At 58.9% G+C, this 57,671-nt stretch carries 46 protein-coding genes (1 of these 46 running past the window's edge); 26 read left to right on the forward strand and 20 right to left on the reverse strand.

Features of this window, described 5'->3' with window-relative positions; translation table 11 throughout:
- The 8 genes from E1297_RS23895 to E1297_RS23930 form a co-directional block, all read left to right on the forward strand.
- Positions 1-1,789 (forward strand): SDR family NAD(P)-dependent oxidoreductase (locus E1297_RS23895; RefSeq protein WP_155143011.1); only part of this gene is annotated, 1,789 nt, incomplete at its 5' end.
- Between the two features lie 47 nt (positions 1,790-1,836).
- The gene (locus tag E1297_RS23900) at positions 1,837-9,633 is read left to right on the forward strand and encodes a type I polyketide synthase (RefSeq protein WP_155143012.1); all 7,797 of its coding nucleotides are present in this window, start codon (positions 1,837-1,839) and stop codon (positions 9,631-9,633) included.
- A gap of 96 nt (positions 9,634-9,729) precedes the next feature.
- Positions 9,730-10,398, forward strand: coding sequence for a hypothetical protein (locus tag E1297_RS23905; RefSeq protein ID WP_155143013.1), 669 nt, complete (start codon positions 9,730-9,732; stop codon positions 10,396-10,398).
- Between the two features lie 494 nt (positions 10,399-10,892).
- Complete coding sequence (locus E1297_RS23910) at positions 10,893-11,753, forward strand: hypothetical protein (RefSeq protein ID WP_155143014.1); 861 nt, start codon at positions 10,893-10,895, stop codon at positions 11,751-11,753.
- A gap of 370 nt (positions 11,754-12,123) precedes the next feature.
- Complete coding sequence (locus tag E1297_RS23915) at positions 12,124-13,122, forward strand: Gfo/Idh/MocA family protein (RefSeq protein ID WP_155143015.1); 999 nt, start codon at positions 12,124-12,126, stop codon at positions 13,120-13,122.
- 3 nt (positions 13,123-13,125) lie between these two features.
- The gene (locus E1297_RS23920; protein WP_155143016.1) at positions 13,126-14,712 is read left to right on the forward strand and encodes an acyl CoA:acetate/3-ketoacid CoA transferase; all 1,587 of its coding nucleotides are present in this window, start codon (positions 13,126-13,128) and stop codon (positions 14,710-14,712) included.
- Entirely contained in the window at positions 14,709-15,476 is a 768-nt protein-coding gene (locus E1297_RS23925; protein ID WP_155143017.1) for an enoyl-CoA hydratase/isomerase family protein, read from the forward strand. Before E1297_RS23920 ends, E1297_RS23925 begins: the two co-directional genes overlap by 4 nt.
- 3 nt (positions 15,477-15,479) lie before the next feature.
- Positions 15,480-17,003 carry an aldehyde dehydrogenase family protein gene (locus E1297_RS23930; RefSeq protein ID WP_155143018.1) on the forward strand — a complete coding sequence of 508 codons (1,524 nt, stop codon included), beginning with the start codon at positions 15,480-15,482 and terminating at the stop codon, positions 17,001-17,003.
- Between the two features lie 5 nt (positions 17,004-17,008).
- Here the strand turns inward: E1297_RS23930 and E1297_RS23935 are convergent, their stop codons facing one another.
- Entirely contained in the window at positions 17,009-18,019 is a 1,011-nt protein-coding gene (locus tag E1297_RS23935) for a substrate-binding domain-containing protein (RefSeq protein WP_196223395.1), read from the reverse strand.
- 332 nt (positions 18,020-18,351) lie between these two features.
- Between E1297_RS23935 and E1297_RS23940 the strand changes: the two genes are divergently transcribed.
- From E1297_RS23940 to E1297_RS23990, 11 genes are all read left to right on the forward strand, one after another.
- On the forward strand, positions 18,352-19,584 hold the full coding sequence (locus E1297_RS23940) for an ABC transporter substrate-binding protein (RefSeq protein ID WP_209015965.1): 1,233 nt from the start codon (positions 18,352-18,354) through the stop codon (positions 19,582-19,584).
- Between the two features lie 72 nt (positions 19,585-19,656).
- Positions 19,657-20,556, forward strand: coding sequence for a carbohydrate ABC transporter permease (locus E1297_RS23945; protein WP_155143021.1), 900 nt, complete (start codon positions 19,657-19,659; stop codon positions 20,554-20,556).
- Positions 20,556-21,437 (forward strand): carbohydrate ABC transporter permease, encoded by an 882-nt coding sequence (locus E1297_RS23950; RefSeq protein ID WP_155143022.1) that lies wholly within the window; start codon positions 20,556-20,558, stop codon positions 21,435-21,437. The genes E1297_RS23945 and E1297_RS23950 overlap by 1 nt, the downstream gene beginning before the upstream one ends.
- A 4-nt stretch (positions 21,438-21,441) precedes the next feature.
- Positions 21,442-22,551: an ABC transporter ATP-binding protein gene (locus tag E1297_RS23955; RefSeq protein ID WP_155143023.1), complete on the forward strand. Its 1,110-nt coding sequence runs from the start codon at positions 21,442-21,444 to the stop codon at positions 22,549-22,551.
- A 162-nt stretch (positions 22,552-22,713) separates the two neighbouring features.
- Entirely contained in the window at positions 22,714-23,472 is a 759-nt protein-coding gene (locus E1297_RS23960) for a 3-ketoacyl-ACP reductase (RefSeq protein ID WP_155143024.1), read from the forward strand.
- Between the two features lie 10 nt (positions 23,473-23,482).
- Entirely contained in the window at positions 23,483-25,072 is a 1,590-nt protein-coding gene (locus E1297_RS23965) for a GMC family oxidoreductase (protein ID WP_155143025.1), read from the forward strand.
- Entirely contained in the window at positions 25,065-26,249 is a 1,185-nt protein-coding gene (locus E1297_RS23970; RefSeq protein ID WP_196223396.1) for a dihydrodipicolinate synthase family protein, read from the forward strand. Before E1297_RS23965 ends, E1297_RS23970 begins: the two co-directional genes overlap by 8 nt.
- Complete coding sequence (locus tag E1297_RS23975; RefSeq protein ID WP_368669662.1) at positions 26,246-27,262, forward strand: LacI family DNA-binding transcriptional regulator; 1,017 nt, start codon at positions 26,246-26,248, stop codon at positions 27,260-27,262. Before E1297_RS23970 ends, E1297_RS23975 begins: the two co-directional genes overlap by 4 nt.
- Complete coding sequence (locus E1297_RS23980; RefSeq protein ID WP_155143027.1) at positions 27,259-28,530, forward strand: glycerate kinase; 1,272 nt, start codon at positions 27,259-27,261, stop codon at positions 28,528-28,530. Before E1297_RS23975 ends, E1297_RS23980 begins: the two co-directional genes overlap by 4 nt.
- Positions 28,527-28,838: a Dabb family protein gene (locus tag E1297_RS23985; protein WP_155143028.1), complete on the forward strand. Its 312-nt coding sequence runs from the start codon at positions 28,527-28,529 to the stop codon at positions 28,836-28,838. Before E1297_RS23980 ends, E1297_RS23985 begins: the two co-directional genes overlap by 4 nt.
- A 4-nt stretch (positions 28,839-28,842) precedes the next feature.
- Positions 28,843-29,457, forward strand: a complete 615-nt coding sequence (locus E1297_RS23990; RefSeq protein ID WP_196223397.1) for an HAD family phosphatase — start codon at positions 28,843-28,845, stop codon at positions 29,455-29,457.
- Here E1297_RS23990 and E1297_RS23995 read toward each other — a convergent pair whose 3' ends face one another.
- From E1297_RS23995 to E1297_RS24030, 8 genes are all read right to left on the reverse strand, one after another.
- Complete coding sequence (locus E1297_RS23995) at positions 29,458-29,859, reverse strand: DUF427 domain-containing protein (protein WP_155143030.1); 402 nt, start codon at positions 29,857-29,859, stop codon at positions 29,458-29,460.
- Positions 29,860-30,004: 145 nt separating this feature from the next.
- The gene (locus E1297_RS24000) at positions 30,005-31,303 is read right to left on the reverse strand and encodes an FAD-binding oxidoreductase (RefSeq protein WP_155143031.1); all 1,299 of its coding nucleotides are present in this window, start codon (positions 31,301-31,303) and stop codon (positions 30,005-30,007) included.
- An 18-nt stretch (positions 31,304-31,321) separates the two neighbouring features.
- On the reverse strand, positions 31,322-32,944 hold the full coding sequence (locus E1297_RS24005) for a GMC family oxidoreductase (protein WP_155143032.1): 1,623 nt from the start codon (positions 32,942-32,944) through the stop codon (positions 31,322-31,324).
- Positions 32,945-32,951: 7 nt separating this feature from the next.
- Complete coding sequence (locus E1297_RS24010) at positions 32,952-33,812, reverse strand: ABC transporter permease (RefSeq protein WP_155143033.1); 861 nt, start codon at positions 33,810-33,812, stop codon at positions 32,952-32,954.
- A gap of 13 nt (positions 33,813-33,825) precedes the next feature.
- Positions 33,826-34,695 carry an ABC transporter permease gene (locus E1297_RS24015; protein WP_155143034.1) on the reverse strand — a complete coding sequence of 290 codons (870 nt, stop codon included), beginning with the start codon at positions 34,693-34,695 and terminating at the stop codon, positions 33,826-33,828.
- Positions 34,695-35,816: an ABC transporter ATP-binding protein gene (locus E1297_RS24020; RefSeq protein ID WP_155143035.1), complete on the reverse strand. Its 1,122-nt coding sequence runs from the start codon at positions 35,814-35,816 to the stop codon at positions 34,695-34,697. The genes E1297_RS24015 and E1297_RS24020 overlap by 1 nt, the downstream gene beginning before the upstream one ends.
- Before the next feature lie 146 nt (positions 35,817-35,962).
- Positions 35,963-37,039 carry an extracellular solute-binding protein gene (locus E1297_RS24025; protein WP_155143036.1) on the reverse strand — a complete coding sequence of 359 codons (1,077 nt, stop codon included), beginning with the start codon at positions 37,037-37,039 and terminating at the stop codon, positions 35,963-35,965.
- A gap of 116 nt (positions 37,040-37,155) precedes the next feature.
- Positions 37,156-38,637 (reverse strand): PLP-dependent aminotransferase family protein, encoded by a 1,482-nt coding sequence (locus tag E1297_RS24030; protein WP_155143037.1) that lies wholly within the window; start codon positions 38,635-38,637, stop codon positions 37,156-37,158.
- 123 nt (positions 38,638-38,760) lie between these two features.
- Between E1297_RS24030 and E1297_RS24035 the strand changes: the two genes are divergently transcribed.
- Both E1297_RS24035 and E1297_RS24040 read left to right on the forward strand, forming a co-directional pair.
- A complete protein-coding gene (locus E1297_RS24035; protein WP_155143038.1) occupies positions 38,761-39,867 on the forward strand; it encodes a mandelate racemase/muconate lactonizing enzyme family protein in 1,107 nt (368 codons plus the stop codon).
- A 2-nt stretch (positions 39,868-39,869) separates the two neighbouring features.
- Positions 39,870-41,363 (forward strand): aldehyde dehydrogenase family protein, encoded by a 1,494-nt coding sequence (locus tag E1297_RS24040; RefSeq protein ID WP_155143039.1) that lies wholly within the window; start codon positions 39,870-39,872, stop codon positions 41,361-41,363.
- 53 nt (positions 41,364-41,416) lie between these two features.
- Here the strand turns inward: E1297_RS24040 and E1297_RS24045 are convergent, their stop codons facing one another.
- From E1297_RS24045 to E1297_RS24095, 11 genes are all read right to left on the reverse strand, one after another.
- Complete coding sequence (locus E1297_RS24045; protein ID WP_155143040.1) at positions 41,417-42,823, reverse strand: c-type cytochrome; 1,407 nt, start codon at positions 42,821-42,823, stop codon at positions 41,417-41,419.
- A 251-nt stretch (positions 42,824-43,074) separates the two neighbouring features.
- Complete coding sequence (arcC, locus tag E1297_RS24050; RefSeq protein ID WP_155143041.1) at positions 43,075-44,007, reverse strand: carbamate kinase; 933 nt, start codon at positions 44,005-44,007, stop codon at positions 43,075-43,077.
- A 3-nt stretch (positions 44,008-44,010) separates the two neighbouring features.
- Entirely contained in the window at positions 44,011-45,012 is a 1,002-nt protein-coding gene (locus E1297_RS24055) for an ornithine carbamoyltransferase (protein ID WP_155143042.1), read from the reverse strand.
- Between the two features lie 67 nt (positions 45,013-45,079).
- Positions 45,080-46,312 (reverse strand): arginine deiminase, encoded by a 1,233-nt coding sequence (gene arcA, locus E1297_RS24060; protein WP_155143043.1) that lies wholly within the window; start codon positions 46,310-46,312, stop codon positions 45,080-45,082.
- Between the two features lie 14 nt (positions 46,313-46,326).
- Positions 46,327-47,724: an amino acid permease gene (locus E1297_RS24065; protein ID WP_155143044.1), complete on the reverse strand. Its 1,398-nt coding sequence runs from the start codon at positions 47,722-47,724 to the stop codon at positions 46,327-46,329.
- 101 nt (positions 47,725-47,825) lie between these two features.
- A complete protein-coding gene (locus tag E1297_RS24070) occupies positions 47,826-49,232 on the reverse strand; it encodes a YfcC family protein (RefSeq protein ID WP_155143065.1) in 1,407 nt (468 codons plus the stop codon).
- A 250-nt stretch (positions 49,233-49,482) separates the two neighbouring features.
- Positions 49,483-50,628: an N-acetylglucosamine-6-phosphate deacetylase gene (nagA, locus tag E1297_RS24075; protein WP_155143045.1), complete on the reverse strand. Its 1,146-nt coding sequence runs from the start codon at positions 50,626-50,628 to the stop codon at positions 49,483-49,485.
- On the reverse strand, positions 50,625-51,647 hold the full coding sequence (locus tag E1297_RS24080; RefSeq protein WP_209015964.1) for an SIS domain-containing protein: 1,023 nt from the start codon (positions 51,645-51,647) through the stop codon (positions 50,625-50,627). Before E1297_RS24080 ends, nagA begins: the two co-directional genes overlap by 4 nt.
- A gap of 77 nt (positions 51,648-51,724) precedes the next feature.
- Positions 51,725-52,615 (reverse strand): BadF/BadG/BcrA/BcrD ATPase family protein, encoded by an 891-nt coding sequence (locus E1297_RS24085; RefSeq protein ID WP_155143046.1) that lies wholly within the window; start codon positions 52,613-52,615, stop codon positions 51,725-51,727.
- Positions 52,616-52,740: 125 nt separating this feature from the next.
- On the reverse strand, positions 52,741-53,799 hold the full coding sequence (locus E1297_RS24090) for an MBL fold metallo-hydrolase (RefSeq protein WP_196223398.1): 1,059 nt from the start codon (positions 53,797-53,799) through the stop codon (positions 52,741-52,743).
- 89 nt (positions 53,800-53,888) lie between these two features.
- Positions 53,889-54,275, reverse strand: coding sequence for a YciI family protein (locus E1297_RS24095; protein WP_155143048.1), 387 nt, complete (start codon positions 54,273-54,275; stop codon positions 53,889-53,891).
- A gap of 102 nt (positions 54,276-54,377) precedes the next feature.
- Here E1297_RS24095 and E1297_RS24100 point away from each other — a divergent pair, with 102 nt between their 5' ends.
- The 5 genes in view from E1297_RS24100 to E1297_RS24120 are tightly spaced (at most 32 nt apart) and all read left to right on the forward strand, a layout consistent with a single transcriptional unit that may run on beyond the window.
- Positions 54,378-55,259, forward strand: coding sequence for a fumarylacetoacetate hydrolase family protein (locus E1297_RS24100; RefSeq protein ID WP_155143049.1), 882 nt, complete (start codon positions 54,378-54,380; stop codon positions 55,257-55,259).
- The gene (locus E1297_RS24105; RefSeq protein WP_155143050.1) at positions 55,256-55,936 is read left to right on the forward strand and encodes a malonic semialdehyde reductase; all 681 of its coding nucleotides are present in this window, start codon (positions 55,256-55,258) and stop codon (positions 55,934-55,936) included. The genes E1297_RS24100 and E1297_RS24105 overlap by 4 nt, the downstream gene beginning before the upstream one ends.
- Positions 55,937-55,942: 6 nt before the next feature.
- A complete protein-coding gene (locus E1297_RS24110) occupies positions 55,943-56,401 on the forward strand; it encodes an OsmC family protein (RefSeq protein ID WP_155143051.1) in 459 nt (152 codons plus the stop codon).
- A gap of 31 nt (positions 56,402-56,432) precedes the next feature.
- Positions 56,433-57,518 carry a C4-dicarboxylate TRAP transporter substrate-binding protein gene (locus E1297_RS24115; protein WP_155143052.1) on the forward strand — a complete coding sequence of 362 codons (1,086 nt, stop codon included), beginning with the start codon at positions 56,433-56,435 and terminating at the stop codon, positions 57,516-57,518.
- Between the two features lie 32 nt (positions 57,519-57,550).
- Positions 57,551-57,671: the beginning of a TRAP transporter small permease subunit gene (locus E1297_RS24120; protein ID WP_155143053.1), read on the forward strand. 440 nt of this gene lie beyond the right edge of the window; the window shows 121 of its 561 coding nt (coding positions 1-121); its start codon is at positions 57,551-57,553; the stop codon falls past the right edge of the window.

A 57,671-nucleotide genomic window follows, 5' to 3' on the forward strand; every position in this document is an offset into this window, starting at 1 on the left:
GGATATGGACATGGATCTGGAAGCCGAACTCGGCATTGATTCCATCAAGCAGGTGGAAATCCTTTCGGCCTTGCGCGAAGCCTTGCCTGACATGCCGGAGCTTGATCCTGGCTCGCTGAGTGAATTGCGAACGCTTTCTGAAATCGCGGGTGCCATTGCGCCCGATCACGGTGCGGTTCAAATGACGCTTGAAACGGGTGTCCCGGGCGGCCGGGACAGCGTGGCACCTTCCAGGCTTGACCCAAACCCTGCGGAGTTTCTCCAAAACGCCGAGAGACGCGGTCTTTTTCGTCAAACCGTCGGCCTTGGTGAGGCGCCGATCCACAATCGCTCGGATCGGCCGGTGATCTCTTCCAGGACCCATGTGGAGGTCACCGCACATTCGGAGCAACTGGCGCCGGAGCTGGTGTCCTTCTTCGGCCGCTACGGAATAGAGGCCAAAGTCGTCGATACGCCATCTGACAAGGTCGACATGCTGATTGTGACCGCCGGTCTCGATCAGCGGCTCAGTGCCTACGAGCAACATGAGGCTGCGCTAACCTGCTCGAGAGCTGTGGCGGGCCGGATGGGCTCCGTTGGCGGGCGCTGCATATTCCTGCAGGCAACCGGTGGTGATTTCGGTCAGGGCCTGACATCGCTTGACGCCGCTGAACATGGCGGTATCTCGGGTGTTGCCAAAACCGCCTCTCACGAGTGGCCGGCGGCGGTTGTGCGTGTGATCGACCTCGACCTTGCCAACCGGACAATGATCGAGACAATCACCAGCCTCGGAATGGAAATCCTGTTCGGCGGTGACTGCGTCGAAGTCGGTCTTCCGACAGACGGGCGTCGTCTGACACCGGTCGTCAGACCGGTTGCGTATTCGGATGCCGGGGTCACGTTGGTGGACGGCGATGCGGTGGTGATCTCCGGCGGAGGCCGCAGTATCACCGCAGCCTGCGCCATCCGTCTGGCAGGTGTGGCGCGCTTGAAGTTGCTCCTTCTTGGGCGGACCGAGCTTGTTGACTGGCCTGAGGACTTGCCAAAGGATCTCAATCTCCAGCAACTGCGCACAGCGCTGGTGGCTAAAGCCCGGACTGACGGACAAAAGGCCACTATCTCCGACATTTCCCGCAGGGCCGACCAGATGATCGCGTCGCTTGAGATCCGCGCAACCCTGAAGGCCATTCGGGAGGCAGGGTCGGAGGCCAGCTATGTACCGGTCGACATCACCGATGTGGTCAGGACAAAAATGGCAATCGAGCGGTTCCGGGCGTCTGCAGGCCGGATTGCCGGTGTCATTCATGGCGCCGGGGTCAATCATGACAAGCTGATCAAGGACAAGACTGCGGATCAGTTGAAGTCCGTTTACCGGACCAAGGTTGACGGGTTCAAAGCGCTCTGGTCGGCGGTTGCGCAGGACGCGCCGAAATTTGTTGCCATGTTCTCGTCAATCGCAGGCCGTTTCGGAAATCCCGGCCAGGCGGATTATGCCATGGCCAACGAAATCCTTAGCCGGTTTGCCTGGGCGTTGCAGAACAGCCATCCGGACACGCGCTTCGTGGCACTCGATTGGGGCGCTTGGGATGGCGGCATGGTGACGGATGCGGTCAAGGCGCAATTTGAAGCGCGTGGTGTTCCGCTAATCCCGCTCGACACGGGCTCGCATGCCTTGCTGTGCGAGATCCTGGCTGAAGGCGTGGCCCACCCGGAAATCGTGTTTGCCGGACTTCCGGAAGCCATGCTGCCGGACCATGTGCAAGACGGAGGGACTGGTGTTCAGCGGAAACCCGGTATCCAGGTCGCCTGATAGCGGAACGATGTGGAGCCCAACCAGAGCGAAGGGGCCGGGCGGTGATGTTTGAGCCGATAGCCATCATAGGGCGGGGGGCCGTGCTTCCGGGCGTATCCTCTCCGGATACGTTATGGACGGCGGTCGAAGCGGGCCGGGATCTTCTGACTGAAGTGCCGGAGGGTGCATGGCCGGTGCCGCCGCGCGAAGTGCCAAGGCGCAATGAAATCGTAGAAAGCCTTGAAAACCGGGCGCCGTTTCGTGGCGGGTTCATTCTGGATAGCGACGTTCCGTTTGATCCCGATGCCCATCGGTTGACACCTGCGCAAGCCGGGGTTCTGGACCGGTCGACTAGGTGGCTTTTGACAGCGGGACGGGATGCGTTCCTTGAGGCGGGGTCGCCGGATGCCGCGCCGGAGCGGACTGCCGTCATTGTCGGCAATCTGTCCTATCCGACGCATGCGGCGACAGAAGCGGCCTATCTTGCTGCACTTGGCGGCGGCGATGATCCGCTGTTCAAACATCTTGCTGCGGAACGCTTCTCATCCGGACGCCCGGCACATCTTCTGGCCGGCAGCCTTGGCGCTGCTGGGCCGGCTTTCAGCCTGGACGCGGCCTGCGCGTCATCCCTTTATGCCGCGAAATTTGCATGTGACCTGTTGCGCGATGATGCAATCGACATCGCCTATGCGGGTGGGGTGAACGGACTTTACAACATCCTCCTGCACTGGGCCTTCAGCCAGATCAATGCCCTTAGTCCGACAGGTCGAAGCCGGCCCTTTCATCGCGACGCCGATGGTCTGGTTCCAAGCGAAGGTGCCGCGGTCATTGCCTTGAAACGCATGGCGGATGCGGTCCGGGACGGAGACCGGATTTTTGCGGTCATTCGCGCCATCGGCGTCTCTAATGATGGCCGCGACAAGGGGGTGCTCGCCCCAAGCCGCAAGGGCCAGATCGCAGCGCTTGAAAAAGCCTATCAGATGTCGGGCATCGATCCCGAAACCATCGGGTATGTGGAATGCCATGCAACGGGGACGGTCACGGGGGATGCCACCGAACTTGAAACCCTCAAGGCCGTTTACGCCGGTTGCCCGAGATTGCCGATCGGGTCGATCAAATCCAATATCGGGCATTTGATTACAACGGCGGGAATGGCCGGGATCTTGAAGACCGCCGCATCGTTCCGCTCCGGTATCAAACCGGCAACTTTGCATGCGGATCAACTTTGCGAAGCCGCAACTGGCTCAAATCTGCATGTTCTCCGGGAAAGTGAGCCTTGGCCCGAAGACGGAATCAAGCGGGCAGGGATCAACAACTTCGGATTTGGCGGCAACAACGCCCACATGATCCTGGAAGAATACACCCCGTTGTCCCCTGATGCTGCTGCATGGATCCCGTCCGTTTCGAGCCACAAGGCAGCTCACCCGGAGCCAATCGTCATTTGCGGGCTGGAATGGGCGGCTGGAGACCGGCATCAGGGAGATGTCTACAATCTGTCGCCCGGTGAAGAGAATGCCATGCGTATTTCCCTGCCGATCACGGGCAGTGCCTTTCCGCCAACGGAGCTTGCCAACTGCCTCGGGCAGCAGTCACTGCCATTGCATCTGGCACGTCAGCTTGTCGGCAAGGTCAAACGGCCCGACGCCAGCCGGATCGCCCTGGCGGTCGGCATGGGGATGGACCTTGAAGGAGACCGTGCATGCCTTGTCTGGCGCTCCAAGGGCGGGCGGTTAAACGGAGAGCTTGACCGGGGCGTATCGGACGACGATCTGATGAAGGCTTGGCAGCCCCTGGAGAAAATGCATGCGTGCCTTGGAGCGATGCCGAACCTGGTGGCCAACCGGATCAATATTCAGCTTGATGCCTGCGGCTATGGTCTGACCGTGTCTGCGGAGGAACTCTCCGGTATTACCGCCATCGATATCGGATGCCGCGCCTTGCGCAATCATGAAACCGATTTGTTTCTTGCCGGTGCGGTCGATCTCTCGCAGGAACAGCTGCACAAATCGCTTTGCGCTGTTATTCCGGAACTCTCGAAAAGATCCCATCTGGATGGCGCGTGTCTCTTTGCCCTGAAACGCCGCTCGGATGCCATCCGGGACGGCGATCCTGTCTACGCCGAAGTCTCTGTCGGGTGTCCGCAGGAAACGGACGGGGGACAACAGGATGGCCAGACTTTCAGTGACAGATACGGCCATGCGCATGCGGCTTCCGGAATCCTGGATATCGCCGATGCAATCATGAGGTTCCGTTCGGGGAATGACGATCGTCCGGCGGCCTTGCCGCTCGGTCCGCCTGCTCCCGAGCCGGTGTCATCGATGGCGCGCTCCTTTACCGGGCGCCATGAGAGTATCCGCTTGCAGCTCTACCCAGGCGCCGTACAGCCACCAGACGAGGAAGCGCGTCCGGCACTCTGGTATGGCGGTGAAGAGCATCTGGCGGCACTGGCGGATCAACTCGGTGCGAATGTTCCCCGGCGCGATGGCCGTTACCGGTTGGCAATCGTTGCCCGGTCTTCGGAAGAGCTCGACAAACGTAAGCAACTGGTGCGGCGGCAACTCGAAGACGGCAAGACGCCGGCCGGACCGGGTGTTTGTTGTGCGGACCGCCGGGCGGAGGGCGATGTCGCGTTCGTTTATCCGGGCATGGGCGTTGCAACACCAAATCTGGCAGATGGCTGGGCGCAGCTGTTCCCGGACATTCTGGCACCGATCTCGAAATCCATGCCGAAGCGTCAGTGGGACCGGCTGAACGATGCTATTTCGCGGTGTATGGAGGATCCCTCCGCATCTGAACAGGCCATAGCAACCGCCGCCGGGTCCTTCATCAACACGAGAATCGCCATAGATATTCTGGGAGTACAGCCGGATGCGTGTCTGGCGGTCTCGCAAGGCGAGGCCAACATGCTTGCATCCATGGGGGTCTGGAGCACCCCCATGGATGTGCTTGAAGGCCACGAGGCCGATGGCTTTTACGAGAATGCCGGGTCCAGGCGGCAGGCAATCGCGTATTATCTCGGTCTTGCCGCAGGCCAAGTTCCGGATTGGCAGGCATATGACGTGCTTGGTCCGGTCGACCGGGTGCAGGAGATTGCGAACCAAAGCGAAAACGTCTGGGTGATGATCATCTACTCGCCCGAACACTGTTTCATTGGCGGGCTTCCGGAGCCTTGCGCAGAGGTGTTGCGGAACCTCGGCAAGGATGTTCGGGTGATCCCCCGGCCAAATGCGACGGCATTTCACGGGCCGTTTGCGGAAACGATGCGGGACAAGTTTCTCAAGCGCCATCTGGTGGACGTCAATCCGAGGGATGAGCTCCGATTTTACTTCAATGCGACCAACACGCATGTCGCCAACCTGACCTCGGAGAAATGCGCGCAGCTTTATTGCGATCAGGGCTTCAAAACCGTTGATTTTCCGAAGACAGTCAGGGCCGCATGGGAGGATGGGGTCCGCACATTCATAGACGTGGGGCCCAAGTCTGTCTTGACCACGGCGGTCTCCAAGACCCTGGCCGGGCGCGATCACATCGCGCTTGGTCTGGATACGGGCGGTCAGTCTGCGGCAAATCGATTGGCAAAGGCGGCCGCGCAGCTGTTTGTCTACGGGTTATGCGACAACATGGAGGGTGTCACGGCTCGTCTGAGCGCCCGGGACGTGTTGGCCGACAGTCTGGATCAAAGGCAATTCGAGGTTCCTGCGCACCGGCCGGCGCTCCATCTCGAGGAACTCAAAGCAAAAACGACACGCGTGCCCTTGGCCAACGAGCAGCTCTTGGCCCGCGTATCGAAGCCGGAAACCCACGACAATCTTGCAGTTTTGCCGGACAAGAACCTTGGCGACATCATCGAACTGGATATTGCGATGAAGAATGACGCGCGCCGCATGCGCCCCGCTCCTGCATTGCCTCGGCAGGCACCGTTTTCAATGCAGGTTCTGCGAGACGCTGCTGATCAGCAACCGCGCGTCATGCGGGCGCCCGGTGTCTCCGGGAGCGAGGCTGCCGAACTGGAAACGGTGCCCCTGGCCGCTGTTGCCGGGGGAACATCCGTGCGGGTCCCGGCATATGCTTCGGGTGTTGCGCAAGGCGCGGCAGGCGTCCGGGGCACGGGCCTCAAGAGTATTACGCCAAACAGTGGCACCGGCCATGAGCAGGAAAATACCGGCAAGCGTGCGTCGGCCGTGTCCGCAGGCAAGCCGTCTGTCTTCGCCGCCTCTGCGAAAACCCTCGTACCGATAGTGCCGGTGGAACCAAGCGGTTTGACGCTTGACCGCCAGCAATTGGAACATGTGGCTGGAGACAGGATATCGGATGTCTTCGGGGAGCTTTTCGTGCAGCAGGACGGGTATCGGCGGCAATGCCGCATGCCGCAACCGCCGATGCTGCTTGCCGATCGTGTAACAGGGATTTCCGGCGAAGCAGGCTCATTGGGCAAGGGCATTTGCTGGACCGAAACGGATGTAAGGGAAGATGCCTGGTATCTGGACGGGCGGTACATGCCCACCGGAATTCTGATTGAGGCCGGACAGGCGGATTTGCTGCTGATCTCGTGGCTCGGATGCGATTTCGAAAACCGAAGCGAGCGGGTTTACAGGCTCCTGGGATGCGAAATCACGTTCCACGACCGTCCCTTGCCGAAAATTGGCGATACCATCAAGTACCAGATCCACATCGATGCGCATGCGACCTACGGCAAGACCCGGATGTTCTTCTTCCGCTACGATGCAAAGATCGCAGGCGAACACCTGATTTCGGTGCGCAGTGGACAGGCCGGTTTCTTTACCGACGAGGAGTTAGCCAATTCCGACGGTGTGTTGTGGGAGGCCGGCGACGAACAGATTTCTCCGGACACCCGGTTTGAATTGCCGGAGACTGCCAGCGGGAAAAGGCGGTTCTCCGCCGAAGACGTCCGTTCGTTTGCAGATGGGGATGCATATACGTGTTTTGGTGCGGGCTTTGAATTTGCCGCAGCGCACCAGCACCCCCCCGGGATCCCGTCCGGCCGGATGCAGATGTTTGATGAGGTCGAGGTCTTCGAACCGCGGGGCGGTCCTTGGGGGCGTGGATATCTGAAAGCGGTCAGCATGGTGGAACCTGATGCCTGGTTCTATGAGGGACACTTTCTGAATGACCCCTGCATGCCGGGAACCTTGATGGCGGAAGCAGCCGCCCAGGCCCTTCAATTTCATATGGCTGCGCTTGGCCTGACCATCCATCTCGATGGTTTCCGGTTTCGTCCAGTCGCCAATGTGCCATTCAAATTCGTTTGCCGCGGGCAGGTTATTCCCGACCGCCCGCATCGGATTACTTATGAGGTGTTTGTCGAGGAAATCGGCTTCGATGATGGCATTCCGGTCGTTTTTGCAGCACTCTTGGCGCGCTCCGACGGGTTCAAGGTTTTTCTGTGCCGCCGGTTTGGAATGACCCTTGGCCGTGATTGGCCCTTGCATAATCGCGACCTGTTCAAGACCCTCACCGAAAGGCCAACAATCATTTCGCCAAGTGGCGATGTAAGAGGCGATCATACCGCCTTGATCGAGGCGGCATGGGGCCGGCCTTCGAAGGCTTTCGGGCCGCTGGCTTTGGAGCGGGACCCCGAACTCGACCGGTTGGCCAATCCGCCACGCTTGCCCGGACCTCCCTATCACTTCATGAGCCGGGTTCTTTCGGTCGACTGCGATCCATGCGTTGAAACGCCGGGCGGGTTTTTACGCAGCGAATATGATGTGGCACCCGACGACTGGTATTTTGAAGACGGGGCGACCGGCACAATGCCGTTTTCGGTCCTGTGTGAAGTGCTGCTGCAGCCATGCGGATGGTTCGCAAGCTATATGGGATATGCTCTCGGCAAGACTGTGAAGTTTCGAAACCTCGATGGCGACGACGTTGTTCTGCTGGCCCACGTCACTCCGCACACCGGAACGCTGTCGCTGGACGTGCGGTTCGTCAAGGCGTCCAGAGTAGGCCCTATGACCCTGGTCTTCTACGAGGTCACGTGCCGGGCGGGCGGGCAGACCATCATGACGCTGAAAACGGATTTCGGTTTCTTTCCGGCCGAGGCGCTTGCCCAGCAGAAGGGGTTGCCCGCGCCGCAGGCGCGCAAGGATGTGATTGCAGAGCATGCCAAAGCAGATCCCGACGCTCCCGGTACGGCTTTGCTGCATGATCACAAAATGCCGCGCCTGCCCAAAGGGCGCTTGACGCTGGTGGATGACGTGACTGGCTATGAGGCGCACGGTGGCGCTGCCGGGCTGGGTCGGCTGGTTGGACGGCAGACCATCGAGCCCGGTGCATGGTACTTCAAGGCCCATTTCTTCACCGATCCGGTGCAGCCCGGGTCCCTCGGTCTCGAAGCCCTGTTCAACCTTTTCAAGGCGCTTGTCAGGAAAAAGGGACTTGATCAGGCGTTTCGGAACCCGGTTTTCGAGGCCCCTGCCACCGACAATGCCTTTGAATGGCATTATCGCGGACAGGTTGTTCCGACAAATGCACTGGTTGTGACCGAGTTCGAGCTGACCGGGATCGCCAAGGAGGCTGATGCCCTTCTGGTCAAGGGCGCGGGCAGCCTCTGGGTTGACGGTTTACGGATCTATGAAGTGAAGAACTATGCCCTACGGCTTCGGGACGCTAACGCGGACCAGACCGCCCGGTTAGATACCGTATCCGAGGCAAAGGAAAGCGGTAAATCGGACCCGTTGCCGCTTCAGCATGCACTGGACCGGCTCACGATCAGTCTCGAAACCGAGCCGTGGCTTGCCGGCCACAAGCCGTCCTACACGGTTCCCGTCTATCCGCTCATGGGTATGGTCGGAAAATTGCTGGCGCCTGATGGCATCTGCGGAGGTGGAGAGCCGGTCCGGTCCATTGAAAACCTGGAGGTTCGCGGCTGGTTGCGGTTGGACAAGGGGCCGCTTGAACTGGCCGTCAAGAGCCGTGTTTCCGAAGAACGGGAGATCCTGACATTCCACAGGGTTTCAAACGGCGAAACAGACCGGCGGATTGCCGTTCAGGCGCAGGTGCTTCGTGGCCAGTTTGGTCTGGCGCCGGAGAAATGGCCGGAAATACGGGATGGTGACCTGCTTGCCGACCCGTATGGGATGGGTGAGCTGTTTCACGACGGCGCGTTCGAAACGGCCTTTGACATCCGGCGGACGGCAGAGGCCTCATCCTTCACATTTGACATTGGTGCTGCGATCGCCCGCGCGGGTGGGGATCCGTCCATCATGCTGGACGCCTTGCTCAAGGGCTTTCCGCATTTTGCACCATTCAAGTGGTTTGGACCCAAGGTTCGCTCTTACATCGCCTTTCCCTACAGGCTGGAGCGGTTCGAAATTTACGGCGAAATCCCGAAATCAGGCATGGGCGAGGTGACGACCCGGAAACTCGACATGCCGTCGCAAAATCTTATCCGCTTCGAAGCACAGTTTTCGGTTGGGGGGCGTGTCATAACATTTTGCACTGTGTCCGAGGTTCTTGTGCCTTCCGAGGCCTTTGACCGCGTTCCATTCAGCCGGATCCGAGGGTTCTGCCTGTCCGGCCACCCGGAAAAGGCCTTTCACCTGTCGCGCCACGACGGCGAGGTGACACGTTTGTCCGCCAGGGAATTCAGGCGCGCGAATTGGTTACCGGGCACTTTCGAACGGATCTACGCCGTTCCGGATGCAGACCCAGCGGATCCGATGCCGGCGATCCGTCTGATTGCCATCAAGGATCACCTGCGCCGCCGATATGACGTGAACCCCGGGGTCATTTCAGTCGAGGGATCCTTGATCCGCGTTGGACATCATGCGCCGGTTTCCCTTGCCAAGTTGAAGGTCGAAGCCGGGGAAGGGGACGAAGAGGTTGTTGTGTCATGGTTGTAGCCGGGTTTTTTCGCAGTCAAAGGTAAATCGCACTTGCCGGGGGAACAAGCGGGCTCCTTGCAGACAATACGGGCAATGACAGGTTGGGAGCGAAACATGGAAAAGCTGATCGGTATGGAGAGCGTTGTGCAGTTTCCAACGAAGCAAGCGGAGGCTCCATGGTCGGTGCGGGCTGCCAATGAGCCCGGGCTGATTCGCGAATTGCAGGCCTTCCGATACAAGCATTACGTTTTGCAGCACGGCATGTTTGATGAAACCGCAGACCATGACAATGGGCTCCTCGGCGATATTCATGATCAGACCGGCTACAACTACGCTGCAATTTCGGATGGAAAAGTTGTCGGATCAATCCGGATGAACGACTTCTGCAAAACCGTTCCGACTGTTTGCCTGATGCATTTCGATATTCTGGAGTACCCGGGTGACGTTCTAGTAAAAGGTGCCCTTGTGTCGCGGGCGATCGTGGAACCAGCCTTTCGCAAGACGGCGATGTTCACCACGCTTACGCTGACAATGATGCGGGCCGCACTGGAAAGAAGGGTGGAGATTGTCTTCATTGATACGGCAGTTGCCCGCCGAACCGGGCATGAAGATGCGTTCCTGGCGATGTACAAAGCATTTGGTTTCAAGATCTGGCGGCCGAACCGCTTTGTGCCGGGCATCGGTGAAGGGGCGATTCTGGCGATCGACATCCATGAAGAAATGGGCCGCAAGAACAGCATGATCAACGGATATTTCAGATCGGGAAGCGTGACCGGGCAGTAGGCTTCTGGTCTGCTTGACGCGCTGCCGCCGCCGCGTTCGCAAAGCGCCTCTTACGCTAAGTTTTTTCTCGGCCTATGTTGCAGAGCGTGCCGTTCGCCATGGCTTGTCCGGCTGGACATCCCTGGCCCCGGTATTTTGGTTTGTACCTGTCGTGCAAACCGCAATGGCCGCCACATCGCCAACAAGCCGTTGTATATCAAAAAATGTTCGCTACTCGAACACCGTCGGCCGATTAACCTAAGGTAATATCTCAATAGTAAATTGGTGTTATTTGTTGGTTCTTTGTTAATAAGAATTATGTCATTGGTATATTGTGTAGTAAGAAATATATTCTAGATATATGAACTGATATTTGTTCAATTCTGGGTTTGTGTCTTTCCTCTCTTGTCGATTTTTGTCTCGATAATATTAAGTTTATCGCCATTTTTGAATGGTGATCATTTTTCTAATCTGTAATATAACGTAAAGAAACAAATATGGCTGGAGGCGAAGCCATGAGTACTGTGCAATCGGTTGATCCGCAAAAAAACCTCGCGTCGATTATACATGAATCCGGTCTGTCGCAGGCAGCGATCAGCAAAACAATTGAAAGCCGTGGCTACAGTGTGGCCCGTGCCACCATTCATCGCTGGGCGAAGCCTCAAAAGCAAACGCGCAATTTCACTTATAATCCGGTGATCATGCTGTGTTTGCTGGACGTGTGCAGTCAGGATCTCATTGTGCCCTTGAAGCTGGCGGATTTGTTCTCCGACGAGGAGGCGCTTCTCGCCAAACTCAGGGCAAGGAAATCGCGTTTCAATCTTGTTCCGGGGATCTTGAAAAAGGCTGCAGAGGACCTGACCGCGAGCAAATATGAACAGATGCTGATCGGCCGGTTTTCGGCCGACCTGTCTTGTGAACATGGTTCGGGAGAGTATTTTAATGCCGAGCTCGATATCAGCAAGCGGAATGACTATACGTTCGATGTAACCTGTCAAATTAGCCGCAACGCACCATTTGCGTCAGCGGTGGATCTACAGGAATATACAGGCGCGGGGACCATGTTGGTTTGGGATGACAAGGCGGTCGTCAATGTCGAAGTTGAGATGGAAGCGTTGACCCTGTTGACCATGCATCTCAACCTGCCCCGAAGAAATCGTGTGACCGATTGTCTGGATGGGGCAATCATCATGTCCGAAGGGGAAAGCGCCTCGCCACCTTGGACCGGCCGGATTACCCTCTACCGGTCCGTGTCCAGCACTACTCGGAATGCCGAAGAACAGGAAGTGTCTGGGGAGCTGCCGATGCCCTCTGATTTTCAGGAGCCGATCCCGACGGCTAGCATCCGGTCGCTTGCGAACGTCAAGTCCGGTTAGCCAATGCGTAAGAGAGCATGTTTGGCTGATGCCCTGGCACACCCGCTTGGCCGATACCGGGCTAACAAACCGGCGGTCTGCACATAGCCTCGTCATGATTGCGGGCGGGTGGCCGCCCTTGCCAGGGACGCCATCGGGCTCGTCAACGGCGAAGTTCAATTTCGTCACATCTGATCAGCGGCAATTATTTTCCAGGAGATACGAAAAGCCGGTTTGAGCTCCTCCAAATGGTTTTGGGGCGTTGGAAACCTGTGCCTGCCTGACCGGCGCTTCCGGGGGCCAAAGGGTGATTGACAAGCCAGAGCCGCCTAGGCATGTTTATTGGAACGATCCAATTTAGGTAAAGACTGCGATTTCGCAGGGAGGTTTCATGAAGTGGGGTTTGATCGGTGCCAGCACCATCGCGTCCGAATGGATGATTGATGCGTTCAGGGCCGCCGGTGGCGATGTGGTGTCTGTCCTGAGTTCAAGCCACGAAAGAGCGCAGGCCTACGCATCCCGGCACGCTATCAAGATCGGGGTCTCGGATCTGGATGATCTCCTGGGGGATCCGGATGTGGATGCTGTCTATATCTCCACCACCAACGATAAGCATTTCTCCCAGGCCATGGCGGCAATCAGGGCAGGCAAGCATGTTCTGTGCGAAAAGCCGCTTGCCATGACGGTGTCCGACGCGGTTGCCATGGTCCGGGCGGCCGATGCGGCCGGAGTGGTGTTTGCCACCAATCATCACCTGCGCAATGCGGGATCGCATCTTGCAATCAGGGACGCGGTGGCGACGGGCCGCATTGGCCAAGTCCTCAGTGTGCGCGTGTCTCACGCTGTTTACTTGCCGCCGCATTTGCAAGGTTGGCGGATCAACAACCCGGCGGCCGGTGGCGGGGTGATCCCCGACATAGTGGTCCATGACGCGGATACGGTCCGCTTCCATCTGGAGGAAGACCCTGCCGATGTCATCGCGATGTCGGTCGCGTCCGGGCTGGGCGAAGGCGTTGAGGACAGTTGCATGTCCGTCTGGAAAATGCCGTCGGGCGTAATGGTCCAGACACATGAGAGCTTCACGCACAAGTACCCGCAAACCGGCTTTGAACTGCACGGGACGGAAGGTTCGATCATCGCAACGGACGTCATGACCCAGCGCCCGGTTGGCGAGATCACTCTCGTAACCGGGGCGGGCCGGGAGCCGCTCCGGTTTTCCGGCCACAATCTCTACGAGCGTGCCGCGCGGTTGTTTGACGAGGCAGTCCGGACCGGTGGGCGTCCGTCTGCCGATGGTTCTGACGGCGTGAAATCGCTTGCGGTCGCCCAGGCCGTCAGTGAAGCGGCAAGAACGGGGCACCGTGTGACCGTGGAATACGGGGGCATCTGACGCATGGCCGGAAAGAGCGAAAACAAGATTGTCAGTGCCGAAGGGGCTGTTGCCCGGATCAGGGACAATGCGGTGGTCACCGTATCCTCCTCGTCTGGTTTGGGTTGTCCGGATGCCGTGCTTGAAGCATTGGGCAACAGGTTTGAGAGGGAAGGGCATCCGCGCAATCTCACAACGCTGCATCCGATTGCTGCAGGCGACATGTATGGCATCAAGGGCGTCGATCACATTGCACGGGACGGCCTGCTGTCGACCATCATTGCGGGGTCATATCCCTCCGGCCCCTCGTCCCTGCCGATGCCGGACATCTGGCGGATGGTCGTCGAAAACCGGGTCGCGGCCTATAATGTACCATCCGGGATCATGTTCGATATGCACCGCGATGTTGCCGCCCGCCGTCCGGGCGTGCTGACGGGGGTTGGCCTCGAAACCTTCGTCGACCCGGTCCGCGAAGGCTGTGCGATGAACGAGGTTGCAGCCCGCAAGCCGATTGTCTTCCGGCAGGAGTTTGCAGGAAAGACCTGGTTGCATTTTCCAAACATCGTGCCGGACGTTGCCATCATCCGCGCGACCACCGCCGATGAACATGGCAACCTGACCTATGAGCATGAAGGGGCGACGCTGGGCGGGCTGGATCAGGCCATCGCCACCCGGAACCACCGGGGCTTGGTGATCGCGCAGGTCAAACGCGTTACGGCTGCCGGCTCATTGCGCCCGCATGATGTCCATGTTCCCGGACATCTGGTCGACCTGATCGTGGTCGCGCCCGACCAGAAGCAGACCACTGAAACCGACTATGATCCGGCGATTTCCGGCGAGATCATGCGGCCCTGGGCCAGTTTCAAGCCTGCCGGACACGGGATCGAAAAGGTGATTGCCCGCCGGGCCGCGATGGAGCTTGCAGCCGGACAGACCGCCAATCTGGGCTTCGGCATCTCGGCTCTGGTGCCACGGGTGCTGCTTGAGGAGGGGCATGCAAAATCCGTGACCTGGGCGATTGAACAGGGCGCCGTCGGCGGCATGCCGCTGACCGGATTTGCATTCGGCTGCGCCTCAAACGCTGACGCCTTCGTGCCGTCGCCGAACCAGTTTGCCTATTTTCAGGGCGGCGGATTTGACGTGTCGTTCCTGTCCTTTCTGGAAGTCGATGTGGAGGGCAACGTCAATGTCTCGAAACTCGGCAAGAAACCGTATCTGACGGCCGGGTGCGGCGGCTTTGTCGATATCACCGCTCATGGCCGGAAGCTGGTTTTCTCCGGTTTCTTTGAGGCAGGTGCCAAACTGGACCTGACGCCAAACGGATTGAAAGTCGCCCAAAAGGGCAAGTTCACCAAGATGGTCGAGGCGGTGGAGCATGTCACCTTTTCCGGGCAACGTGCGCTGAGAACCGGTCAGGATGTGCTCTATGTGACCGAGCGCTGCGTCATGCGGCTGACAGATGCCGGGTTGCTTGCCACGGAGGTGATGCCGGGAATTGATCCTCAAAAAGATATAGTAGCCGCCTCCGAAGGCCGGGTGCAGGTGTCCGGGCAGGCGACCACCATGCCGGTTTCGCTCCTGTCAGAACAGGCTATGGGGCTTACTTTATGAGCTGTATCCACCTTGAAATTGACGGACCGCTTGCCACACTCCGGCTCGACAATCCGGAAAAGCTGAATGCGTTCACACCGCAAATGCTGAAAGATCTGGAGCATCACTGCGCAGATCTGGAGCGGGAAGCAGGCGTTGTTGGCGTGGTCCTGACGGCAGAGCCCTGCAAGGCCTTTTGTGCGGGGGCAGATATCATCGCCTGGAAGGACATTGCGCCGCTTGATTTTGCACGTCACTGGGTCCGCGAGGGCCACCGCATATTCGACCGCCTCGCACGGCTCTCCAAACCAACAATTGCTGCCATCGGTGCCCATGCCTTTGGGGGAGGACTGGAACTGGCCGCCGCCTGCGATCTGAGGGTGATGGCCCCGCGCGCCACGATTGCTTTGCCGGAGCCGCAGATCGGCATCGTGCCGGGCTGGTCCGGAACCCAGCGTCTGACGCGCCTCTTGCCGGAACCGGTCATCAAGGAGATGGTTCTGTTCGGACGCCGGATCCCGGCTGCCAGATGTGTCGCGCTCGGCTTTGCTGCCGAAGTTGCCGAAGACCCGATCGAAAAGGCGCGGGAGGTTGCTTCCAGACTGGCGGAGACATCCCCCCGGGCGACCGAAGCCGCCAAATACATGGTTCACGCCGCTGTTGGCGAAGACCGGTCCGCAATGATTGAAGCGCTTGGTGGCGGAATGATCGGTGCCTCCAATGACAAGGTCGAAGGCATTGCCGCCTTTGCCAACAAGCGCAAACCCAACTTTCCCGGAAACTAGTTCATGTCTCATATCACGATCATCAAGGCTGCCGCCGTTGACTTGCCGAAAGAGCCCTTCAACGGGCGGCATATGATTGATGGGGTCTGGCTCGCGAGCAGCGACGGCGCCACATTCGAGCGCAAGTCGCCCTCTCACGGCATGGTGGTCAGCGTCTCCGCGAAAGGCGGCGCGCTGGAAGTTGATGCTGCGGTTGCGGCTGCGCGCCGGGCGTTCGACGCGGGTGGCTGGAAGCACACATCGGGCAAGGAGCGCGCGCAGGTGCTCCACAGGGTTGCCGGCCTGATTGCCGGTAATATTGAGCGGATCGCGCTGCTGGAAACACTGGAAAGCGGCAAGCCGATTTACCAGGCGCGGGCAGAAATCGAGGGCGCGGTCGATTTGTGGCGTTATGCGGCGGCTCTGGCCCGCACGCTCCACGGCGACAGTCACAATGCGCTTGGCAGCGACATGCTGGGCATGATCCTGAAGGAACCGGTCGGCGTCGTCTCGATCATCACGCCATGGAACTTTCCGTTCCTGATTGTCAGCCAGAAACTGCCCTTTGCGCTTGCCGCCGGATGCACGGCGGTTGTCAAGCCGTCCGAGCTGACGCCTTCAACAACCGTCATTCTGGGCGAGTTCCTGCAGGAAGCCGGGTTCCCGGAGGGTGTGGTCAATATCGTGCTCGGTTATGGCGACCCGGTCGGGGCTGCCATGTCGACACATGCCGATGTCGACATGGTGACCTTCACCGGGTCGACTGCGGTCGGCAAACATATCGTGGCCGCGACGTCCGGAACCCTCAAGAAAGTGTCGCTCGAACTTGGCGGAAAGAACCCGCAAGTGATTTTTCCGGATGCGGATCTGGATCAGGCGGCTGATGCGATTGTCTTCGGCGTCTATTTCAACGCTGGCGAATGCTGCAACTCGGGCAGCCGGATCATCGTCCATGAAGATGTTGTGGAGGCCTTGACCGAAAAGGTGGTGGCTCTTTCGAAAAAAGTGCCGTTTGGCGACCCGCTCGACCCGCGAACGCAGGTCGGCGCGATTATCTCCGACGCGCATAACCGCAAAATCGACGGCTATGTCAACGCGGCAAAAGACGCGGGCGCGGATATTTTGCTTGGCGGTAAAGCCCTTGATATCGATGGCCTTCCCGGCAAATTCTATATGCCGACGATTGTTTCCAATCTGAGCGCGGATATGGCGATTGCCCGGGAAGAAGTTTTCGGCCCGGTTCTGTCTGTCCTGCGGTTCAAGGACTTCGATGAGGCCGTCACCCTTGCAAATGCAACCAGCTACGGTCTTTCCGCCGGTGTCTGGAGTGAAAATGTCCATACCTGTCTGGCTTTTGCCCGCGAGGTGCAGGCGGGAACGGTCTGGACCAACACCTGGATGGACGGTTATTCCGAAATGCCGTTTGGCGGGGTCAAGGAAAGCGGCTTGGGGCGCGAACTTGGCCGCTATGGGCTGGAGGAGTTTCTGGAGGTCAAATCTGTCCTCATGCGCGTTGGCAAGACCCGTGTTCCCTGGGTCGCAAAATGACAGTCTCAGCCCGCCGAAAAATCTCCCTGGTGTTCCAGCAGAACCTGTGTGGTGTCTGCCGGGGCCCCGGAAATGCGGCGGAGCAAAATGGCGGCCATCGCGCGGCCGGTCGCCCGCAGGTCTTCATCAATGGTTTCGATCCGCGGGCGAAAGTGATTGGAAATCGGCGACGCCCGTTTTGCGACCACATCCACATCGCGGCCCGGCACAAGCCCCGCATCCTGGATCGCTGCAAGGGTGATCAGAGCCATCACTTCCCCGACGCAGACATAGCCATCCGGTGCATCGGGACCGGCGTGAAGCGCACCAAGGGTTTCGGCGATTTCGTCCGGCCCGCTGTCCAGATCGATATTGTCCGGAATGGTCAGCTTGACGCCGTGGGCGATGGCGGCCTGCCTCGCGCCGAAGCGCAGGTGCTGGCCGAAGGTAAACCGCTCTTGCGGCATCACCATGCAGATATGTCTGCGGCCCTTGGCAACCAGCCGGTCCACCGCCATCAGCGCAAATTTTTCGTTGTCAAAGTCGACAAAGGGGTGGGGGGTCGTGAAATCCGTCCGCCCATGGGTGGCAAACGGAAAATCGTGTTCCAGCAGATAACGCACCCGCTCGTCGAAGCATTCCGTCCGGGTGAAAACGACCGCGTCAGCCAAGGAGTTCCGGCGAATGTTGCGGATCACTTCCAGCCGGTCTTCTGCCAAACGGTCCGGGGTGATTGTCATAACGTAGCCGGATCCGGCCAGACCTTCCGTCATGCCGTTCAGGAATTCGGAGGTGAAACTCAAAAATTCGTGCTGGGTGTTCAAGAGGAGGCTGATCACCTTTGTCCGGCCGGTGCGCAGACGTTGCGCGGCCCGGTTCGGCACATAGCCCAGCTTCTGCGCCACGCTTGCAACTTTTTCGCGGGTTTCCTTGGCAATGCGCGGATCGTCCGCAAGGGCGCGCGACACGGTGGTCACGGCAAAACCGGCTTGTTCGGCCACGGTTTTCAGGGTTGGCCGTTGTGCTGTCTTCGACATGTTTCCGTCAAGGTCTCGGTCCATGTGCTGCCGTCAATCCACTCTGTTTTCGTCAGGCTGCGAGGCCCTGTTTCTTTCGAAAATGTAATCAGCAAATTTGTAACGTTGCAACAGGGAAAGATGCTGCAGTGCAATGGTGCGATGCAATATATCAGATAACTGAAATTGCAGGGAAAAACGTGACCTTGTCCTGTAATGAAAAAGGCATTGACATTCGGTAAGATTGCAACGTTACAATACAGCCTGTCTTTTGATTGACAGGTGCCAATCCGACACAGGAAGGTTGGTCGGGCCCAAAGGGAGGAGTTCTCGGCATGTTGAAATCACTGAAAATGGGTGTTGCCGCACTGGCGCTGACAGCTGGCGCGGCCGGAACCGCTTACGCTGAAGACGTTGAGGTCCTGCATTGGTGGACATCCGGTGGCGAAGCATCTGCGCTGAATGTCTTGAAGGAAGACCTGGAAGGTCAGGGGATCGGCTGGCAGGACATGCCGGTTGCCGGTGGCGGCGGAACCCAGGCGATGACCGTTCTGCGCGCGCGCGTCACCTCCGGTAACCCGCCCACTGCAGTACAAATGCTCGGCTTTGACATTCAGGATTGGGCCAATGAAGGCGCCCTTGCAGACTTGAATGCACAGGCTGGCGAAGAAGGCTGGGATGAGGTGGTGCCTGCCGCGCTTCAGAAATTCTCCAAGAGTGATGGCAAGTGGGTCGCTGCACCAGTGAATGTGCATTCCACCAACTGGGTGTGGGCCAACAAGCAGCTTCTGGACGAGCTTGGCATTGCCGAGCCGCAGAATTGGGACGAATTCGTCGTCGCGCTTGAAAAGGTAAAAGCAGCGGGCAAGACCCCGCTTGCGCATGGTGGACAGCCCTGGCAGGACGCCACCCTGTTTGACGCGGTTGCCATGGCAACCGGTGGTCCGGAATTCTATGAAAAGGCCTTCATCGAACTGGATCCGGAGGCACTCGGCTCCGACACCATGAAGGAAATCTTCGATCGCATGGCCGTCCTGCGTTCCTATGTCGATGAGAACTTCTCCGGCCGCGACTGGAACCTGGCAACGGCCATGGTCATCAACGGCGACGCCGCTTTCCAGATGATGGGCGACTGGGCCAAGGGCGAGTTCCTGAATGCCGATCAAGCGCCGGGCGAGGACTTCCTCTGTTTCCGTTTCCCGGGCACTCAGGATCAGGTGACCTTCAATGCCGACCAGTTCGCCATGTTTGCGCAAGGGTCGGAAGTCGGACCGGAACAGGCAGCTCTTGCCTCTGCGATCATGTCTCCGGCGTTCCAGTCGGCCTTTAATGTCGTGAAGGGTTCCGTCCCGGCGCGTACCGACGTTTCGGACGAAGCCTTTGATGCTTGCGGCAAAAAGGGCATGGCCGATCTGAAGGCTGCTGCTGCCAGCGGCAACCTCTACGGCTCCATGGCACATGGCCATGCGAACCCGGCAGCGGTCAAAAACGCCATGTATGACGTGATCACAGCGCATTTCAACGGTGAGTATGATTCCGATACCGCTGTTGATGAACTCGTCACATCTGTCGAGATCGCGCAGTAACAAGCGCGGCAAAAACAAGCAGAACAGGAACGGGCGCAGTGCCGCCCGTTTCGATCTGGGGAGAATACTTTCATGGCGCAGGCGGTTTCCGCGCGGAAGGGGTCGGGCGACTGGCTTCGGGAAGCGCTGCCGAAGATCGTGCTCAGTCCAAGCCTCGCACTTGTGCTGATCTTCGTTTACGGCTTCATCTTCTTCACCTTCTACCTGTCCCTGACAGACAGCCGGATCCTTCCGAGCTTTGGCTGGGTGGGGCTGGAAAACTACGACAAGCTGTTCAGCCTCAGGGCCTGGGACATTGCGGTCAACAACCTGCTGGTCTTCGGCGGATTGTATATTGTGATCTGTTGCGCGCTCGGTCTCGGGCTCGCCATTCTCCTCGACCAGAAAATCCGTTCCGAAGGGTTTATCCGGACGATTTACCTCTATCCGATGGCGCTCAGCTTCATCGTGACAGGCACGGCCTGGAAGTGGTTTCTTGATCCGGGCATCGGTCTTGAATCGGTCGTTCAAAGCTGGGGCTTCACCAGTTTCACCTTCGACTGGATCAAGAACCGCGACATGGCGATCTATACGATCGTGATTGCGGCAGTCTGGCAGACCTCGGGCTTTGTCATGGCGATGTTCCTTGCAGGACTCCGCGGCATCGACAACGAAGTGCTCAAGGCAGCCCAAATCGACGGCGCATCCAACTGGGCGCTTTACCGGCGGATCGTGATCCCGCAATTGCGTCCGGCCTTCATGTCCGCCTTCGTCGTGCTCGCCCACATGGCGATCAAGTCCTACGACCTCGTGATTGCGCTGACCAATGGCGGGCCCGGACGCGCCACCGAACTGCCTGCGACTTTCATGTATTCCTACACCTTCACCCGGAACCAGATGGGGATCGGCGCGGCATCCGCGACGATCATGCTGATGACGATTGCCGCGATCATCGTGCCTTATCTGTGGTCCGAACTTCGGGAGAAGAAATAATGGCCGGTGGTGCATCCGATACCGTGGTGCGGACCGGTGGAATTTCCCGGTTCGTGATCTACACGGTTCTCATCGTCTTCTGTCTCTACTACCTGCTGCCGCTCTATGTGATGCTGGTCAACTCGTTGAAACCGCTCGAAGAGATTCGCGGCGGCGGCATGATGTCTCTGCCCGAAACCTGGACGCTTGCGCCCTGGGCGAGCGCCTGGTCCACCGCGCAGATCGGCATCGAGGCAACAGGTCTCAAGCCGTATTTTCTGAACTCCCTGATCATGGTGGTTCCGGCGGTGGCCATTTCCACCGTGCTCGGTGCCCTGAACGGTTACGTTCTGACAAAGTGGCGCTTCCGTGGAGATACGCTGATCTTCGGTCTGATGCTGTTCGGCTGCTTTATTCCGTTCCAGATGGTTCTGATCCCGATGGCGCGGATGCTCGGCCTGATGGGGCTCGCCGGGACCTTGCCGGGGTTGATCCTCGTCCATGTGATCTACGGCATCGGCTTCTCGACGCTATATTTCCGCAATTACTATGCCCAGTTCCCGACCGAGCTGGTGCGTGCGGCGATGATCGACGGAGCGGGCTTCTTCCGGATCTTCCAGAGGATCATGCTGCCCTCGTCCGGGCCGATCGCGGTGGTTTGCATTATCTGGCAGTTCACCAACATCTGGAACGACTTCCTGTTCGGCGTCAGCTTTGCCGATTTCTCCAGTCAGCCGATGACTGTAGCGCTCAACAATCTCGTTTCTTCCTCCACCGGTGTGAAGGAATACAACGTCCATTTTGCCGGCGCGATCATGGCCGCGCTCCCGACCCTCCTCGTTTACGTCGTTGCCGGACGCTTCTTCGTCCGCGGGTTGATGGCAGGGTCCGTGAAAGGGTAATTCCATGGGTTTTCTCGATATCAAAAACGCCACCAAGTCCTATGGCGCCGTACAGGTTCTGCACGAGACCAACATCTCGGTTGAAGAGGGCGAGTTTCTTGTGCTGGTCGGTCCGTCCGGTTGCGGCAAGTCGACCCTGCTCAACATGATCGCGGGCCTGGAAGATGTGACCAGCGGTGAAATCGCCATCCGGGGCAACCGGATGAACGAGGTGCGCCCCGCGGAGCGCAACATCGCCATGGTGTTCCAGTCTTACGCGCTTTATCCGAACATGAATGTGGCGCAGAACATCGCCTTTGGTCTGGAAATGCACGGTGTTGCCAAGCCGAAGCGCGAACAGGCGGTCAAGGAAGTGGCCGAGCTGCTGCAGATCACCAAGTTGCTTGACCGCAAGCCGGGCCAGCTTTCAGGCGGCCAGCGCCAGCGTGTAGCCATGGGCCGAGCCCTTGTCCGTGATCCGGACGTGTTCCTGTTCGACGAGCCCTTGTCGAACCTCGACGCCAAGCTGCGTGTCGACATGCGCACCGAGATCAAGAAGCTGCACCAGAAACTCGGCACAACGATCGTCTATGTGACCCATGACCAGATCGAGGCGCTGACCCTGTCGACGCGGATTGCGGTGATGTTCGGGGGCTACGTCCAGCAGCTCGGCACGCCCAAGGAAATCTATGATGACCCGGCCAACATGTTTGTGGCGGGTTTCATGGGGTCGCCATCCATGAACCTGTTCCCCGCGCGGATTTCGGTCAGGAACGGTGTGCCGCAAGCCGATTTCGCGCTGGTGACCGGCAAGACCGGCTCCCTGCCGCTACCGGATCACGGCATGGCCAAACACGATGGCCGCTCGGTCATCATGGGCATCCGCCCCGAAGCTATCACCGATCTGGACGGCGCCGACCGCAACAGCAATGCGATTCATCAGGTCGAGGCGCGGGTGGAAGTGACCGAACCGGCCGGCTCCGACACATTTGTGGTCAGCGATTTCGGCGGCAAGGAAATCACAGGCCGCTTCCGGGCCGATGTGGACGTGAAGCCCGGCGATATCTTCCCCTTTGCAATCAACATGGACAAGGCGGTCCTGTTCGATCCGGAAACGGAAAACCGTATCCGCTAGTATTTTTTGAAAGGCGCAGATTGATCTGCGCCTTTCTTTGTGCTCAAATTTGGAACGTTCTAAATTTGTGGAATTGCGATACAGCATAGATCTGGACACAGTTATCAAAGGATCGTGAATGGGAGCGCCTGAACTTGGTTATAAGCTGAAGGAGTTCGGCTGATGGCACGGGTCGCACTGGTCACCGGTGGACAGCAGGGTATTGGCCTCGGTATTGCCGGGGCCCTGATCTCCCGGAAATTCAAGGTGGCAATTGCCTCGGAACTTGACCGGGCTGATTCGAAAGTGTCTGAAGCCCTGAAGCGTCTTGGATCGCAAGCCGCTTATTATCAGCATGACTTGCGCCACATCACCCACATCGGCACCTTGCTGAATGCGATCGAAACAGACCTTGGACCGGTCACATCGCTGGTTGCCAATGCCGGGGTTCCTGCAAAGGTACGTGGGGACATGCTGGATATCGGAGAGGACAGCTTTGATTTTGTTCTCGATATCAATCTGAAGGGCAGCTTCTTTCTGGCGCAGGCGGTCGCAAAACGCATGCTTGCACAGGAAAATCCGCCTTATCGTTCGATCAGTTTCATTACTTCGGTCAGCGCCGAAACGGTCTCGGTGGAGCGTGCCGAATATTGCCTGTCCAAGGCGGCCGGGTCGATGATGTCCAAACTGTTCGCAGCCCGGCTGGCGGCAGCCAATATCGGCGTCTTCGAGATCCGTCCGGGTATCATCGAGACCGGCATGACGGCGCCGGTCAAAGCCAAATACGACGGTCTCATTGAAGGCGGATTGGTGCCGGCGGAACGCTGGGGCCTGCCGGCGGATGTTGGCGCGATGATTGTGCCGCTGGTGGAGGGACAGTTCGCATTTGCCACCGGCGCCGTCATTCCGGTGGATGGGGGATTGTCAATTCAGCGGCTGTAAGGGGAGGGGCATGCCGGAAACGTTTGATTTCATCATCATTGGTGGCGGATCGGCGGGCTGTGTGGTCGCCGCGCGTCTGTCCGAAAACCCGGACGCGTCGGTGCTTCTCCTCGAAGCCGGCGGCCGGGATTTTCATCCGTATTATCATGTGCCCGCGGGCTTTGCGAAGATGACCAGAGGCATCGGCAGCTGGGGGTGGAACACGGTTCCCCAGAAACACATGCAGAACAAGGTGTTCCGCTACACCCAGGCCAAGGTGATTGGTGGCGGTTCGGCAATCAATGCGCAGATCTACACCAGGGGCAGCCGGCACGACTATGACGAGTGGCGGCAGATGGGTTGTGACGGCTGGGGTTATGACGATGTCCTGCCTTACTTCCGGAAAGCGGAAGACAACGATACATATGAAAACGCGTTCCACGGCAAGGGCGGGCCGCTTGGTGTGTCCCGGCCGCGTGCGCCCCTTCCCATTTGCGACGCCTATATCGAGGCCGCCGCTCAACTCGGCATTCCGCACAACAAGGACATGACCGGCGAGAAGCCTGATGGCGTCGGTTATTACCAGTTGACCCAGCGCAATGCCCGCCGCTCGTCTGCGGCCATGGCCTATCTCGCGCCGAATCGAAATCGCCCCAATCTCACGGTGCGGACCGGAGTTCAGGTCCTGAAGCTTCTGTCCGACAAGGACCGGATCACCGGCCTTGCACTGGCCGATGGCACGCAGGTTGAAGCCGCCGGAGAGGTGATCCTGTCGTCGGGGGCTATCGGAACGCCCCGGTTGTTGCAACTCTCCGGAATTGGTCCGGCTGGGGAGCTGGAAAATCTTGGCATCAAGACCCGATACGATCAGCCCGGTGTTGGCGCGAATTTGCAAGATCATCTGGATCTCTACACGATCTGCGAGGTGACGGGCCCGCACACCTATGACCGTTTCGCCAAGCCGCATCTGTCGGCCCTTGCGGGGCTGCAATACCTCTTCAACCGGACCGGCCCGGTGGCCTCGAGCCTTTTTGAAACCGGGGGATTCTGGTATGCGGACAAGGAGGCACGTTCACCGGATATCCAGTTTCACCTAGGGCTTGGAACAGGGATTGAATCCGGGGTTGCATCAATGCCGAATGGCGGGGTTACCCTCAATGCCTGTTATCTGCGGCCCCGCTCGCGTGGATCCGTGCGGTTGCAAAGCAGCAACCCGTCCGACCGGCCGCTGATCAATCCGAATTACCTCGAGGACCCGCGTGACCGGGAACTGTCGATCGAGGGGCTGAAACTCGCCCAGTCGATCCTGGCACAAGACCCGTTGTCTCCCTTCATCAAGGCAGAGCGGTTGCCGGGGCCGGGTGTGAAGACGGATGAAGACTATTTCGCGTTCATCTGCGAGCACTCCAAGACGTCGCATCATGCGGCCGGAACCTGCCGGATGGGCGCAGATCCTTCCGCCGTCGTTGACGTCCGGCTGCGCTTCAACGGGCTGGAAGGTCTTCGGGTTGCCGATGCCTCGATCATGCCGACGCTCAACTCATCGAACACCAATGCGCCTGCGATCATGATCGGCGAAAAGGCCGCCGACATGATCCGGGCCGATCACGGGATTGCCTGACATGTTGCTGCCAACGCCTGAGGGCACACTTGAAGACTACCGGCTTCAGGGGACACCTCTGGTTCCGCGCGCGCCGCACACCGCATTCACGCGGACGGCCTTTGCCGCGGCCCATGTCGTTTCCGATCCCTTGCGCGAACGGGACCCCTGGGTTGGCCGCCCCGCTGTCGATTGGGAAACTACCCTGAGTTTCCGTCGGGGGCTGTGGGATCAGGGGCTTCATCTGGCCGAGGCGATGGACACGGCACAACGCGGCATGGGTGTCGACTGGCTGACCGCCAAGGAGCTGATCGAACGCACGATGGCGGAGGCGAAGCAGCATCCCTTGAAACCGCGTGTCGCCTGCGGGGCCGGGACCGATCACAAGGACCCTTGCGACTTGAGAGACCCTGCCGCGATTGTCGATGCATTCGAGACCCAGATGGAGGCGATCGAGGCGGCTGGCGGGCAGGTGATCCTGATGGCAACGCGTGCCTTGCCGGCCATCAATGCCGATGCCGGTACCTACAAGAGGGTCTACAGCCGCCTGATCGGGCAGGCCAGCCAACCCGTCATCCTGCATTTTCTCGGGGACGCCTTCGACCCGGCGCTCAAAGGGTATTGGGGCGCAGACGAATTCGCGGCAGCGGCACAGACCGTTCTGGAGATTATTGAAGCCCACAAGGACAAGGTCGACGGCATCAAGATCTCGTTGCTTGAACAGGCATATGAAGAAGAGTTGAGATCGCGGTTGCCGGAGGGTGTCCTGCTCTACACCGGCGACGATTTCAACTACGGTGCCTTGATCGAGGGGGACGGCACCCGTCATTCGCATGCCCTGCTCGGCATATTTGCAGCCATTGCCCCGGCGGCGTCCCGGGCACTGGAGGCCTTGGCGGCGGGAGACCGGGCGCGCTATCACAGGCTTCTGGAGCCGACCGTTCCGCTCAGCCGGGAGATTTTTCGCGCACCAACCCGGTTCTACAAGGCCGGAATTGCGTTTCTTGCCTGGCTTAATGATGCCCAGCCGCATTTTATCATGCCCGGAGGCTTTCAATCCGCCCGTGACATCACTCACTATGCGTCTGTGTTCCGCCTTGCAGATCAGGCGGGCCTGTTGTCTAAGCCGGACATTGCAGAAAACCGCATGGGGCAGCTTCTGGCGCTTCATGGGATCCAAGAGGTGACTTCGGGGTGAAAAAACGGCCTACGATCATTGATGTGGCAAATGCTGCGGGCGTTTCGAAATCGACCGTCTCGCTGGTGTTGCAGGACAGCCCGCTGGTCAAGGCGGAAACGGTCGAGCTGGTGCGCGAGACAATGGCCGCGCTCGGCTATGTCTACAATCGGGCTGCCGCCAACCTGAGATCGGCCAATATCGGCCTGATCGGTCTGGTCATCAACGATCTGCGCAACCCGTTCTTTACCGAGTTCGCCACGACAGCGCAGATGGCCTTTTCCGCGCGCGGTTATGCCACCGTGCTCGCCAATGCGGACGAGGATCCGGCCCTTCAAAAGCAGGTCATCGGGTCGATGATCGAACATGGTGTGTCCGGCATTCTGATTTCCCCGAGCTATGGTGATGGCGGTGCGTCCTTTGAGCTTCTCGCCCGCGCGCAAGTGCCGACCATGCAGGTGTTGCGTCATGCCGATCAGCGTTTTCAGCTGTTTCCGCTCTCAGCACCCGACAACTCCCATGGCGCGGTGCTGGCAACGCGGCATCTTTTCGATGTTGGCGCAAACAACGTTGCCTTTGCCGGCGGTCTTGAAGGACGGTCGATCACCGATGAACGCCTGTCCGGTTACCTTGAGGCAATCCGGGCGGCAGGCCGTGAGCCCGTCACCTATCTTGGACGCTCCTCCCGGGCCTTCGGGCGCGAGCTTGCCATCCGTTTGAGTGAAGAGCGGCCCGAGATTGACGGGGCTGTCTGTTTCAATGATCTGGTCGCCCTTGGCATGTTGTCCGGGTTCAATCAGATCGGGCGCAAGGTTGGCGAAGAGTTCCGGCTGATCGGGTTTGACGATATCGAAGAATGTAGCGAGGCATGGCCACAGCTGTCCTCGATCAGCTGCGGGGTGAAGAAATTCGGTTCTGAAGCGGCAGCGACCATGCTTGCGTGGCTGGAAAACGGTGAGAAACCGGAGCCGGAACACCGCGCAAGTGTCGAGTTGGTCGCGCGCATGTCGAGCCTTGGACATCTGGCGATATGATCCCGGAACCGCGGTCCTTTCTGGGAACCCTGTTCGGCAAGGCTGTCGAAGTGGCAGACCCGATCCGCAGTCTGGCGGCGTTTTTGCCGGAAAAGCCGGAGGGGCGCGTCTTGGTCATTGGAGCGGGAAAGGCGTCGGCGCGCATGGCCGAGGCGGTGGAAGCGGTCTGGGGTCCGTGCGAAGGGCTGGTGATCACCCGCTATGGCTATGCCCGGCCTTGCAAGGGCATCGAGATCGTCGAAGCTGCACATCCCGTCCCCGATGAGGCAGGTGTCCGGCAGACTGCGCGCATGCTGGAAATGTTGAACGGCCTTGGAGAACGTGATTTTGTGCTGGCGCTGATTTCAGGCGGTGCTTCGGCGCTGCTGGCCGCCCCGGCGGGAGCAATAACACTGGCCGAAAAGCGGGCCGTCAATGAAGCGCTTCTGGCCTCCGGTGCGCCCATCGGCCAGATCAACAAGGTCCGGAAACACTTGAGCCGGGTGAAGGGGGGACAGCTGGCTGCAAGCTGCTGGCCGGCAAAAATGCTGGCCCTGATGATTTCCGATGTGCCCGGTGACGATCCGGCGCTGATCGGCTCCGGACCGACCGTTGGCGATACCGGCACAGCCGAAGACGCAAGCAGGATCCTGAAGCACTGGAAGATTGATGCGCCGGATTCCGTCGCGCAGGTTCTGGCAGGCCACACCGGCGTATTGGCTCCGGGTGATCCAAAACTGTCGAGGGTCACAAACCGCATTTTCGCGGCTCCGTCCCAGTCCTTGAAGGCCGCGGCCGAACTTGCCAATGCGCAAGGCGTGCAGACCGAGTTGCTTGGCGATGCGATTGAGGGCGAGGCGCGCGATGTTGCCGCAGCCCATGCGGCTTTGGCAATTGCACGGCAAAGGGACCTGGTGGACGGATCGTCTCCCTTGGTCCTGCTGTCGGGCGGAGAGCTGACAGTGACCCGCATCGGGGACGGGATCGGCGGTCCCAATGCGGAATATGTTCTGGCGCTGGCGCTCGCCCTTGAAGGACAGGCCGGGATCCACGCGATTGCCTGCGATACCGATGGTGTCGACGGGGCTGCGGACGTGGCCGGCGCCGTGATCGATCCGGCGACGCTGAAGCGGGCGGAGGCACTCGGGCTTGATGCTGCGGCGTTCCTTCAGCGCAATGACGCGCATTCCTTTTTCGAGCGCCTCGGCGATCAGGTCGTTCCCGGTCCGACCCTGACCAATGTGAACGATTTCCGAGCCATTCTCATCCAACCCGGAGAGCCGACATGATCAAGCACTGTGTATTTCTGTCTCTTGCCAAGCCAGATGACTTTTCCGTTCTTGAAGAACCCATGCGGTTGCTGGAAGGTCTTTCCGCAGATCTGCCAGGCATGCTGGATTTTGGTCATGGTCCCAACAGGGATTTCGAGAATAAAACCTCGAGCTATCAATATGGGTTCGTGGTGACCTTTGCCGATCGAGAGGCCTCTCTCGCCTATGAAAAGCACCCGGTTCATCAAAAGGCTGGCGAATTGCTGATCGCGGCCTGTAAAGGTGGATATGACGGTATTCTGGTCGCCGATATCGAGGCTGGCTGAGACAATGCCTTTTGAATTCGATGCCCTGATCTTTGATTGCGACGGGACGCTGGTCCTGACCGGTGACATGCATTTGCAGGCCCTGCAGGAGGCTTTGAAACGTCAGGGTGCATCGATTGAGCGGGACTGGTACATGGCGCGAAGCGGGCTCTCCCGCATGCAACTGATGGACCAGCTTCAGGACTTGCACGGGCCGGCTTTTAACCGCGGCGCGGCCCTTCGCGACAGCGTTGCCCTGACGATGGATTTGCTTGCTGAGACGCGGCCCAACACAGCCGTTAAAGGGATCGCAGAGCGGTTTCACGGGCATGTTCCGATGGCTGTTGCGTCAAATGCGGAAGCGGAGATTGTGCGCGGCGTGCTTGATATCCACGGCTTGTCCAGGTTCTTTGCAGCCATTGTGACCATTTCAGAGGTGTCGCGCCCGAAGCCGGACCCGGAAATGCTCGTCAAGGCAGCCAGCTTGCTCGGTTCACGGCCTGACCGGACTCTGGTTCTGGAAGACAGCGAACAGGGCCTTGTTGCTGCGGAAGCAGCCGGCATGCCGGTTCTGGATGTGCGCGATCCAACTGCGCTGGACAAGTTCAGGCAATCAAATATGGATTATTTGGCTGGTTGATCAGTCTCCGATGACCAGCCGTGTTCTTGAGGGCCAGAAGGCATGGCGTGCCGCCAGATCGGCTGCCATGCCAAGCGGTTGCCTATAGACCCAGCCGATTTCGACGCCGGCCAATGCCAGATAGCTTGCATCGCCCTTGATCGGGCAATGGGTGGATTTTATGAGCTGTTCGAATTCGATCGTTAGGTCTGCCTCGGGGATATACATCACCGGGTCATAAACGCCACGACCGACTTCCAGCACACGGCATGCGTTGGACGTGTTGGCGATGAGGGTTTCGCCCGAATAGATCCTGACACGCTCCCTGACCGGCTTGATCACCATAAGGTGGTTTGGATCGGCGGGGTTCCGGATGGCGTTGTCAAAGGCGGGAGCGGTGATCCTGTTGGAGGGGTCGGGCATGGTCGTCTCCCGGTTCAAAGAGATTTCATTCATACCATAAAGCCCGCTTCCACCAATGCATTTGGTCATCACGGTCGGGCATCACGCAGAACGGGTATCGGAGAGCCAAGGAGCCTGTCGTTTCTTGTGGCTCTCCGGTACCGGATCAAATCCCGAACCGGTCGCGCAACCGGAACACCAGGACGGATGGCGCCAGAAACCAAGGGTTGCCTGTATAAAGCGGACGTGTCGGAAAGGTGATCTGTTCGAAGGCTGAGGGCTCGGTTTCCAGCCCGGCCGCTTTTCTTCCCATGCGCATGCCGAGATAACTCGCCATGCCGACACCCGAGCCGCAATAGCCCATGGCATGAAACAGGCCCTTGTCCTCGCCGCAATGGGCAAGCGTGTCGAATGTATAGCCGACAAACCCCATCCAGGAATGACTGATCCGGGCGCGTTTGAGCTCGGGAAACAAGGCTGTCATGTCCTGATGCAGCCTGATCGCGCTTTTTGCCGGGTCGGTCTCGTTCAAGGAGACCCGGCCCCCAAAAAGAAGCCGTTTCCGGTCCGGTGAAAGGCGATAGTAATAGACCAGTTTGCGTGTGTCTGAGAGGATGCGGTCGGTTGGAAACAGCCGGTCGACGAGTGCCTGATCAAGCTCCTCGGTGGCGATCACATAAGAGCCGATCGGAATGATGCGCCTTTGATGATCCGGAGACAGCGGGCCCGAATAGCCATTCGTGGCAAGAATGACCTTCCCGGCTTTCATGGCCCCGCATTTGGTCAGAACGCGAAACCCGCTGGCAAGACGTTCCAGGGACACCACCGGGCAGTGGCTTTTGACGATGGCTCCCGCCTTTACAACCTTGTTCAAGAGGGCCGGGTGATATTTGCCGACATCAATGCTGCAATGGTGTGGAAACACCATCCCGCCGTGATAGGCATCGGTCGCCAGCTCCCGGTCCATCTCGGCTTTCGGTACCATATAGGCGCCGGTATTCCACACCTTGTGACCTGTTTCGCACTCTGCGGCCATGGTGTCGTAAAGATGCGGCAAATGCGCGCCGTGAAACCGCCCGGTCTCCCGGAAATCACAATCCAGTTGTTCATCGCGGACGAGCGCATGCATGTAGTCGAGTGAGGCTTGTCCCTCTTCAAGGAGTGCCCGGGCGATTGTGCTGCCATGACGTTTTTGCAGGGTGGACAAGGAGGGCTTTACGCTGGTGGACACCTGTCCGCCATTGCGTGTGCTGCAGCCCCAGCCGGCAGCTTCAGCATCAAGAACCAGAGTGGACAGGCCTGCGCGGGCGGTCTGGAGGGCGGCGTTCAGGCCGGTGTAGCCGGCACCGACGACGACCACATCGGCTTCGGACGGCAAAAGCGTTTTGGAGAAGTCGGCGGGAGCTCCTGTCTCCCACCAGTAGGGCGCAGCCTTGAAGTCGTCCGTGAACAGGGCTGCGCTCATGTTTTCCTCCGGTTTTGGCTATCCTGCCTTGTGATCCTCGAGAATCAGGTCGGATCCCTTTTCACCAACCATAATCGCCGGAGCGTTGGTGTTTCCAGAGGTGACTGTCGGAAAAATGGAAGCGTCGACCACACGCAACCCGCCGACGCCATAGACCCGCAGCCTGTGATCGACCACGTCGACATTCCGGTCCGGTCCCATCCGGCAGGTGCTGACCGGGTGGAAGACGGTCGAGCATCGGTTGCGCACATCCTCCAGCATCGCCTCGTCATCCTGCACTTCTGGTCCGGGAGCGATCTGTTCCTCGATCACCGAGCTCAGGGACGGGGTTGCGGCGAGTTTCCGGATCAGCTTGCAGCCCTCGACCATCTCGACGAGGTCATGGTTGGTGCTGAGCGAGTTGGGGTGAATGGCCGGTGAGGCCATGGGATCACCGGATCTGAGCGTGATATGCCCGCGGCTGGAGGGCCGGGTCGGCTGGATGCCGAGGAGAAAACCGGGGAACGGGTCAGGGTTCATCAACGGCCGTTTGCCCTTCGGCGCCTTGGTGTAGCTGACCGGTGAGAAATAGATCTGCATGTTGGGCCGTTCGCGCTCGTGCGTGGAGCGGACGAAACCGCCCGCCTGATTGACGCTGAGCGACAGCGGTCCGCGGCGGGTCAGGACGTAGCGCATGCCGAGCAGGAGCTTGCCCCACCACGGGTAAAGCTGCGTGTTCAGTGTGGGAACACGGGAGCGGTAGAGATAGTCGAGCCCCAGATGATCCTGAAGATTTTGGCCGACACCCGCCCGTTCAACCGCAACATCGATCCCCTGGGTCTTCAGGTCATCGGGCCGTCCGATGCCCGACAGCATCAAGAGCTGCGGGGAATTGACCGCGCCTGCACTCAGGATTACTTCCCGGCGGGCCAGGACGGTCTTGTCCTGACCGTTTTGCCGGTAGCAGACGCCGGTGGCACGATTGCCGTCCAGCAGTATCTTCGTGCTGTGGGCATTGGTTTCAATGCGCACATTCCGACGTTTTTTCGCAGACGACAGATAGGCCCGGGCGGTCGACATCCGGAAGCCGTCTCTGGCCGTGATCTGGTAACGGCCGACACCTTCCTGATCCGCCCCGTTGAAGTCGTCGTTCAGGCGGAAACCGGCTTCTTGTCCCGCCTTCAGAAACACATCGCAAAGGGGATGGGTATCATCTTTCATGGATGATATGTGGAGCGGGCCGGAGCCGCCGCGATAGGCATCTTCGCCCCGGTCATTGCATTCGCTGCGTTTGAACAGGGGAAGAACATCGTTCCACCCCCATCCCGGGTTTCCAAGGGCTTCCCAGTCGTCGAAATCGGCGTGCTGACCCCGGATATAGACCATCGCATTGATCGAGCTCGACCCGCCCAGCACCTTGCCGCGCGGCCAGTAGCCTTGACGGTTGTTGAGGCCGGGATCGGGCTCGGTCTGGTACATCCAGTTGATCCCGCGATTGTAGAAGGCCTTGCCGTAGCCGATCGGCATCCAGATCCAGAAGTTCAGATCTGAGCCGCCCGCCTCCAGCAGACAGACCGAGTATTTACCGTTTTCCGACAGCCGGTCTGCGAGGACGCAGCCGGCAGAGCCGGCTCCGACAATCACGAAATCAAACGCGTTCATGATGCGCCTACTGTTTGGATTTGTCGCGTTGAACGAGGATGGAGATGATGGCAAGCAGGCCCGAGCCGATCATCAGGAAGAAGGACACGGCATTGAGCACCGGTGTCGATCCGACCTTTGCCATGCGGTCATACATGGTGATGGTGAGCGGGGCTTCCGAGCCAACCAGAAACAGCGTGGTGTTGAAGTTCTCGAAAGAGACCAGAAACGCCACAATGCCGGCTGCGATCATCGCGGGACGCAGGAAGGGCAGGGTAATGGTGCGCAAGACCCTTGCCCGGCTCGCGCCCAGATTGAGGGCAGCCTCTTCCATGGTTTCATCGAACTTCTTCAAACGCGCGGTGATCACCAGCGAGGTGATGGTCGCGATGAAGGAGAACTGTCCAAGTACGACAAGGAAAATGCCCGGGCGCAGGAACTCCAGCTCCAGATTAAGCGCATCATCCACATAGTTGGCGGTGTCGCTGGCCAGAACCAGGATCGAGATCCCGAGGATCACGCCGGGGATGACCAGGGGCACGACCATCATGATGTAGAAGAAGTTCTTTGCCGGAAAATTGCCGCGCACGAACAGGAACGCATTTGTGGTTCCCACAAACACGGAGAGCGCTGCGACAAAGATCGCGATCACGAAGGAGTAGTAGAGACCCTGCAGCAGCCGCCGGTCGTGGAACATGCCGAGCATGGGTTCCTGGTCACTGAAGAACCAGTCGAGCGTGAACCCCTGCCAGGGCAGGGACGGGAACATGCTGTCGTTGAAGGCAAAGGCTCCGGCGGCGATCAGCGGGGCGGCCAGAAAGATGAAGAAGGCCAGCACATAGAGCCGGTAGCCGATGATGAACGGGGTGGTTTTGTTTTGAGCAAGCATTGACCGTTCTCCCTCAGCTCTTGGCGACCGTGTTGGCAAGCGTCTGGCCGCTGAGCTTCAGCCCGATCCAGATGACTGCCGAGGTGAACAGGAGCAACAGGATGCCGAAGGCAGCGCCCGCCTCCCAGTTGAACCGGGTGATGAACTGGTTGTAGATCTGCTCGGTGAACCAGCTGGAGTTCTTGCCGCCCAGAAGGATCGGGGTCAGGTAGGAACCGGCGGTGAGCATGAAGGTCACGATGCAGCCCGAGACAATCCCCGGCATCGCATAGGGAATGATGATCCGGCGCAGAACCGTAAAGCCGTTGCCGCCCAGATTGTAGCCCGCCTCGATCATGGCATTGTCCATGCCGTCAAGGGTCGAGACCAGGGGTACGATCATGAACAGCATGACCGTGTAAACAAGCCCGACGATCACGGCCGCGTCATTGTAGAGAAACTCGATGGGTGCATCGGCCAGGCCCGCCCATTGCAGGAAACTGGAAACAATCCCGGATTCCCGAAGAAGCAGGATCCAGCCGAACGCGCGGATCAGGTCGCTGACCCAAAGCGGGATCAGGCAGAGCAGAAACAGGGCGCCACGGGTGCGGTTTCCGGCAAGCTTTGCAATGTAATAGGCAATCGGAAACCCGATGATCAGGGCAAGCACGGTGACCAGCAGCGACATCGAGCCGGTGCGCAGAAGCGTGTTCCAGTAAATCGGCTCGTTGATGAAGTCCAGATAGTTGCCAAAGCCGAACTCATAGACCCGGGGCGCCACCTTTTCCCGCAGGGACAGCATTACCATGCCGACATGCGGCAGGATTACGAGGAGCAGGATCCATAGGGCAAAGGGTGCGAAGAGCAGATAAAGCGACAGGCGCTTGAAATCTTTTTGCAGCATCAGGCAGCCCCCTGAGACGCAAAGCACATGGCCTGCTTGGAGGACCAGACCAGGCTGACTTCCTCGCCCGGCTTGACGTCGTCATGGCCGGTCAGGGTGATATCCGCCTCGATCAGTTCACCCTTGCCGCTGCGCACCAGAACCCGGCTGTTGGCGCCATTGAACAGAAGGCTGTCGACCACGCCGTCCATGGAGTTGTCTGCATTCGGATAGGCATTCGAGCTGCCGGACTTGCGAACCGTGTGAATGAATTCCGGACGGACGAAGATGTCCACCTCGGTGCCGTCGGTGATCTTCTGGCCGCCTGCGGAGGTAAAGGCCATCTGCAAGCCCTGATCGGTCTCGACCTTTCCGCCGCTGCCGTCGCTGGACTTGACCTTGCCGGACCAGCGGTTGCTGTCGCCGACGAACCCGGCCACAAAGGCGGTTGTGGGCTTGTGATAGAGTTCCTGGGGCGTGCCGATCTGTTCGAACCGGCCCTGGTTCATGATCGCGACATTGTCGGACATGACGAGCGCTTCGGACTGGTCGTGGGTGATGTAGACGAAGGTGGTGTTGAACTGGTGCTGCAGCAGCTTCAGTTCGATCTTCATCTGCTCGCGCAGTTTCAGGTCAAGGGCACCGAGCGGTTCGTCGAGCAGGAGCACATCCGGATCGAGCACCATGCAGCGCGCGATGGCGATCCGCTGCTTCTGCCCGCCGGAGAGCTGGTGGATTTCGCGGTTGGCGACATCGGGCAGGGCGATGCGCTCCAGAACATCGTGGACCTTCTTCTTGATCTCTGCGTTGGAAACACCGTTGCAGCGCAGGCCGTATGCGATGTTCTCGTAAACATTCATCATCGGGAACAGGGCGAGGTGCTGGAACACCATTTTCACGTTGCGCTTGTTGGGCGCGGTGCCGAGGACAGACTTGCCCTTGATCTTGATGTCGCCGCTGGTTGCTTCCTCGAAGCCCGCGATCATGCGCATCAAGGTGGTCTTGCCACAGCCCGAAGGTCCGAGAATGGAGAAGAAGGAGCCGCTCGGGATGTTGAAGGATACGTCCTTCACAGCGCGGAAAGCGCCGAAGGATTTGGCGATATTGATGCACTCGAGATCAAACATCGGTGAATTCGTCATGAGATGGAGCCAATTAAGCAGATCATAAAATTTGGGGGACACCACCGGCTGGTAGCGTCCCCCTCTTTGAAAGGGCCTTCCGGCCGTTCCGGCCAGACGATGCGCAAGGGCTGTCCGGCCGGTTCTATGTCTTGTCGGTTTGGCTTTTAGCCGCCAGTTGCCGCCTTGATCTTCTCAAGAGCGCGGCCTTCCATATCCTCGACACCTGGAGGGATGTTTGCGAAGAATTTCAGGTTGTCGATATCCGCATCGGTAAAGGCGGCATTCACGGCAGCCTTCTTGTCTTCCGGCAGCAGGTCCTTGCCGCCCTTGACTGCAGCGATCGCACCAGTGCTTGCGGACATCAGCGTCACGTTTTCCGGACGCAGCACGAAGTTGATCCACTTGTAGGCGGCATCATCTGCCTTGCCCTTGCGCGGGATAACGAAAGTGTCGATCCATGCGAGAGCACCGGTTTCAGGCGGAATGAACACGATGTCCTTGTTCTGGTCAAAGATCTTGAACGCAGTCGAGTCCCAGGTTTCAGACGCCACGATTTCACCGGTGAGCATCATTGCGGTCAGGTCGTCGCCGCTGTTCCAGTAGGCCTTGATGTTGTCCTTGCACTCGATCAGCTTGTCGGTAACCTTGTCGAGCACGCCCTGGTACTTCTCGAGGTCCGAGTAGGCTTCGAACGGGTCTTCACCCATGTCGAAGGCCATGCCGAGCAGGATCGTGCGCTTCAGGCGCATCGAGGTTTCACCCTTGTATTGCGGGTCGCAGAGGTCACCCCAGCGCTTGAAGCCGGGCGCCTTGGACTTGTCGGCCATCAGGCCGGACGTGCCCCACTGGTGCGGTACTGCGTAGACGTCACCGTCGATGGTGGTGTTGGTCTTCACGCCTTCCAGAAGCTTCGGTTCCATGACCGAGGTGTCGATCTTGGAGAGGTCAAGCGGCTTGTAGATGTCGAACTCAAGCTGCGCTGAATAGATACGGTCATGGCTAGGCTGGGCCAGGTCAAAGCCGGAGCCACCGGTTGCCCGGAGCTTGGCGATCATCTCTTCGTTGTTGGAGTAGGTTACCTCGACGTCGATGTCGGGGTTTTCCTCTTCGAACTTCTGGATCAGCTTTTCCGGAGCATAAGAGCCCCAGGTCAGCAGGCGGAGCGTCTCGGCTTGGGCGCTGCCGGCACCTGCCAGCATGGTTGCCGCGAGCAATCCGGCAACAGCAAACTTGATCTGCATTCTATCCTCCCTGTAAATGCAAACGAGCGGTCACAATCGTCAAAAAACACTATGACCCCATTGGACTGTAAAATATATCCATTTCAGATATTTTTTCAGACCAATTTTTACGTTTTTCAAGAGGGATTTGTAAGAATCTTTTCAAGAGTGTTGATGCCCTTGCGAATTTCCTCGGGCGGCGTGCTGCCGAAACCGAGGACAAGACCCTGAGTGTCGAGGGGTGCAATCGCATAGCGGCCAAGTCCGGAAACCGTCAGACCGGCATTGGCGGCCTCGCTGACAACCTGCTTCTCCGACAAACCCGGTTGAAGAAACCCGACCGCGTGAAAGCCGCTTTTTGATGGTTGGACATCCAGTGTTCCGGCAAGGCGCGCCGACTCGGTCATCAGCACATCATGCCGGTCCTTGTAGAGTTGGCGCATTGTCCGCACATGGGTTGCAAACATGCCTTCGTCCATGAAATCGGCAACGATGGCCTGTGTCACGGTCGGAACACCACTAAGCCATGCCTTGCAGATCCGCTCGAACCCTTCGACGAGCCCCTCGGGTGCCAGGATGAACCCGAGCCGCAGGGAAGGGAACAGGGACTTGGAGAAGGTGCCGACATAAATAACACGGCCATGGGTGTCGATGCTTTTCAGCGTTGGCGGGGGCTGGTCGCCGAAATAGAACTCTCCGTCATAGTCGTCTTCGACAATCATGGCGTCCGCGTCACTGGCAGCTTTCAGGACGGCCAGACGGCGGGACAGGCTCATGACATGTCCGAGCGGCTGCTGATGCGAGGGGGTGACGAAGGCCAGCCGGAAATGAGGCGCCTTGGCGAGCCCGTCTTCCACACACAAGCCTTCTTCATCGACATCCACGGCAACCGGGTTCGCGCCGATCGCGACAAAGGCATTGCGTGCACCGATCGCGCCGGGATTTTCGAACCAGATCGGCTCTCCCGGATTGACCAGCATGCCGCCGACCAGGGAGAACGCCCGTTGTGCGCCGTTGGTGATGAAGATTTGATGCGGATCGCATTTGATGCCGCGTGAGGCGTTGAGCTGCCGGGCGATGGCGGCACGCAAGGGCTCGTATCCGAATGGCGCACCGTAGCCGGTAATATGGTCGCGCTCCTTGCGCCAGTGCCGGGCAGACAGTTTTGCCCATTGCGCCATTGGAAAAGCATCCAGGGCGGGCAGGGCCGAAATGAACGCTTTCGATTTATGCGGTAGACGTGACCGGGGGCCAAAATCGGGTACCGCATGGATCGCTGCATGAGACAGTCGGGGTTCCGCCGTATGCCCGCCATTTCCCGTTGGCGTGACGGCTGCCGGTTTCTGGGCGGCAAGGGCTTCGCTGACAAAAGTCCCGGCGCCAACGCGGGATTCAAGCAGACCTTCTGCGACCAGCCTTTCAATCGCGTCGATCACCGTTGTTCGCGAAACACCGAGTTCGATTGCGAGTGTGCGGGTTGCCGGTAAACGGTCGCCAGGCGTGACGGCTCCGGCCAGAAGAAGCTCCCGCAAACCCATGTAAAGCTGCACCGAGATTCTTTTGTCGGAGTGCTTGTCGATCCGGATCGAGGACAGCAGGGCCCCTGCGTGACGTTTCAAGGCTTGTTTCCAAATTGGTATGGTCGATTCGGCAAAACGGATATTTTATATAGGCCAATCATGGGTAGCCTTGGCAAGCTGAATTTTGCCGTCGAACGAGCAATCACAACACAGAGCCAGACCATGAAAATCAAATCCATCGAAACATTCACAGATGAGTTTGTCTGTTTCGTCCGCGTCACAAGCGAAACGGGCGCACAAGGGTGGGGGCAGGTTGCACCCTATTTTGCCGATATCACCGCAGAAGTCGTTCACCGGCAGGTTGCGCCTTATGCGCTGGGGCAGGACGCTTTCGATATCGCCCACCTGATGGACATTATCCCGGACCGTGAGCACAAGTTTCCGGGCTCCTATCTCCGCCGCGCTCTCGGTGGACTGGACACGGCCCTGTTTGATCTGAGGGGCAAGCTGGAAGGCAAGCCGGTCTGTGAATTGCTCGGCGGAACACCGGGCAAGGTCCGCGCTTACGGGTCATCCATGAAGCGGGATATCACCCCGGGCGACGAAGCGGCACGGTTGAAAAAGCAGCAGGATGATTTCGGCTTCACCGCCTTCAAGTTCCGGATCGGCGCCGAGTGCGGCCGGGATCAGGACGAGTGGCCGGGCCGGACGGAGGAAATTGTGCCGGCCATGCGCAAGGCATTTGGCGACGAGACCCAGCTTCTGGTCGATGCCAATTCCTGCTACTCCCCGGCAAAGGCCATCGAGGTCGGCAAGTTCCTTGAGGACAACGGTATTTCACACTATGAGGAGCCTTGCCCCTACTGGCATTACGATCAGACCAAGCAAGTGACCGATGCTCTTGATATTGATGTGACCGGCGGCGAGCAGGACTGCTCCCTCGTCGACTGGAAGCGCATGATCGATGGCCGTGTGGTCGACATCATCCAGCCGGATGTCTGTTACCTCGGCGGGATGGTCCGGACCATGAAAGTCGCGCAGATGGCTCATGAGGCGGGCATTCCCTGCACGCCCCATGCGGCGAACCTGTCATTGGTCACCTTGTTCACGATGCATTTGCTGCGGGCCATTCCGAACCCGGGCAAGTATCTGGAATTCTCGATCGAACAGGAAGATTACTACCCGTGGCAGTATGACCTGTTCGTCAAGTCGCCCTTCGACATTGTCGATGGTCATGCAACGGTCACCGACGCGCCGGGCTGGGGCATCGAAATCAATCCGGATTGGCTGGCACGGTCCACTTACAAGATCAGCAGCCTGGGAGAATAATCATGACGAATGTTGACGTACTGGCCGCCGGCGTTCTGAAGGCGGGCACGCTTGACGGCTTGCCAAACGGCCACTTTGTCGATGGTGCTTTTACGCCGTCCACTCACAACAAGACCCTTGAAAGCTATGACCCCGGACGCGGCGAGGCCTTTGCAAGTTTTGCAGCCGGGTCGGCCGAGGATGTCAATCAGGCTGTTGAAAGCTCCAAACGGGCTTTCGAAACGGTCTGGCGTGACACAGCCCCGGCAGAGCGTGGCCGGACTTTGATGAAGGCAGCGGAGCTGATCCGTGCCAATCTTCACCGGCTCGCCATTGCCGAAAGCCTCGACAGCGGCAAGCCCTTGCAGGAAGCGCTTGGCGATGTGGGCGGGGCTGCGCGCACTTTCGAGTATTATGCAGGCGCCTGCGACAAACTTCAGGGCGACAGTTTTCCCCTTGCCGGGGACTATATCGGTTACTCGATCCACGAACCGGTCGGCGTGACTGCGCATATCATCCCCTGGAATTTCCCGATCTCGACGGCAGCGCGCGGGTTCGCGCCGGCACTTGCTGCGGGATGCACGGTGGTTGCCAAACCCGCTGAACAGACACCGTTCACGGCGCTGATGCTGGCGAAGATCCTGTCGGACGCCGGTTTGCCGGACGGGGTGTGCAATGTGATCACCGGGCTTGGGGCGGAAACGGGTGCCCCTTTGACGCTTCATCCGGATGTTGATCACATCACCTTCACCGGCTCGGTGCAGACCGGGCGGACGGTCATGAAGGCGGCTGCTGAAGACATCACACGAGTGGTTCTTGAACTGGGCGGCAAGTCGCCGGTCATCGTCCTCAATGATGCCAACCGCGACGAAGCGCTCGCAGGGGTCATGGGAGCGATCTATGAAAACGCAGGGCAGATCTGCTCGGCCGGTTCACGATTGGTGATTGAACGCGGCATGCATGCCGGGTTTGTTGAAGAGCTTGTCAAGCGGGCGGAAAGCCTGCGCATCGGGCACGGCTTGACCCGGCCGGATCTGGGGCCCGTTAATTCTGCAGCCCATCTGGACAAGGTCGCCGGATTTGTCGAGCGCGCGCGGGCAGGTGGGGCGACGATCGCGACCGGCGGATCGGTCACGACGGATCCCGAAACCGGCAAGGGCTGGTTCTATCAACCGACCATCATCGACAATGCGTCGCCCAAGGATGAAGCCGTGCGCGAAGAAATCTTCGGTCCGGTTCTCACAGTCCAGATCGCAGATGACGCGGAGCACGCCCTGGCATTGGCAAACGATTGCCAATACGGGCTTGTTGCCGGCATCTACACTCAGGATTTCGGCAAGGCGCATCAATTGGCGCGCCGGATCGATGCCGGTCAGATCTACATCAACGAGTATTTCGCAGGCGGGATCGAAGTGCCGTTCGGCGGCAACAAGAAGTCAGGCTTCGGACGGGAAAAGGGCATTGAAGGCCTGAAGTCCTACTGCAAAACCAAGAGCATCGCAGCCCGGATCGCCTAGGAAAAGGAAAGGTGGCACCAATCGGCGCCACCTTTCGGATTTGCATTGATCCGTTATTGAGCTGCCGCAGGGGCTTCCTGATCGGCGGTGGGAGCTTGAGTCCCGGTTTGTGTGCCGGTATCGGGCTGTTGTGATTGGTCTGCCGAAGGCTGCTGCGTTTCTTCAGGGGCAGGTTGCGGTTCTTGCGCGGGCTGCTGAACCAATGCGGCAGGCTCAGGCTCCGATACTGGTGTGGTTGCAGGCTGTGCTTGCACCTGATGTGAATAGTAAACGGCCAGCCCCTGAATTTCCGCGTCGGTCAGACTATGGGATTCCGCCATCATCGGGTTCCAGCTGCTGTCATTGCCGCGCCCGCCATTGCGGAACTGTGTCAGCTGCCGCACCAGATAAGGCGCATTCTGCCCGGCGAGGATCGGTGCCGGTTCGCTGTAACGCTCGCCGACATGGCAGGAAATGCAAGCCGGTGTGTTGGTGGCAGCGATCCCTTTTTGGGCAATCTCTTCACCGCGGTCATAGGCAGCTTGCTGGTTGGAATCGAGTGTTTGCGAAGCGGACATTAGGTAGGTGGTGGGCAGGTTGGCGAAATAGTCGGCCAGAACCGTCATCTGGCTTGGTGCCAGCTCGCTTGCGACCTGTTGCATGAACCCGCTCTTGCGCTCGCCGCTTGCATAGGCCTTGAGCGCGGCCTCCAGATACCGGGGCTCCTGGATGTTGAGATTGGGGGCTTCGCCATAGGTTGGAGCGCCTGTTCCGTCATAGCCGTGGCATTTGGCACAGACCACGATCGGGTCGCTGTAAAGGCGATCGTCGTAAAGCCCCATAGCCGGTGCCTTGTAGCTGTAGTCGGCGTCGGGATAGCTGTTGCGTTCCGTGTCGGACGGTATCGTTTCAACCGTGCCGGGGATATAGGACGGCTTTGGCCAGTTGGCGCTGGCGGGTGGTTGTGGACCGCTCGTCATTTTTGCGTAGGCGTCACCGCTCAATTCATCCAGACCCCGGACGAAAGACACCATTGTCCAGACATCGTCATCGCGTTGCTGTGTCGGCCATGAGGGCATGGCGCTGAATTTGACACCGTATTTCAGGATCACGAAGAGTTCCGAGTCGGTGAATTCATCGACGACCACCGGGAGATATTGCGGGCGGGGCCTGATGGACAGGGCGGTCGCGTTCTGGCCGGTATTCGGCGCACCGTGACAATTGGTGCAGACCATTGAAAAATGCTGCGCACCCAAGGCGACCCTATTGTCATCGGACAAATCCGACGGTGGCGTCCAGTCCACCGAGTGGGCAGCCACATATCGCTTGAAGACAAAATGCAGCAGATTGTAGACGCCGATGCCATGCGGGTCGCTGGCCTTGATATTGACCAGTCCGGTGACGGCAAGCCCGCCGCCAACCACGCCGCCGATCACCGCGAGCGCCCCAATCGTCATGAGGCCGTTCCGGATAATTCCCATGATCCCTCTCCCCCCAGAAGGCGCCAAGCACCCAAGGCATGCGGCTGTTACGTAACGTTACGAGAACTCGAGCGTTCACGCCAGCCGCCAGGACATTTCCAGCTTTTCACAAGAAGACGGGAATGTGAAGTCCAATTGACAGTTTAAGTGTCTTTAAATTTTGACACTTGATCGAGTCGGCACCTGCCACCGACATGACGGCTTGAGCCCCTGCGCCGGGGCAGGAGAAAACCCCGGCCGGGTTGCGTCGATCAAGGGTGGACGTCCAGTCCTTCGCTCATGGTCCAGATCGTCGTGCCTTTTTCTCCGGCGAGGGCTGCTGGTATGTCGGCCAGGGCACAGATGACTGCCTTCTTTCCGGTCGCGCGGGCGAAAACTTGCGCGGCTTCGACCTTTGGTCCCATGGATCCGGCCGGAAAATCGAACGCATCCAGGTCATCCGGCGTTGCGGATCTGATCGCCCGTTGTTTGGGCTGTCTCCAGTCCAGATAGACCGCATCCGCATCCGTTGCGGCCACAAAAGCATCCGCTTCGAGTTCCTTGGCAAGCAGGCCGGAACAGCGGTCCTTGTCGATCACGCATTCAACACCGGTCAGCTGCCGGTTGTCATCATACATGGTCGGGATGCCGCCACCTCCGGCTGCGATCACAACCGCACCCTTTTCGAGCATCCAGTTGATCGGGCGCAGTTCGAAAATCCGCTTCGGCAAGGGGGAGGGGACGACACGGCGCCATTTATCGCCGTCCGGCTTGATCGCCCAGCTCTTTTCTGCAGCGTTCCGTTCGGCAACGTCCCGGGAATAGACCGGACCGATGAACTTCGTTGGATCCTGGAAGGCCGGATCGTTGCCGTCGACCTCGACCATGGTCAGGATCGTGGCGAGCGGCTTTTCGAAAGGGAGCAGATTGCCGAGTTCCTGCTCGATCATGTAACCGATCATGCCCTCGGTTTCGGCCCCCAGAATATCAAGCGGATAGTCTTCCACAGCTTCGTAGGCTGCCTCCTGAAGCGCCAGCAGTCCGACCTGAGGTCCGTTTCCATGAGTGATCACCAGTTCATGCTGGTTGGCGATCGGAGCGAGAGCTTCAGCGGCGATGCGGGCATTGGCTCTCTGGTTGCCGGCGGTCATCTCTTCTCCGCGGCGGAGAAGAGCATTGCCGCCGAGCGCGACAACAACTCTCATGGGTCATGCTCCCAAGGTTGCGACGAGGATCGCCTTGATGGTGTGCATCCGGTTTTCAGCCTGTTCGAAAGCGATGTTCATCGGGCTTTCAAACACCTCGTCGGTGACTTCCATTTCCGTAATGCCGAACTTGTCGAAAATGTCCTTGCCGACCTTGGTCTCCGTGTTGTGGAAGGCAGGCAGGCAATGCATGAATTTGACATTCGGATTTCCCGACGTTTTCATCAGCGCCATGTTGACCTGATACGGCGTCAGCAGCTTGATCCGGCTTTCCCAAACGTCCGCCGGTTCGCCCATGGAGACCCAGACATCGGTATGCACGAAGTCGACACCCTTGACCCCTTCGTCGATGCTGTCTGTAATCGTGATCCGGGCGCCGGTTTCCGCAGCCCGCGCCTTGGCCAGTTCGATCACATCGTCATGGTTCTGGTTGTCTTTCGGGGCCACCATGCGCACGTCCATGCCCATGATCGCGCCGAGCATCAGAAGCGAATTGCCCATGTTGTTACGGGCATCTCCACAAAAGGCATAGGCAATCTGGCTGCGCGGCTTGTCCGAATGCTCGATCATGGTGAGCATGTCGGCCAGCATTTGTGTCGGGTGCCAGTCGTCGGTGAGACCGTTATAGACCGGCACGCCGGCATACTCTGAGAGCTGTTCCACCATGCCCTGACCGGCGCCGCGAAACTCGATCGCGTCGAACATCCGGCCCAGCACCCGGGCGGTGTCCTTCATGGATTCCTTGTGGCCGATTTGCGATCCCGACGGATCGAGATAGGTGATATGGGCCCCCTGGTCGTGGGCCGCGACTTCGAAAGCGCACCGCGTTCGGGTGGAGGTTTTTTCGAAGATCAGACAGATATTCTTGTCCTGCAGCGCCTTTTGTTCGGACCTTGCGTATTTCGCCCGCTTGAGATCCCGCGCAAGGTCGAGCAAATAGAGCATTTCACGCTGGCTGAAATCGTTGATTTTCAGATAGCTGCGGCCCCGAAGATTGAAAGCCATGGGACGTCTCCTGTTGTCTTGAACGCATGGAAAATCGCGCGCCCGTTTCGGGCGCTGTGCTGGGGGATCAGTAGGCCGGGTCGCGCAGGATCGGGCAGGTCATGCAATGACCGCCGCCGCGCCCGCGTCCGAGTTCGCTGCCCGGAATGGTAATCACCTCGATGCCGGCCTTGCGAAGAAGCGTGTTTGTGTGGGTGTTGCGGTCATAGCCGACGACGACGCCGGGCTCGAGCGCGACGACATTGTTGCCGTCATCCCATTGCTCGCGTTCGGCCTCGAAGTCGTTTCCACCGGTGCCGATGACCAGAAGGTCGCGCAGACCGAGTGCGTCTTTATAAACGTCGAACAGGTGCTGGTCTTCCTTGCGCACATCGACCTTGCCGTCACCGTCTTCTGGGCGGAGGCTGTAGCAGGTGATTTCGTCGGCGACTTCGCGGAAGGCTGTGACCTTGTCATAGTCGAGACACGAAAACACCGTGTCCAGATGCATGGCCGCCCGGCTTTTGGGCATGGCGCAGGCAATGACGCGTTCAGCGGCGTTCTTGGCGAAGAGACGTTCGGCAACCTGTTGCACGGCCTGACGTGTGGTGCGCTCTCCCATGCCGATCAGAACGACCCCCTTGCCGATGGGCATGACGTCGCCGCCTTCCATGCTGGCCCGCGCGAAATCCTCGTCGCTGTCGCCCCACCAGATGTCGAAGTCTTCGGAGGTGAACATCGGATGGAATTTGTAGACCGCGCGCTGATAGAGGGTCTCGGGCTTGCGTGCGGGCCAGAACATGGGATTGACCGTCACGCCTCCGTAGATCCAGCAGGAAGGATCCCGCTGGAACAGGGAGTTCGGTATCGGGGACAAAAGGAACTCGGTCGGCTCGATCGCCGCTTTCATCAAGGGGGTCACCATCTCCTGCGGAAGGTCATGGATCGTGATCCCGCCCATCAGCAAACGGGCCAGCTGGGTTCCTTTCAATTCGTCCAGCCATGGCCGCATCATGCGGGCAAAGCCGGGACCGACCATGTTGTCCGTGATCCTGCGGTCAAGCACAAAGGTCCGGCCTTCGGGAACCTTATCCAGCATTTCGGACAGCAGGTCCTGAAGGTCAAAGACCTCGATGTCGTGTGCTTTCATCTTCAGCCGGAAATCGTCGTGATCGACACGGGCCTGATGCACCCAAAGAACATCATCGAACAGCAAGTCGTGACAGTTTCCAGGCGTCAGGCGCTCGTGGGCGACCGAGGGCCGTGCCACCATCACCTTTCGCAGTTTGCCGATTTCCGAATGAACGCCCAAGGTGGCCATAGTGCTCTCCCTGTTCAGCTGTTGGGGCTTTCTGTAAGTTTGGTTCGTGCCTGCCGGTACCGGATCAGGACGAAGACGGGGATCCCGGCAAGCAGCAGCAGAAACCCGTAGAAAACGACGTCTTGACCTGATCCGTAAATGGCAAGAAGCGAGTAGATGAAGCCGAGGCCGCCCAGTCCGGTCATTCCGGCAAGTGCGCGGCTCCTAAGCGTTTCGCCGCGCTTGATGCGGATCATGATCTCTGCGAGTGAACAGAAGGCGTAGGGCACAAGACTGGTCATGGTGGCCAGCAGAATGATGAAGGTGAAGGCCTCCACAAGTCCCTTCGAGAAATTCATCAGGACAAGAATGCTTGCCAGGACGCTGGAGACGATCAATGCGTTGACCGGAGCGCCCGAACGGCTTGTTTCTGCGAAAAATTTCGGGAATACCCGGTCCAGTGCGGCGCCATAGGGAACCTGCCCTGAAAGCAGCGTGAACCCGTTCAGCGTTCCGAAGGTGGAGACAATCGCCCCGAGCGCCACCAGCATACCGCCCAGCTCTCCCCACATATGCCGCGCGACATCCGCAAGAGGGGCGGATGAAGCCGACAGAACCTCACGCGGCAGAACACCGATCGAGACGACCGTCACCGCGATATAAACCACGGCGGCGAACAGCACGCCAAGGATGGTCGCCCGTGGAATTGTGACTTCGGGCCGGCGCACGTCACCGGCCGGAACCGTTGCCGATTCCAGGCCGAGATAGGCCCAAAGTGTCAGGGCGGCCGTCGCCGCTATGGCCGATCCATCGGACTGGCCCGACGGATTGACCGGGACGAAGTGGTCGGCCTGAAGCCAGAACCAGCCAAAGACGGCTAAAGCCAGAAGCGGCAGGATCTTCAAAACGGTCGTGACCACCTGCACGAAGGCCGCCTCGCTAATTCCGCGGATGTTGACCAGTGTCACGAACCAGAGGGCGGCAAGCGCGGCGATCAGACCGAACAGGTTTTGGTCCGATACCGAAGGCAGGAGGAATGTCATGTATCCGGCAAACGCAACGGCAATCGCTGCATTGCCGGCCCAGATGGCAATCCAGTATCCCCAGGCAATCAGGAAGCCGGCGAAATCACCAAAGCCCTCGCGTGCAAAGGCATAGGGACCGCCGGGCTTGGCGATAACCCGAGCGAGGCGTCCGAACACGAGCGCCAGAACAATGGCGCCGATGGACGTCAGGACCCAGCCTGCGATCGAGATTGCCCCAAACTTTGCGAGCGAAGCCGGCAAAAGGAAAACCCCGGACCCGATCATGTTGCCGACCACAAGGGCCGTACACGCCAAAAGTCCGAGCGCTGCCGTGCGTGGTTGAGAGCCAGCGCCGCCAGCCGCACCATTCGGCACGGTGGCCTCCGTGCTGTCAGAGGCGCTTTCCATCGCGTTTCTGTCCCTGGTTGGCGGCACAGGACGTGACCCAGACGGCTTGTACGGGGCAAGCGGCCGCCATTTTTTATTTTAGTGCTTTTATGCGCGGTGTCTCAGGCGCTCAGGCTCAAGACAATTGTAATCAGGACGGCCAGCGCCAGAAGCAGTGGCCATATGAAACGAAGCCAGCGGTCGTAGGACACCCGGCCAATGGCCAGCCCGCCCATGACAACGGCAAAGGTCGGGTTGATCAGGTTCACGAGACCGTTGGCCGATTGGTAGGCGGTGACGACCGTCTCGCGGGCCACGCCCGAGAAATCGGCCAATGGAGCCATGATCGGCATGCTGAGAACGGCCAGACCGGATGATGATGGAACGAAGAAGGAGAGAACAACCTCAAGCCAGAACATCGCGTTGATGAAAACAATCGCGCTCAGGCCCGATACGGCTTCTTCGGACCAGTGCAGGATCGTGTCCGTGATCTTGCCGGCGTCCATGATGACAACAATGCCCCGGGCAACGCCGATGATCAGCGCAACCGCAAGGAGGTCCTTGGCCCCCTCGATAAAAGTCTCGACGAATTCGTGCTCACCCATGCGGGCGACGATCCCGACGACAATGGCAGCTGCCAGAAAGAGGGCTGACATTTCAGCCATCCACCAGCCCAGAGCTGCAACGCCGTAGACCAGAAACACGAAACTCGCGACAAAAATGGCAAGCACGATCTTGTGCGTGTTGGTGAACTCGGACGGCACGTCGCCGCCTTTCGCACGGACCTTGAGGAAATGTGCCTCGTTCTTTTCCTTCATGTCGAAGACGAGCGACTTTGAAGGATCGGCCTTGACCCGTTCCGCGTAGCGCATGACCCAGAGGACGCAGGCGAGCCAGCCGAGAAACAGTATGATGAAACGGGCCCAGATGCCGTCAGTAAAGGGAATGCCTGCCGCGTTGGCGGCAATCACCGTGGCGAAGGGGTTGATGGTGGAGCCGAGTGTCCCGATGCCTGCCCCCAGCATGATGATCGCAACGCCTGTGACGGCATCATAGCCCGCGCGCAACATCACCGGGATGATCAGGGCGTAAAAGGCAAGCGATTCCTCGGCCATTCCGTAAATCGTGCCGCCGGATGCGAAAAATGCCATCAGGATCGGGATCATCCAGCGTTCCCGGCCCTTCATGCGTTTCATGACGCTGCCAATACCGGCATCAATTGCCCCGGTATGGGTGACAACCATGAGGAAACCGCCGATGACCAGCACAAACACGGCCACATCTATGGCATTTGCGACATAGCTGTTGGGGTCGTAGAGGCCGCCGATCGGGGCCATGAAGATGTCCACGATCCCTTGCGGGTTTTGCTCGACGGTCTGGTAGGTGCCGGGAACCGGCACTTCCTTGCCGAGTTCTGCGTTTTGCACGCGGTCATATTGACCAGCGGGAACCACCCAGGTTGCGGCTGCAACCACGATAATGAGCGCAAACAGGATAGTGAAGGCAGTCGGAAACTGAAACTTGGACATATCGGGCAAATGAAAGTTGCGGGGCGAGCAGGAAGTAGCCTTGATCGCGCTATTAGCCGTTTGTCCAATAGGAATTGCAACTTAGGACTTTTTCGTATTATTTTTCGGTCTCAGTAGTTTTCTTTTGTTCTGCAATTTTTATTTAATAGAGTTTCGCAGGGTTACGATGCTCTAGCCATGCGTTAGTCTTGGTGTGACGAGAGAAAGCTGACGTTTGCCTTACATCAAGCCGAGAGTAAAAATTACCAATTCACATGCTTTGACAAACCGTTATGACTTCAAAACAGTCTGAAAGGTGGACGAGGCCGGCGCGGGCTCCAGGCGCAAGTGAGCCGATTTCTCCGTCAAGACCCATCAGCCGGGCCGGGATCGATGTCGCCATGGCAAGTGCTTTTTCCTGGGAGGTTCCGCAGAGTTCGACCATGTTGGATATGGCTGTCGAAAGGCTCAAATGCGCGCCAGCCAGAGTTCCGTCCTGAAGGGTCAGGCGGTCGCCGCTGCGGAAGATCTTTCGCCCGTTCAATGTGAAATGATCAATGACGGATCCGGCGGTTGCCATTGAATCACTGACAAGAAAGATCTTTCCGGGTCCCTGCTTTGCAGAGAGCGCCAGCCGCATTGCCGCCGGATGAACATGGATGCCGTCAGCGATAAGACCGGCGGACAGGGAGCCGAGTGCCAAAGCCGCTCCGACAACGCCGGGTTCGCGGCTGCCGAGCTGGCTTTGCGCGTTGAACAAATGCGTCACGCAACGGGCGCCAGCAGACGACGCGGCGTCGCAATCCTCATAGGTCGCATTGGTGTGGCCGAGCGACACGAGAATGCGTTTTTCAGCCAAGGCCTGTATTTGTTGGTGAGTGACGCTTTCCGGTGCCAAAGTGACCTTGAGGACTGGCAAACGGTCTGCTGCCGCGCACAGGATCTCAAGATCCGTGTCCGTCATTGGTCTGATCAGGTCTGCGGAATGGGCTCCCTTGCGCTCTTTGGCGAGATGTGGGCCTTCCAGATGCAATCCGGCAATCCCGGATAGCTTTTGGGTGCAAGCCGTTTCAACCGCGTCAATCGCAGCAAGTGTCTTGTCAGGCGCATCGGTGATCAGGGTTGGCAGGATGGTTGTTGCCCCGAGTGTCCGGTGCGCGCGCGCCATGACTTCCAGCGTTTCGATCGTGGGGGCATCATTGAACATGACACCGCCACCGCCATTCACCTGAAGATCGACAAATCCGGGCGCCAGGATACCGTGCTGAAGATCGACGGTTTCGGCGCTGTTTGGAAAGTCATCTACCGTATGGATGCCTTGGATCCGGTTGTCGTTGACCAAAAGTGCCGCGTTGTCGTGAAAGCTGGTGCCGTCGAAAATCCGGGCGCCGTGATAGGCTTTGAGGGAAGCGGTCATCGTGTCTGGGTGACTTTTTTTAAGAATCTGGGGTGGTCGGGGTCGATCCCGTGGGACACGGCAAAGGCTTCTATCATGGAATAGAAGGAAGCAATCAGCAGGAGCGGGTCAAGCAGCGCATGGTAGGATCGGACATGGTCGACCGCGCGCGCTTTTTTGACCTCAGTCGAGGTGGCGAACACCTGCGCACCGTTTTCGGTCAGAAGGTCGGCCGTCTCTGCGAGTGCATGCTCTGCGGCATCTCCGGCGGCAAAGCCGAGGACCGGAAAGCCGCTCGCGACGATGGACACGGGTCCATGCAGAACTTCTGCCGAGGAGTAGCTTTCGGCATGAAGCTGGCTCGTTTCCTTGAACTTCAGCGCGGCTTCGTCGGAGACGGCCAGTGTGACGCCACGCCCTAGGGTATACAGCGATTCATGAGGACCGATGGCGGATCTGACTTCGGGCCAATCGAGCTGGACAGCCTGCGCCAGTTGTCCCGGGAGCGCGCGAAGGGCGGCCTCAAGGGGGGCATCTTGGCCTATACGGGCCAGTAACAACAGGCCGGCTGCAGCCGAGGTCACGAATGTTTTTGTGGCCGCAACGCTCAGCTCGGGGCCTGCATGGATGGACAGGGGGTGGTGCGCTGCATGGGCCAGAGGCGCGTCTGCATTGTTGGTCAGGGCCACGGTCAGGGCGCCGTCGCGTGCGCATGCATGTGTCATGTCCAGGATGTCCGGGCTTTTGCCCGACTGGGAAACGGCAATACAAACCGCCCGGTCCAGACGAAGCGGTGCCTTGTAGATCGAGGCAATGGAAGGACCGATTGAAGCAACCGGAATACCCAGCAACAGCTCCGCCGCATACTTCAAATAGGTACAGGCATGGTCAGAGGAGCCCCGGGCAACCGTGACGATCAAACGCGGGTCAAGAGCGCGTATGGCTGCAGCCGCCGTTTCGATCCGGTCGCTGCCCTCGGTCAGCAAGCGATCAACGGCGTCTGGAATTTCCTGTATTTCGGAGCGCATTCTTGTCTGCATTTCGCGTCCGATCCTGGCCAGGGTTCCTTCTTTGAGCGATGTACGTTGGTCACAATCAAATGGTGCCGAATTGAACGCTATGACAGTTGCCTGTCTTGGCATCTCGATCCCATCTGGGCGAGCATCAGCGCGCCGTCAAGTGCCGTCCCTCCCGCAGGTACAATACATGAAGAGATGGCCGTTGGAAGATAGGATTGATAGGCCGGACCAAGGCCGCCGATGAAACAAACCCGAGCTCCGGCCGACCATCCAAGAGCCTCAAGGCACCGTACGATATAGTCAGCGCCGCTTTGCAGGAGGGCGCAGGCATTGGCGTCGCCTTGTTCCGCCGCCCCCAGAATATCAGGTGCAAATTGTCCAAACTCGGATGGTTTCGCCGTTTTGGCAAAAGTCAGCAGGCGTGCAAGGTCTTCATCGAAATCCGCCCAGGTTTTCCTGGTCAGATCACTTGGATCCGCAAGACCATCCCGGCAATGAAGAACTTTTGCCAAAAGCATCTTTCCAAGCCAGCAGCCCGATGCCTCGTCTCCAATATCGGCCCCATATCCGCCAATAAGGCGGATAAAGCCATTGGATTGTCGCGCAAGGAACGAACCGGTTCCAAGGCCGGCAACGAAGCCGTCTGCGCTGCCGAGTGCGCCCGCGACCGCGCAGCACCGGTCATCCTCCACATGCAAGTGATCAAGGGGCAAGTGTTTCCCGATCTCCTCTGCCTGTTTGTGATTGAGGATGCCGGCAAGTCCCGCATAGGCCCGGCTGCCGCGAAGGGCATCCGCAGACAGTCCCGACTTTTCAGAAAGGATCTCCAATCCATGCGTGAGCGTGTGCAGCGCACGCTTCTGATCCGTATGCACATTTGCGCCCCCCAGAGTGGTCTCGAACCTGCCGTGGGGGGCCAGCAGCGCAAACCGGCAGCTTGTGCCGCCGCCGTCAATGCCAATTACCAAATCGGAGCGTGCTTGTTCCATACTGGCATTTTTAGAATTCCGCCGTTCATTTGAAAAGACAAAACACTTTCAGTCAGCTTGACCTTTCATCCGGATCCGGCGCCTCAGGTCCGCAAACCTGAAGCGCCAAATTGCCGGGATCGGCGCTATTCGGTCCGGGAAAGTGTGAGGGACGCCAGATCCGAACCGACGACGGTTTCGCCCTCAAATCCGCTAGCTGAAACGGCATCCAGATAATCATTTTCCGAAAGTGCGCCATCCGGCAATTTGTAGGGGCCTTGGCGCGCGGCGCCGACTGGCGGGATCAGATGGGTGAGCATCAATTTTTTGACACCGGCGCGTGTGGCAAGGCTCCCCAGGTCAGAGGCATTGCTTTGCCGGAAATAGATCGGCGGCGGAAAGCCGGTGCCGCCATCGGGGCCCATGACCGGGTGGATGGTTGAATGAACGAGGATATCCGCGCCTTGGGACAGTGTTTCAACCTGATCGGAGGTTGATGTAGCCCGGGGAGGGGTGCGGACATCGTTTCCGGCGTCACCTCCGATCACCACACTCCCTGCGGGCGTGTCCACCCGGTAAGAAGCATGGCCAGGTATGTGGGTGGAGCGGATTGCACTGACGCGGACGTCTCCCTTTGACCAGACTTCGGCGATGTCATCGGAGGGCTTGAAATCCCTGACTTCGATCAGATCGGCGGGGCCGCCGGGGAGACGTTTGTTGTTTTCCGCCAGCCTTTGCGCCATTTCGCCGGACTTGATCAGTGCGTCGCCGATATGGGCGGCAAAACGCTCGCAGCTCAAGGCAAACCCGAGGGGTGATCGGGTTTCCTCGCTGCATACGAGATCGACCTTTGGTCCTCGGGAGTTGAAGTGCCAGCGCAATTGCATCATGTCCCCCAGACCTTCGGTATGGTCGGAATGAAGGTGGGTGATGAAGATTGCGTCCAGTTGTCCGACTGGAACGCCCGCTTGCGACAGACGCTGGGTTGTGCCCCGCCCGGTGTCGAACTGAAGTTGGACATCCTTGCACTGGTTTTCCGCACTGCCGTATTGAACGAGCGTGCCCGCGCCTGCTTGCCCCTGAAACACCGGCGGCCCGCCCTGCGTGCCGGTCAAGGTCACCTTCAAGCATTCTTCCGCACTTGCGCCGGTTATCGCAAACAAGCCCGCGCAAAAGGCCAAAGCGCTCACTGTAAGTCGTGACATTGGATTCCTCCCCTCTCTCTGGTTATTGAGATCACTAGTTGTCCGGTCGCAATGGCTCCTCTGTTCCGTACAAATGCTGCCCGGTTGCGTCAGGTGAGTGCGATTGATTTTTGCGACAATCCGATTGACAGGCTGAAGCTGCCTTCGTTCACGAGCCATCTGCGCAGTGTGAAAGTGCGTGCGCCGGATTGGTGCATCGGATCGGCTTCAGCGAGGGCTTTCGCTTCTTCGAGAGAGGCGGCCCGATAAATAATCAGCCCTTCGCCCTGCATGTCTTCTCCCGTGAGATCAGACAAAGGACCTGCAAAGGCAAGCTTGCCGTCTCTTTCAAGTTTTGCCTGGTAGGCCAGATGCGCCTCCAGATTTCCCTTGATGTCGGCGTCGGGCCCGTTGGGCACCGAGTTCGCGACATAGAGTTCAAGGGCCAACGCGCCACGTGCTCTGGCGACCTGTTTGTATTCCGTCCATTTGGGCATTGTTTCCTCCCCGATTTTGCGAGTTTAAAAATATCGATATTATTTGACAAGATGAATCATAGTCGTCAAACTCGATAAAAATGACGAAACGCCGAGGTAAGCATGCGATTCATTGTGGGAACGGGGCCGGCCGGATTGGGTGTCCATCTGATCGAGGGAGACAAGGCCTGGAACCTGACAGCTCTCGACCCGGCGGTTGGGACTGATTTGATGGGCTTGATAGATGGCAAGGCCGATGCGGCCGCGCTTGAAACCCGCAAGGATGAGGTGGCCGCCGCCGGTGTCGGCGCTATTGTTCCGGAACTGCCGGTGGCCGCGCCTGGCAAGATCATCTGTCTCGGCTTGAACTATGTCGATCACATCAAGGAAGGCGGGTATGATGTGCCCTCCTATCCGGCCCTGTTCATGCGCTCACTCACCAGCATGATCCCGGCCGGTGCACCGATGGTGCGTCCGTCCTGCTCCGAGCAGCTTGACTACGAAGCCGAGCTGATGGTGATCATCGGCAAGGGCGGCAAGCATATTACCGAAGCCGATGCCCTCTCGCACATTTTCGGCTACACCATCTTCAATGACGGATCCGTGCGCGAATACCAGCGCAAGACCCACCAATGGACACCGGGCAAGAACTTCGATGCAACCGGTCCGCTTGGGCCGGTCGTCGTCACCCCGGACGAGCTGCCGGAGGGGGCGGAAGGCCTTAAGATCGAAAGCCGGGTGGGGCAAGAGATCCTGCAAAGTGCAACAACCTCCGACATGCTGTGGAGTGTCGCCCGCACGATTGCGACTGTTTCCGAATTCACGACGCTGGAGCCCGGTGATCTGATCGCCATGGGCACGCCTCCGGGCGTCGGTCATGCGAAAAAACCGCAGCGCTGGTTGCGTCCCGGCGAAACGGTCGAGGTCGAAATCGAAGGCATCGGGATCTGCGCAAGTCCGGTCATTGCCGAAGAAGAGATGCTCACAAGGGAAGCCGCTCAATGACCGGTCTGGCCTCAAAGGCTCCGGCAGGAGCCGAGTTGGCGGCGCTGAAACAACAGGCGCAACAAGCTGTCCGCGATCTCAGGGGCCGGATATCCCGGCTTGATGACAATGGGATCGATCTGATCCTCAGGGATGCGCGGTCACATTATGCGTGGCAGGACCGGCCGGTGCCGAAGGAGCTTCTGGAAGCGCTTTACGAGATAACGGCGGCCGGACCGACCAGCATGAACACCTGCCCTGCGCGGTTTTTTTTCATCGAAACAGCCGAGGCCAAACAGCGTCTTGCCAAGGCGTTGAAGGAAAAGAACGTCGACAAGATGATGTCGGCGCCGTCGACCGTCATCATCGCGCATGATCTCGAGTTCTGGAAAGAACTTCCATATCTGTTCCCGCATGAGGACCGGCGGCCGCATTTCGAAGGCAAGCCCGAACACTGCGGGACAACGGCCTTTCGCAACGGGACGCTGCAGGGGGCCTATTTCATGATTGCCGCCCGGGCGCTGGGTCTTGATGTCGGTGCGATGTCCGGGTTCTCCAATCAGATCGTCGACGAAGAGTTCTTTGCGGGCACGACGCTGAAGTCGAACTTCCTGTGTAATTTCGGCTATGCTGACGAAACGGCATTGTTCCAGAAACTTCCGCGCTTGCCTTTTGACAAGGCCTGCAAGTTCCTGTGAGGCAGAATGACAGGCTTGAAAGAGAAAAAAATCGTCAAGCTTCGGGCCAGAGGGCGTGGGGCCAGCCATTCCCGTGCCGACAGTTCAATTCCGGACTTGGGGTTTGCAATTGACGCGCCGTTGTTGCGGGGCGCGGCCAAACCGGGTCAGGTGATGACGCAAACCTCATTGGCAGCGCTTGCCGGATGCACAAATGTCATCGGTCATAAATGCGCCACCAAGCTGGGTGCCGATATCGGCGAACTGACCATTGAAATAACCTGCGAGCTTGATCGCCGGAGCGTCACTCTTGAGGAGAAGACCGACGTTCGATTTGCCGTCCTGCAGCAGGTCGTAAACAGCAGCGGTGCGGTCAGCGGGGAGGAGCTGCAAAAAGTTGCAGCCGAGACGGCGAAATGCTGCCCCTTGTCGAAACTGTTTCAGCAAGCGGGCATGGAATTGGAGACGGTCTGGCAAAAAGCCTGAACAGATCCGCATTCTTTGGGAGGAGAATACAATGATTGGAAAAATGACTAAACGCAGCGCCTTGGCGCTGGCGATGTTGAGTGCAACGGCGCTTCCTGCGTTTGCGACTGAAACCATCAGGGCCGTGGTGATCGACGGCTATCCCGCCCGCGCCCTCTGGGTGCAGGAGTTTACCAACTTCTTCATTCCGGAAGTTGACAAGCGGCTGGCCGAGACCGGCAACTACAAGATGGACTGGCAGGAAAGCTATGGCGGGTCGATCGTCAAGCCCAAAGGCGTTCTCGAAGGCGTCAAGCTCGGGCTTGGCGACATCGGGATTGTCACCACAATCTTTCATTCTTCCAAGCTTCCCAGCCAGGCAATAGCTGCGGTAACCCCTTTCATTGCACCGGATTCACGCACAGTCGCCAAGGCAGTCGACGAGATTGCCAAGGAATATCCGACCATGCAGAAGGAGTTTGAAAAGCAGAACCAGGTCTATCTAGCAACCGGTGTGGTGCTCGACACCTATCAGGTGTTTTCCAAGGATCCGATCAGCTCCGCTGCCGACCTTGAAGGCAGCAAGGTTGCCGGTGCGGGCATGAACCTTCGCTATATCGAAGGCATTGAGGGCGCGGCCGGGGTGCGCGGCGGCCTGACCGACTTTTACAACATGCTCCAGACCGGGCTCGTCGATAATGCCCTGTTGTGGCCGGAGGCGGCAAAGACCTTCAAGATCGCCGAAGTCGCCCCATACATGCTGAAGGCCGACCTGGGCGCCGTGAATTCCAAAACGATCACGGTCAACAAGGATTATTGGGACAGCCTGCCGGACGAAGTGAAAACTGCCTTGCAAGAGGTTGCCGTTGCCTACCGCGACCATGTGGCCGGAATTGCCATGGATCGCGCGGCGGAAAGCCTCGCAGTCTATGAGGAAGCCGGCGGCACCATTGTCGAGATGGACCCGCAGCAGCGCGCCGAGTGGGCGGCCAATATGCCGAATATCGCTGCCGAATGGGCCGCCGGTCTGGATGCCAAGGGCGAGCCGGGCAGCGAAATGCTCAAGGCCTATACCGCCAAGCTTCAGGACGGGGGGCATGAACCGGTTCGCGACTGGTCGGCGGAACTGACGCAGTAATCGCGGCGCATAAAACAAGCGGGAGCGCCGGAATGCTGCGTCCAATCATCTCTGGCGTTCGCGCCATATCGACTATGGCCAATTGGGTTGCGATTGCCGCCAACGCAATTGGCACCCTCATCGTTCTCGGACTGGTTCTGGTCGTGAATTACG

The sequence above is a fragment of the Roseibium sp. RKSG952 genome (assembly GCF_009711355.1).

Excerpts from the sequence above, each read along its gene's own strand:
- E1297_RS23900 (WP_155143012.1), top strand. The coding sequence starts at position 1,837 with ATGTTTGAGCCGATAGCCATCATAGGGCGGGGGGCCGTGCTTCCGGGC.
- E1297_RS23905 (WP_155143013.1), top strand. The coding sequence starts at position 9,730 with ATGGAAAAGCTGATCGGTATGGAGAGCGTTGTGCAGTTTCCAACGAAG.
- E1297_RS23910 (WP_155143014.1), top strand. The coding sequence starts at position 10,893 with ATGAGTACTGTGCAATCGGTTGATCCGCAAAAAAACCTCGCGTCGATT.
- E1297_RS23915 (WP_155143015.1), top strand. The coding sequence starts at position 12,124 with ATGAAGTGGGGTTTGATCGGTGCCAGCACCATCGCGTCCGAATGGATG.
- E1297_RS23920 (WP_155143016.1), top strand. The coding sequence starts at position 13,126 with ATGGCCGGAAAGAGCGAAAACAAGATTGTCAGTGCCGAAGGGGCTGTT.
- E1297_RS23925 (WP_155143017.1), top strand. The coding sequence starts at position 14,709 with ATGAGCTGTATCCACCTTGAAATTGACGGACCGCTTGCCACACTCCGG.
- E1297_RS23930 (WP_155143018.1), top strand. The coding sequence starts at position 15,480 with ATGTCTCATATCACGATCATCAAGGCTGCCGCCGTTGACTTGCCGAAA.
- E1297_RS23935 (WP_196223395.1), bottom strand. The coding sequence starts at position 18,019 with ATGTCGAAGACAGCACAACGGCCAACCCTGAAAACCGTGGCCGAACAA.
- E1297_RS23940 (WP_209015965.1), top strand. The coding sequence starts at position 18,352 with ATGGGTGTTGCCGCACTGGCGCTGACAGCTGGCGCGGCCGGAACCGCT.
- E1297_RS23945 (WP_155143021.1), top strand. The coding sequence starts at position 19,657 with ATGGCGCAGGCGGTTTCCGCGCGGAAGGGGTCGGGCGACTGGCTTCGG.
- E1297_RS23950 (WP_155143022.1), top strand. The coding sequence starts at position 20,556 with ATGGCCGGTGGTGCATCCGATACCGTGGTGCGGACCGGTGGAATTTCC.
- E1297_RS23955 (WP_155143023.1), top strand. The coding sequence starts at position 21,442 with ATGGGTTTTCTCGATATCAAAAACGCCACCAAGTCCTATGGCGCCGTA.
- E1297_RS23960 (WP_155143024.1), top strand. The coding sequence starts at position 22,714 with ATGGCACGGGTCGCACTGGTCACCGGTGGACAGCAGGGTATTGGCCTC.
- E1297_RS23965 (WP_155143025.1), top strand. The coding sequence starts at position 23,483 with ATGCCGGAAACGTTTGATTTCATCATCATTGGTGGCGGATCGGCGGGC.
- E1297_RS23980 (WP_155143027.1), top strand. The coding sequence starts at position 27,259 with ATGATCCCGGAACCGCGGTCCTTTCTGGGAACCCTGTTCGGCAAGGCT.
- E1297_RS23985 (WP_155143028.1), top strand. The coding sequence starts at position 28,527 with ATGATCAAGCACTGTGTATTTCTGTCTCTTGCCAAGCCAGATGACTTT.
- E1297_RS23990 (WP_196223397.1), top strand. The coding sequence starts at position 28,843 with ATGCCTTTTGAATTCGATGCCCTGATCTTTGATTGCGACGGGACGCTG.
- E1297_RS23995 (WP_155143030.1), bottom strand. The coding sequence starts at position 29,859 with ATGCCCGACCCCTCCAACAGGATCACCGCTCCCGCCTTTGACAACGCC.
- E1297_RS24000 (WP_155143031.1), bottom strand. The coding sequence starts at position 31,303 with ATGAGCGCAGCCCTGTTCACGGACGACTTCAAGGCTGCGCCCTACTGG.
- E1297_RS24005 (WP_155143032.1), bottom strand. The coding sequence starts at position 32,944 with ATGAACGCGTTTGATTTCGTGATTGTCGGAGCCGGCTCTGCCGGCTGC.
- E1297_RS24010 (WP_155143033.1), bottom strand. The coding sequence starts at position 33,812 with ATGCTTGCTCAAAACAAAACCACCCCGTTCATCATCGGCTACCGGCTC.
- E1297_RS24015 (WP_155143034.1), bottom strand. The coding sequence starts at position 34,695 with ATGCTGCAAAAAGATTTCAAGCGCCTGTCGCTTTATCTGCTCTTCGCA.
- E1297_RS24020 (WP_155143035.1), bottom strand. The coding sequence starts at position 35,816 with ATGACGAATTCACCGATGTTTGATCTCGAGTGCATCAATATCGCCAAA.
- E1297_RS24025 (WP_155143036.1), bottom strand. The coding sequence starts at position 37,039 with ATGCAGATCAAGTTTGCTGTTGCCGGATTGCTCGCGGCAACCATGCTG.
- E1297_RS24035 (WP_155143038.1), top strand. The coding sequence starts at position 38,761 with ATGAAAATCAAATCCATCGAAACATTCACAGATGAGTTTGTCTGTTTC.
- E1297_RS24040 (WP_155143039.1), top strand. The coding sequence starts at position 39,870 with ATGACGAATGTTGACGTACTGGCCGCCGGCGTTCTGAAGGCGGGCACG.
- E1297_RS24045 (WP_155143040.1), bottom strand. The coding sequence starts at position 42,823 with ATGGGAATTATCCGGAACGGCCTCATGACGATTGGGGCGCTCGCGGTG.
- arcC (WP_155143041.1), bottom strand. The coding sequence starts at position 44,007 with ATGAGAGTTGTTGTCGCGCTCGGCGGCAATGCTCTTCTCCGCCGCGGA.
- E1297_RS24055 (WP_155143042.1), bottom strand. The coding sequence starts at position 45,012 with ATGGCTTTCAATCTTCGGGGCCGCAGCTATCTGAAAATCAACGATTTC.
- arcA (WP_155143043.1), bottom strand. The coding sequence starts at position 46,312 with ATGGCCACCTTGGGCGTTCATTCGGAAATCGGCAAACTGCGAAAGGTG.
- E1297_RS24065 (WP_155143044.1), bottom strand. The coding sequence starts at position 47,724 with ATGGAAAGCGCCTCTGACAGCACGGAGGCCACCGTGCCGAATGGTGCG.
- E1297_RS24070 (WP_155143065.1), bottom strand. The coding sequence starts at position 49,232 with ATGTCCAAGTTTCAGTTTCCGACTGCCTTCACTATCCTGTTTGCGCTC.
- nagA (WP_155143045.1), bottom strand. The coding sequence starts at position 50,628 with ATGACCGCTTCCCTCAAAGCCTATCACGGCGCCCGGATTTTCGACGGC.
- E1297_RS24080 (WP_209015964.1), bottom strand. The coding sequence starts at position 51,647 with ATGCAGACAAGAATGCGCTCCGAAATACAGGAAATTCCAGACGCCGTT.
- E1297_RS24085 (WP_155143046.1), bottom strand. The coding sequence starts at position 52,615 with ATGGAACAAGCACGCTCCGATTTGGTAATTGGCATTGACGGCGGCGGC.
- E1297_RS24090 (WP_196223398.1), bottom strand. The coding sequence starts at position 53,799 with ATGTCACGACTTACAGTGAGCGCTTTGGCCTTTTGCGCGGGCTTGTTT.
- E1297_RS24095 (WP_155143048.1), bottom strand. The coding sequence starts at position 54,275 with ATGCCCAAATGGACGGAATACAAACAGGTCGCCAGAGCACGTGGCGCG.
- E1297_RS24100 (WP_155143049.1), top strand. The coding sequence starts at position 54,378 with ATGCGATTCATTGTGGGAACGGGGCCGGCCGGATTGGGTGTCCATCTG.
- E1297_RS24105 (WP_155143050.1), top strand. The coding sequence starts at position 55,256 with ATGACCGGTCTGGCCTCAAAGGCTCCGGCAGGAGCCGAGTTGGCGGCG.
- E1297_RS24110 (WP_155143051.1), top strand. The coding sequence starts at position 55,943 with ATGACAGGCTTGAAAGAGAAAAAAATCGTCAAGCTTCGGGCCAGAGGG.
- E1297_RS24115 (WP_155143052.1), top strand. The coding sequence starts at position 56,433 with ATGATTGGAAAAATGACTAAACGCAGCGCCTTGGCGCTGGCGATGTTG.